The organism is Mitsuaria sp. RG (assembly GCF_028369275.1).
Taxonomy (GTDB): domain Bacteria; phylum Pseudomonadota; class Gammaproteobacteria; order Pseudomonadales; family Pseudomonadaceae; genus Aquipseudomonas; species Aquipseudomonas peradeniyensis.
The window spans coordinates 1-57,671 of record NZ_JAQMYQ010000022.1 but is presented as its reverse complement, the minus strand read 5'-3'; the positions used below and the strand labels follow the sequence as shown (position 1 = coordinate 57,671).

At 65.3% G+C, this 57,671-nt stretch carries 44 protein-coding genes (1 of these 44 running past the window's edge); 22 read left to right on the top strand and 22 right to left on the bottom strand.

The window, feature by feature from the left end:
- From POF53_RS14155 to POF53_RS14105, 11 genes are all read right to left on the bottom strand, one after another.
- A protein-coding gene (locus tag POF53_RS14155; RefSeq protein WP_254463401.1) for a glutathione S-transferase crosses the window boundary here: on the bottom strand, positions 1 to 259 show its start. It extends 335 nt beyond the left edge of the window; 259 of the gene's 594 nt are visible here — the first part of the coding sequence; it begins with the start codon at positions 257 to 259; its stop codon lies beyond the left edge, outside the window.
- Positions 256 to 3,900 (bottom strand): AAA family ATPase, encoded by a 3,645-nt coding sequence (locus POF53_RS14150; RefSeq protein ID WP_498968174.1) that lies wholly within the window; start codon positions 3,898 to 3,900, stop codon positions 256 to 258. Before POF53_RS14150 ends, POF53_RS14155 begins: the two co-directional genes overlap by 4 nt.
- Positions 3,897 to 5,135, bottom strand: coding sequence for an exonuclease SbcCD subunit D C-terminal domain-containing protein (locus POF53_RS14145; protein ID WP_096049703.1), 1,239 nt, complete (start codon positions 5,133 to 5,135; stop codon positions 3,897 to 3,899). Before POF53_RS14145 ends, POF53_RS14150 begins: the two co-directional genes overlap by 4 nt.
- 197 nt (positions 5,136 to 5,332) lie before the next feature.
- On the bottom strand, positions 5,333 to 8,134 hold the full coding sequence (locus tag POF53_RS14140) for a hypothetical protein (protein WP_498968172.1): 2,802 nt from the start codon (positions 8,132 to 8,134) through the stop codon (positions 5,333 to 5,335).
- An 84-nt stretch (positions 8,135 to 8,218) separates the two neighbouring features.
- Positions 8,219 to 8,557 (bottom strand): GapS6a family protein, encoded by a 339-nt coding sequence (gapS6a, locus tag POF53_RS14135; protein ID WP_254463407.1) that lies wholly within the window; start codon positions 8,555 to 8,557, stop codon positions 8,219 to 8,221.
- A 188-nt stretch (positions 8,558 to 8,745) separates the two neighbouring features.
- Complete coding sequence (locus POF53_RS14130) at positions 8,746 to 10,371, bottom strand: BatD family protein (RefSeq protein WP_254463409.1); 1,626 nt, start codon at positions 10,369 to 10,371, stop codon at positions 8,746 to 8,748.
- Positions 10,368 to 12,086, bottom strand: coding sequence for a vWA domain-containing protein (locus POF53_RS14125; RefSeq protein ID WP_498968170.1), 1,719 nt, complete (start codon positions 12,084 to 12,086; stop codon positions 10,368 to 10,370). The genes POF53_RS14130 and POF53_RS14125 overlap by 4 nt, the downstream gene beginning before the upstream one ends.
- Positions 12,083 to 13,159, bottom strand: a complete 1,077-nt coding sequence (locus POF53_RS14120; RefSeq protein WP_203647502.1) for a vWA domain-containing protein — start codon at positions 13,157 to 13,159, stop codon at positions 12,083 to 12,085. The genes POF53_RS14125 and POF53_RS14120 overlap by 4 nt, the downstream gene beginning before the upstream one ends.
- Complete coding sequence (locus POF53_RS14115) at positions 13,152 to 13,646, bottom strand: DUF4381 domain-containing protein (protein WP_232856012.1); 495 nt, start codon at positions 13,644 to 13,646, stop codon at positions 13,152 to 13,154. The genes POF53_RS14120 and POF53_RS14115 overlap by 8 nt, the downstream gene beginning before the upstream one ends.
- Positions 13,643 to 14,587, bottom strand: a complete 945-nt coding sequence (locus POF53_RS14110) for a DUF58 domain-containing protein (protein ID WP_203647501.1) — start codon at positions 14,585 to 14,587, stop codon at positions 13,643 to 13,645. Before POF53_RS14110 ends, POF53_RS14115 begins: the two co-directional genes overlap by 4 nt.
- 4 nt (positions 14,588 to 14,591) lie before the next feature.
- A complete protein-coding gene (locus POF53_RS14105; RefSeq protein ID WP_203647500.1) occupies positions 14,592 to 15,551 on the bottom strand; it encodes an AAA family ATPase in 960 nt (319 codons plus the stop codon).
- A 329-nt stretch (positions 15,552 to 15,880) separates the two neighbouring features.
- On the opposite strand from POF53_RS14105, the gene POF53_RS14100 reads away from it, so the two are divergent.
- The 10 genes from POF53_RS14100 (at position 15,881) to POF53_RS14055 (ending at position 25,922) form a co-directional block, all read left to right on the top strand.
- Positions 15,881 to 16,465: a transposase gene (locus POF53_RS14100; protein ID WP_498968166.1), complete on the top strand. Its 585-nt coding sequence runs from the start codon at positions 15,881 to 15,883 to the stop codon at positions 16,463 to 16,465.
- A 65-nt stretch (positions 16,466 to 16,530) separates the two neighbouring features.
- Positions 16,531 to 18,081 carry a ShlB/FhaC/HecB family hemolysin secretion/activation protein gene (locus POF53_RS14095; RefSeq protein ID WP_498968165.1) on the top strand — a complete coding sequence of 517 codons (1,551 nt, stop codon included), beginning with the start codon at positions 16,531 to 16,533 and terminating at the stop codon, positions 18,079 to 18,081.
- 33 nt (positions 18,082 to 18,114) lie between these two features.
- On the top strand, positions 18,115 to 19,920 hold the full coding sequence (locus POF53_RS14090) for a DUF2341 domain-containing protein (protein ID WP_498968163.1): 1,806 nt from the start codon (positions 18,115 to 18,117) through the stop codon (positions 19,918 to 19,920).
- Positions 19,921 to 19,930: 10 nt separating this feature from the next.
- Entirely contained in the window at positions 19,931 to 20,356 is a 426-nt protein-coding gene (locus POF53_RS14085) for an ExbD/TolR family protein (RefSeq protein ID WP_050707632.1), read from the top strand.
- 8 nt (positions 20,357 to 20,364) lie between these two features.
- Positions 20,365 to 21,039, top strand: coding sequence for an energy transducer TonB family protein (locus POF53_RS14080; protein ID WP_232856016.1), 675 nt, complete (start codon positions 20,365 to 20,367; stop codon positions 21,037 to 21,039).
- Between the two features lie 38 nt (positions 21,040 to 21,077).
- On the top strand, positions 21,078 to 22,778 hold the full coding sequence (locus POF53_RS14075; protein WP_498968160.1) for a putative porin: 1,701 nt from the start codon (positions 21,078 to 21,080) through the stop codon (positions 22,776 to 22,778).
- 15 nt (positions 22,779 to 22,793) lie between these two features.
- Complete coding sequence (locus POF53_RS14070; protein ID WP_203647496.1) at positions 22,794 to 23,441, top strand: DNA repair protein; 648 nt, start codon at positions 22,794 to 22,796, stop codon at positions 23,439 to 23,441.
- Positions 23,442 to 23,469: 28 nt separating this feature from the next.
- Positions 23,470 to 23,946 (top strand): YbjN domain-containing protein, encoded by a 477-nt coding sequence (locus POF53_RS14065; protein ID WP_232856018.1) that lies wholly within the window; start codon positions 23,470 to 23,472, stop codon positions 23,944 to 23,946.
- Positions 23,943 to 24,902: a peptidylprolyl isomerase gene (locus tag POF53_RS14060; protein WP_254463418.1), complete on the top strand. Its 960-nt coding sequence runs from the start codon at positions 23,943 to 23,945 to the stop codon at positions 24,900 to 24,902. The genes POF53_RS14065 and POF53_RS14060 overlap by 4 nt, the downstream gene beginning before the upstream one ends.
- A gap of 57 nt (positions 24,903 to 24,959) precedes the next feature.
- On the top strand, positions 24,960 to 25,922 hold the full coding sequence (locus POF53_RS14055; protein ID WP_232856020.1) for a LysR family transcriptional regulator: 963 nt from the start codon (positions 24,960 to 24,962) through the stop codon (positions 25,920 to 25,922).
- Positions 25,923 to 25,931: 9 nt separating this feature from the next.
- Here the strand turns inward: POF53_RS14055 and alkB are convergent, their stop codons facing one another.
- The 5 genes from alkB to POF53_RS14030 form a co-directional block, all read right to left on the bottom strand.
- Positions 25,932 to 26,576 carry a DNA oxidative demethylase AlkB gene (gene alkB, locus POF53_RS14050; RefSeq protein ID WP_198744761.1) on the bottom strand — a complete coding sequence of 215 codons (645 nt, stop codon included), beginning with the start codon at positions 26,574 to 26,576 and terminating at the stop codon, positions 25,932 to 25,934.
- 288 nt (positions 26,577 to 26,864) lie between these two features.
- Positions 26,865 to 28,193 carry an MFS transporter gene (locus POF53_RS14045; protein ID WP_254463422.1) on the bottom strand — a complete coding sequence of 443 codons (1,329 nt, stop codon included), beginning with the start codon at positions 28,191 to 28,193 and terminating at the stop codon, positions 26,865 to 26,867.
- 46 nt (positions 28,194 to 28,239) lie between these two features.
- Positions 28,240 to 29,433, bottom strand: coding sequence for an L-2-hydroxyglutarate dehydrogenase (gene lhgO, locus POF53_RS14040; protein WP_203647491.1), 1,194 nt, complete (start codon positions 29,431 to 29,433; stop codon positions 28,240 to 28,242).
- A gap of 102 nt (positions 29,434 to 29,535) precedes the next feature.
- The gene (locus tag POF53_RS14035; RefSeq protein WP_498968155.1) at positions 29,536 to 30,252 is read right to left on the bottom strand and encodes a FadR/GntR family transcriptional regulator; all 717 of its coding nucleotides are present in this window, start codon (positions 30,250 to 30,252) and stop codon (positions 29,536 to 29,538) included.
- A gap of 212 nt (positions 30,253 to 30,464) precedes the next feature.
- Positions 30,465 to 30,818, bottom strand: a complete 354-nt coding sequence (locus tag POF53_RS14030) for a hypothetical protein (RefSeq protein ID WP_498968153.1) — start codon at positions 30,816 to 30,818, stop codon at positions 30,465 to 30,467.
- A gap of 271 nt (positions 30,819 to 31,089) precedes the next feature.
- Between POF53_RS14030 and POF53_RS14025 the strand changes: the two genes are divergently transcribed.
- Entirely contained in the window at positions 31,090 to 35,955 is a 4,866-nt protein-coding gene (locus POF53_RS14025; protein WP_498968151.1) for an NAD-glutamate dehydrogenase, read from the top strand.
- A 176-nt stretch (positions 35,956 to 36,131) separates the two neighbouring features.
- Here the strand turns inward: POF53_RS14025 and ppsR are convergent, their stop codons facing one another.
- A complete protein-coding gene (ppsR, locus tag POF53_RS14020) occupies positions 36,132 to 36,950 on the bottom strand; it encodes a posphoenolpyruvate synthetase regulatory kinase/phosphorylase PpsR (RefSeq protein WP_028692934.1) in 819 nt (272 codons plus the stop codon).
- A gap of 178 nt (positions 36,951 to 37,128) precedes the next feature.
- Here ppsR and ppsA point away from each other — a divergent pair, with 178 nt between their 5' ends.
- The 8 genes from ppsA to POF53_RS13980 all read left to right on the top strand — a co-directional run bounded on the left by ppsA (position 37,129) and on the right by POF53_RS13980 (position 45,428).
- Positions 37,129 to 39,504: a phosphoenolpyruvate synthase gene (ppsA, locus tag POF53_RS14015; protein WP_203647488.1), complete on the top strand. Its 2,376-nt coding sequence runs from the start codon at positions 37,129 to 37,131 to the stop codon at positions 39,502 to 39,504.
- A gap of 136 nt (positions 39,505 to 39,640) precedes the next feature.
- Positions 39,641 to 40,633 (top strand): alpha/beta fold hydrolase, encoded by a 993-nt coding sequence (locus tag POF53_RS14010; protein ID WP_203647487.1) that lies wholly within the window; start codon positions 39,641 to 39,643, stop codon positions 40,631 to 40,633.
- A 192-nt stretch (positions 40,634 to 40,825) separates the two neighbouring features.
- Positions 40,826 to 41,317: a ribonuclease E activity regulator RraA gene (gene rraA / locus POF53_RS14005; protein ID WP_023630330.1), complete on the top strand. Its 492-nt coding sequence runs from the start codon at positions 40,826 to 40,828 to the stop codon at positions 41,315 to 41,317.
- A 25-nt stretch (positions 41,318 to 41,342) separates the two neighbouring features.
- Positions 41,343 to 42,338 (top strand): divalent cation transporter CmaX, encoded by a 996-nt coding sequence (cmaX, locus tag POF53_RS14000; protein ID WP_254463431.1) that lies wholly within the window; start codon positions 41,343 to 41,345, stop codon positions 42,336 to 42,338.
- A 168-nt stretch (positions 42,339 to 42,506) separates the two neighbouring features.
- Positions 42,507 to 42,770: a hypothetical protein gene (locus tag POF53_RS13995; protein WP_028692938.1), complete on the top strand. Its 264-nt coding sequence runs from the start codon at positions 42,507 to 42,509 to the stop codon at positions 42,768 to 42,770.
- A 2-nt stretch (positions 42,771 to 42,772) separates the two neighbouring features.
- Positions 42,773 to 43,597: a mechanosensitive ion channel family protein gene (locus POF53_RS13990; RefSeq protein WP_110739094.1), complete on the top strand. Its 825-nt coding sequence runs from the start codon at positions 42,773 to 42,775 to the stop codon at positions 43,595 to 43,597.
- 113 nt (positions 43,598 to 43,710) lie between these two features.
- The gene (sigX, locus tag POF53_RS13985; protein ID WP_050704759.1) at positions 43,711 to 44,277 is read left to right on the top strand and encodes an RNA polymerase sigma factor SigX; all 567 of its coding nucleotides are present in this window, start codon (positions 43,711 to 43,713) and stop codon (positions 44,275 to 44,277) included.
- 110 nt (positions 44,278 to 44,387) lie between these two features.
- On the top strand, positions 44,388 to 45,428 hold the full coding sequence (locus POF53_RS13980) for an OmpA family protein (RefSeq protein WP_203647486.1): 1,041 nt from the start codon (positions 44,388 to 44,390) through the stop codon (positions 45,426 to 45,428).
- Between the two features lie 224 nt (positions 45,429 to 45,652).
- Here the strand turns inward: POF53_RS13980 and POF53_RS13975 are convergent, their stop codons facing one another.
- The 4 genes from POF53_RS13975 to POF53_RS13960 form a co-directional block, all read right to left on the bottom strand.
- Positions 45,653 to 47,311, bottom strand: a complete 1,659-nt coding sequence (locus tag POF53_RS13975) for a bifunctional protein-serine/threonine kinase/phosphatase (RefSeq protein WP_498968146.1) — start codon at positions 47,309 to 47,311, stop codon at positions 45,653 to 45,655.
- Positions 47,312 to 47,320: 9 nt separating this feature from the next.
- Positions 47,321 to 48,532, bottom strand: a complete 1,212-nt coding sequence (locus POF53_RS13970) for a nitrate/nitrite transporter (protein WP_498968144.1) — start codon at positions 48,530 to 48,532, stop codon at positions 47,321 to 47,323.
- A gap of 304 nt (positions 48,533 to 48,836) precedes the next feature.
- Positions 48,837 to 49,412, bottom strand: coding sequence for an ANTAR domain-containing response regulator (locus tag POF53_RS13965; RefSeq protein WP_203647484.1), 576 nt, complete (start codon positions 49,410 to 49,412; stop codon positions 48,837 to 48,839).
- A 10-nt stretch (positions 49,413 to 49,422) separates the two neighbouring features.
- Complete coding sequence (locus POF53_RS13960; protein ID WP_232856029.1) at positions 49,423 to 50,637, bottom strand: CmpA/NrtA family ABC transporter substrate-binding protein; 1,215 nt, start codon at positions 50,635 to 50,637, stop codon at positions 49,423 to 49,425.
- A 126-nt stretch (positions 50,638 to 50,763) separates the two neighbouring features.
- Here POF53_RS13960 and POF53_RS13955 point away from each other — a divergent pair, with 126 nt between their 5' ends.
- Positions 50,764 to 51,789 carry a quinone-dependent dihydroorotate dehydrogenase gene (locus tag POF53_RS13955; RefSeq protein WP_203647482.1) on the top strand — a complete coding sequence of 342 codons (1,026 nt, stop codon included), beginning with the start codon at positions 50,764 to 50,766 and terminating at the stop codon, positions 51,787 to 51,789.
- 214 nt (positions 51,790 to 52,003) lie between these two features.
- Here POF53_RS13955 and rmf read toward each other — a convergent pair whose 3' ends face one another.
- Positions 52,004 to 52,213, bottom strand: coding sequence for a ribosome modulation factor (gene rmf, locus POF53_RS13950; protein ID WP_232856030.1), 210 nt, complete (start codon positions 52,211 to 52,213; stop codon positions 52,004 to 52,006).
- 565 nt (positions 52,214 to 52,778) lie between these two features.
- Here rmf and rlmKL point away from each other — a divergent pair.
- Positions 52,779 to 54,977, top strand: a complete 2,199-nt coding sequence (gene rlmKL, locus POF53_RS13945; protein WP_203647480.1) for a bifunctional 23S rRNA (guanine(2069)-N(7))-methyltransferase RlmK/23S rRNA (guanine(2445)-N(2))-methyltransferase RlmL — start codon at positions 52,779 to 52,781, stop codon at positions 54,975 to 54,977.
- Between the two features lie 95 nt (positions 54,978 to 55,072).
- On the top strand, positions 55,073 to 57,469 hold the full coding sequence (locus tag POF53_RS13940; RefSeq protein ID WP_498968140.1) for a sensor domain-containing diguanylate cyclase: 2,397 nt from the start codon (positions 55,073 to 55,075) through the stop codon (positions 57,467 to 57,469).
- The last annotated feature ends 202 nt before the right edge of the window (positions 57,470 to 57,671 follow it).

Below are 57,671 nucleotides of genomic sequence, written 5' to 3'. Positions count from 1 at the left end.
CGGCAGTGGGATCGGCCTGCAGGCGCCAGTCCTCGGGGTCATGTCGGGCGAGCGCCCAGCGCATGATGTCCAGGCTTTCCTCCAGCACCACATCCCCGGTATCGAGCACCGGCACCGTGCCTTTGGGCGACAGTGCCAGCAGCACGGCCGGCTTTTCCTTCATCTTCACCTCGTGGACCTGCACGTCGCAGCTGGCGTAGCGCAGGGCCAGGCGCGCGCGCATGGCCCAGGGGCAGCGACGGAACGAGTAGAGGATCACCCGCACACCTCCACGTCGCTCAGGCCATTGCCCTGGCGGCGCACCTGGATCTGCACCGGAATGCGCTCGTGCATCTCCTGCACGTGGGAGATCACTGCCACCTTGCGCCCCTGGGCCTGCAGGCCGTCGAGGGCGTCCATGGCCAGTTGCAGCGACTCGGGGTCGAGGCTGCCGAAGCCTTCGTCGATGAACAGCGATTCGATACGCAGAGTGCTCGACGCCATGGATGCCAGGCCCAGGGCCAGGGCCAGCGACACCAGGAAGGTCTCGCCGCCCGACAGCGAATGCACCGAGCGCAGTTCGTCGCCCATCTCGGTGTCCAGCACCAGCAGGCCCAGGGCACTACCGCCGCGCTTGAGGCGATAACGCCGGGCCAGCTGGCGCAACTGGCTGTTGGCGTGATGCAGCAGCAGGTCGAGGTTGTAGCCCTGGGCGATCTTGCGGAACACATCACCCGAGGCCGAGCCGATCAACGCATTCAGACGTGCCCAGCGTTGCCATTGCTGGTAGGCCTGTTCGATCTGTTCGGCCAGGGTCTGGCTGGCCTGTTGCCGGCGCTGGTCCTCGGCCTGTTGGGCGCGCAGCTCGGCGCATTGCTGCTCCTGGGCTGCCAGCTGTGCGGCCAGTTCGGCGAGGGCGGTTTCCAACGCTTCGACGGGCAACTCGCCGTGGGCCTGGGCAGTGTGTTGCTGCAGTCGCTGCTCACGCTCTCCTAGCAACACGCGGCCTTGCTCGACGGATTTTTCTGCGGCCTGCAGGCGTTGACGCAGCTCGCCCACCTGGCTGTCGTCGATGGCCAGCAGGCGGTCGAGGCCGGCGTCGTCCAACTCCGGGTGTTCGCTGCGCCACTGGGCGATTTCGCCCTGTAGCTGCTGGTGCTCCTGCTCCAGTGCCTGCTGGCGCTGCTGGTTGGCCTTGAGCTCGCCGGCCAGTTGCACGCCCTGGGTGTGCAGCGCCTGCAGTTGCCGGGCGCTGTCTGCCTCGGCGGCGCGGGCCTGTTCCAACTGGGTGTCCATGTGCTGCTGCCAGGCTTCGGCGCTGGGCTGGTCGCCGAGCAGCTCGCCCAGGGTGGCCTGGGCCTTGTGGCGTTGCTCCTCCAGCACGGCGAGTTTCTGTTGCAGCTGCTGCTGGCTGTGCAGGCGTGCCTGTTGCTGATCGCGCTGTTTGTCCAGCTGGACCTGGCGAGCCTGTTGTTCTTCCAGCTCGTCCTTGCGCAGGTCGAGTTGCTGGCGGCGCTGGGCAATCTGCTGGTCGAGGCCGAGGAACGCATTGGCCGGGTCGTCGCGCAGGGCCTGGAGAATGTCCGGGGGCAGCACGCTTTCGAGGCTTTCGAGGGCCTGCGCGAGTTGTTGCTCGTCGGCGGCCAGGGCCTGGTGCTGCTGGTCGAGGTGGCGCTGGGCCTGTTGCTGGGCTTCGCCGGCGGCCTGCAATTGCTGGGTGAGACGGGCGGCATCCCTTTGCAGGGCGAGCAGGGCGCCCTGGCGTTTCTCGTCGCGGTCGATCTCGTCGCCGAGGCGGCGCAGCTGACCGTCGAGCCACTTGCCACGGGCGCTGTCGTCCTGCGGCGCCAGCGCTGGCCACAGGGCATGGGCCTGAACCTGCTCGAGCACGGGCTGCAACTGCTCGCCCAACTGCTGCTGTTGCTGCTGGTAGTCCTTGAGCTGGGCGTTGACCACGCCCAACTCGGTGCGCAGCTCCACCAACCTGGTATTGAGCTGTTCGACCTGCCGCTGCGCCGCCGCTTCCTCAGCCTGGTCGTGGCGACCGAGGCTGTGCAGCAACGCTTCGGGCTGATGGAACGGGTGCTCGGCGCTGCCACACACCGGGCAGGGCTCGCCATCGCGCAGTTGGGCGCGCAGTTCCTCGACGCTGGTGTTACGCGCCAGGCGCTGGCGCTCGAGCAGCTGGCGGGTCAGGGTCAGCGCCTGCTCGGCGCCCTCCAGTTCTGCCTTGGCCGCCGTGCCTTCGCCGATCAGTTGCTGGCGCTGCTGCATGGCCTGTTGCTGGCGCTCGCGCAGTGTATTGAGGCCGTTGCGCAGTTCCATTTCGCGGCCATGCAGGCGCGACAGTTCCTCGACCGCGCGTTGCTGCTTGCGGTTGTCCTGGAGCATGGCGCCGAGCAGGTCGATCTGCTCGGCCAGCGCCTGGGGTTCGGCCCCCGCCTCGCGGAACAGCAACTCGAAATGTTCGCGCTGGGCTTGCAGCTGGGCGTTGGCCTGGCTGGCCTGGGCCTGCAGGCCGGGCAGCTCTTCGCGGCCCTTGGCCAGGCGGCCGCCGATCAGCATCACCTGCTTGAGTTGCGGCAGGTAGGCCTGCCAGGCGTCGGCCAGGCTGCCGAGCGGTTCGCTTTCGGCCAGAGCGCTGTCGATTTGGGCCAGTTGCTCCAGGCTGCGCTGCTGGTTGTCTTCCAGCTGCTGCAGTTGCTGCTGGGCTGCATCGACTTCCTGTTCGGCCTGGGTGCAGGCTTCCCGTTGTTCGGCAAGCTCCTTGTCCAGGCGCGTCAGGTCGCCCTGGGCGGCGAAGGCCTGGCGCAGGCGCGGGGCGTTTTCGCCGTGCAGGGCCTGGTGCTGGACCAGGTGCTGGCGGGCCGTTTCCAGAGCCTGCTGCAGCGCGTCGGTGTGTTGCTGCAGTTCGGTTTGCTGGCGCAGTTGCTGGTCGATATCTGCCAGCACCGGGGCCAGTTGCCCGGCCAGGTGCTGCTGGCGGTGGAACTGGTGGCGCTGGGGCGCCAGGCGCTCCAGGCGTTGCAGGTCGACGCGCTGCTCGGCCAGTTGCTGCCACTCGTGTTGCGCATTTTGCAGGGCCGTGCCGGCTTCGCTGTGCTGGGCCTGCAGGCGCTGCTGTTCGGCAAACCAGATGCGCTGCTGTTCCAGTTGGCGCTGGCGCGCCTGTTCGGCCTTGAACTGCTGCTGGGCCTGTTCCAGTGCCTGGTCGAGGGCGGCGCGGGCTTCGGCTTGCATCGGCAGCAGGTGTTCAGCCTGCTTCTTCAGGTCGTTGTGAACCTCGCCGGTTTCCCGCGCCTTGCTGAAGGCGCGTTGGCCCAGGCGGGTGTAGATCGCGGTGTTGGTGAGTTTTTCCAGCAGTTCGCTGCGCTCGCGGTCGTCGGCCTTGAGGAAGGCGCCGAATTCGCTCTGGGCCAGCATCACCGCGCGGGTGAACTGCTCGAAGTTCAGGCCCAGGCGGGCCTCGACCAGTTGCTTGTATTCGTTCTTGCCGCTGCCCAGCAGCTGCTCGCTGTCCAGGTCGTAGAGACTCTGGCGGCTGTTCTGCAGCTTGCCGGTGGCTTTTTCGCGGGCGCGGTTGGCTTCCCAGCGGGCGCGGTAGCGGCCGCCGTCGATGCCGACGAAATCGACTTCGGCGAAGCCGCTGCCGGTGCCGCGGCGCAGCAAATTGCGCGGATCCGAGGTGGGGATCTCGCCGTCGGCGTCCGGCACCTTGGCTTCCCGGGCGATGTCGTTCAGGCGCGGCACGCTGCCGAACAGCGCCAGGCACAGGGCGTCGAGCAGGGTGCTCTTGCCGGCGCCGGTGGGCCCGGTGATGGCGAACAGGCCAGCGCTGGCCAGGGGCTCGGCGGTGAAGTCGATATCGACCGGGCCGGCCAACGAGGCCAGGTTTTTCAGGCGGATGGCGAGGATTTTCATGCCTGCTCCTCCTCTTGCAGGACGTCCTGCAGCAATTCGGCGAAATCGGCCAGGGCCTGGTCGTCGGCGGGGTTGCCGTAGGCCTGCTCCCAGGCGCGGCCGAACAGGTCCTGCGGGGTCATCTGGGCCAGCTCGACGAAGGCTTGCTCGTCGTCTTCGGCGCGGCCGCTGCCGGCGTATTCGGCGCTGATGCGCACCAGGCGCACAGCCTTGCCCTGCAGGGCGCCTTCGATCTGCTGGCGCAGGTCGGGCTGCGGCTCGTCCAGGCGCACCCGTACTTCCAGCCAGGGCTGGCGGTTGGGGTCTTCGAGCAGGTCGATCACCGGCAGTTGCCCGAGCTGTTCGAGCAATTCGCCCAGCGGCGCCGGGCCGACCCGTTGCAGGGCCACCGCGCGGGGCACCGGACGCGGCTCGACGCTGACCAGCTCGGCGCCGTCCAGCTCGACTTCCAGCACCTGGTGCGGGTAGTTGATCTCGGCGAACGACAACGGGATCGGCGCGCCGCTGTAGCGGATGCGGTTCTCGCGGTTGACCTTCTGCGGCTTGTGCAGGTGACCGAGGGCGACATAGCTGATGGCCTTGTCGAACAGTTTGGCCGGCAGGGCCTCGGCATTGCCGATGATCAGGCTGCGCTCGGAGTCCTCCGAGATGCTGCCGCCGGCCATGTGCGCGTGGCTGATGGCGACCAGCGCCTGGTCTTTCTTGCGCTTCTTCTGCGCCGCGGCGATCAGTTGCTCATGGACCTGGTTGATGCCCTGCAGATAGTCGTCGCCCAGCGCGGGGCCGGTGACTTCGGCCGGACGCAGGAAGGGCAGGGCCAGGCACCAGGCGCCGACCTTGCCGCGGGCGTTGGTCAACGGGATCAGCAGCCGCTCGGTGTCCAGCTGGCCCTCGTCGAGCCAGTGCACCCGGCCCAGGGCGTGGGTGCGCAGGCGGCGCATCAGCGGCGCCGGCAGCTCGATGCGCGAACCGGAGTCGTGGTTGCCGGCGATCATCACGATATCCAGCTTGGGCTGTTGCTCGTGGGCCTGGACGATGAAGTCGTAGAGGCGCTCCTGGGCTTTGACCGGCGGGTTGACCGTGTCGAAGATATCGCCGGCGATCAGCAGCGCGTCGGGCTGGCGCAGGCGCAGCTGGCCGAGCAGCCAGTCGATGAAGCAGGCGTGTTCGAAATCGCGTTCCTGGCCATGCAGGCTCTGGCCCAGGTGCCAGTCGGAGGTGTGAAACAGACGCATGGATGACCTTTTGATGTCTGATCGTGCTAGCAAGGGGTGGTTCGTAGTCACATGAAAAAATGCACAGATTCTAACCCAAGTCGTGCGATGCGTCTGGGTGAAAAGACTTTAAGCAGTCAAACTGAACGACGTAAATCGTACCGACCAATTCTGAGTAAAGTAATTGAACTGCCGGCGTCGGTAAGCTGGCGAAAATTTCACTCGGTAGGGAAGTCGTCTTCGTCATTGTAGCGGTGATTATTAAAGAGCTTAGTGTCGCCTCGTGTTATGGTTTTGGCGAAATCATCATAGTATTGCCTGATCTGTCGAAGTGCGATGGCGATGCGAAAGAAACCACTCGCTTCGCACTGGTCTGCGCGTTGCTCGTATTTTTTTGCAAGCAGGCGTTCGGGTAAAGCGCTAGGTGAAATCTCATGCGCGCCACGAGCCTCAAGTGTTGCGCTCACATAATACTCTCTCAAGGTGTCCATGGTTTTATTGTTTAGGAATTTTGCAATATGTCGATTGATCCAGAATCCATCGGAGTCCTCAGGTGAATTGACCAGAAGTGCGGCGATTTTTCTGAGTGCAGCGTCGCGATGGCCGGACGCTTCACATAGCAAAAGTACCTGTTCGATCCAGTTGTCAAATTGGGCTGTGTCGAAATTCATTCCGGATCCCGGGATGGTTTTCCAGGTGCCGAAAAGGCAGCGCATTTGTAGCTGTATTCGTTGTTGATTGGCTGTGGCTTTAGGCGCTTGTGAGAACTTTTCGCTTGGGTGTGCGGAAGATATGAAGGAGTGAAATAAATTGGGGTTGTTTGATAGCTCGTGATGTAATTTAAGCTCGGATTTGTCGTATTTCAATATTTGGCAGTAAGCAAACTCAATGTATAGTAAGTCATTCTTGCTGATTTCGCCGTGGTTGCGTAAGAATGATATGATTTTTCTGACGTCGTAATAGATTTCTGGCGGAATAGGGGTTTGAGTGGTGATCAATTGGTTTAGGGTGATAACGGCGGATTGTGTTTTTAAGGTGTTTTCACGAAACATTAAGTGGCACAAGCAGTGCAGTGCTGCCAAGGGGCGACGCTGTGCAAGGAACTGATCATGAGCAAAATAGAGAGATTCTGGCCCTGTATATTCAATGTAGCCTGGCCAGGAAGTTGTAACTTTGCTCCAATATTGAGAGGCGAGATCTGGTTTGGAAAGGGCTTCGATGGCGTGCCATGTTTTGGGGGTGAAGGGGAGATTAGTAAATAACGTAATGAGCGCGTCTGGGCTCCATACGGGCAGGTCCATTGCCTCTATAAAAGCCATGTCGGTGATGTGGCTGCGTTCTCTGATGTAGCTGGCTATAAAGTTCTGTATGTGTCGGCTGGGGTGGGCTATTAATTCTTTTATAGTTTCGGCGTGTTCTGATTCAACCAGTTTGGCTAGGTGCGTCCCAGCAAGTTTTGGGTTTTCGACGCTGTTGGAAAACTGTGCGACAAGATAAAAGTCTCCGTGCCTGTAGATTTCTCTTATAGCAGAGGATCTTGAGTGTTCAATGGTGCGTTCTAGGTCTTCAATAGTCTCAAAATTTTCGAGTTGAAACGGTAGGGTGTTGGAAAATAGTTTGCGATGGTAAAGTTCTGGGAGTTTCGATTCGGTGGCTGCTATTGCTTGGTGGAGAAGTTCCTTTGGGAGCGCGTAGTTGTGTAATTGGTGGTTCTGGTTCTTCGTTAGGCTGGTAAGCGTTGACCAGATTTTGTAGCTTTGTTCTTTGTCAAGTGTTGCTGTGTTACTCAATATGGCTTCAAGTGTGTGCTTGAGTGCGGAGGGGATTTCAAGGAGTCTAGAAATATTGCTAATTAATTGTAGTAAGCGAGTCGGATTGTTTTGAGCTAGCTTTATCGCCAGTTCGCCGAGTGCTGCATATTGATCTTCTCTCGAAATTGGCGAACCTTCATCGTAAGAGGCAGGAGACGATAAAAATACGGGGTGGCTGTTGTCCTGATGTGTTCGCCAAGGTTGTGGTAGTAGTTCGAGGGTAATCGTCCAGGCTAATTCAGGTAGTTCTTCGTGTAATGTGGTTAGGGTGATAAGCCTACGTTGGAAAGGTGCAGACGTATTGTGGGGCTCGGGGGAAAGTATATTGATAATGGATTTTGTCAGGCGAGTGGATAGAGGGTCCTCGCAAGTCACTTGCTGCAGCTCGCCAAGTGCCAATACCGAGCGAGTCAAATACTCTGGGAACCATGCAAGTCGTTCAAGTCCGCTTATCAAGCCAGAGGCGTAGGTTGTAGAGTGTATGCCGTGATTTTGTTTTTGTGCAAATAGTTCAAGTGCGATGTGCTTTGATGAGGTTAATAGCGCTTCGAGCTTTGTTAAATAGGTGTTTGGTGCAGCTTCAGCTAGTTGACCGGCTATGTCGTTGAGACTAGCCCATTGTTCCCATTTCGAACTGGATAGTAACTGTGAAACAACCTCGCTTGAAATTGAGGAGCATGTGAAATGAGGTACGTTTTCTGCGTCTTCGCTTTGGATGTTTAGTAGTGCTAAGCTATTGGCGATCCCGGTTCTGAGTAGCGAACTATTGTAGGGTTTGACGCCATACAGCTCGGCGATATTTCGTTTCTCAGGAGGGAGGTTAAGCCGAGTGTCAATTTGACTGAATACCCGAATTGCAGCCTCTTTAAAGCGTTCTAAGTCCTTTTTATAAAGGCGTGAAAGAGCACTGCTCCACTTGCTTCTATAATCGATAACCTCCCAGTCTCCCATGTGATGTTTGATTGGGGGGGTAGGCTTTTCTAGAATCGCTTGAATTTTTCTTATCCAGGAATCATAGGGCTCATCAGTAATAAGTTCTATGATTTCAATATCGTGCGCTACCGATTCGCTCCATGCTCCAATGATTATGGCTAGTGAGAGATCTCTATTTAAAGAGTCCTCGCTGGCGCTGTAGCATATGTAGTCGCCGGAGATATTGTGGCCGGTCCCGGAATGTGTTTGATTAATGTTGATGATTTTAATTGTCATGTGTTTTCTTTTGCAGACAATAACAGGTAGATTAATCGTGTTCGGGGGTGAGGCGGATTTTTGTGATTGTCCATGACGGTTTGTCTAAGAAGAAATTTTATTGCCCGCGATGTTGTCGCCATTGCCACTATGGTGTTGAGTGACAGTATTGATTGTGGAGTGAGCGGTTGCTCGAGGACTTTTAATCTGGCCTAGCAAGTCGATAATTTGTTGTGATTGATTCAAACTGGCAGTAATTGCCTTTTCACTCATGCCGTCATTGATTTCAAGCTTATTCAATTCCGATGAAAGGTCTTCTGCATGATGGTCTTCTATCAGCCATCGAGTCAGTCGTTTTTTCAATTCTTGACCGCTTATTTTAACCCCTGCCTTAAGAGTCTCGTATGCGGCGTTGGCAAGAATGCCTGTTGTAATAACGTCCATGATGTCTTCCTATAGATTGTTAGCGGTGTACGCTGTCATGCAAGCCTATGGCGATTGTGATGTTCAATCCCGCACTCACACATTTCGTATAAATCCTAGCGGTTTTCGGTACGTCACAATCGCTCCAGATGTGTTGCCATCCAGTGCTCATGCATCTCATTAGTAAAAGCTTTATTTCTGTATATTTATCATTTCGGATACAGGGGGGGCAAATTGCCCGACTCACCCGACGGCGCCAGTACCTGCTCGGCCGGCGGAATCGCGCCGATCGCGCGCCACAGCTCGTCGCCGTGCCAGTACTGGCCACTCTCGCTGTACAGCGCGCCATTCAACCCATCCAGTGCATCGGACAACGGCACGAAGCGCGCCGCCATCTCGGCCAGGGTTTCCGGCTGCTGCCGGGCCCAGGCGTCCAGCGCCTGGCGGGTAGCCTGCGGGTCGTTGGCCTGGCAGGCGCGCTTGAGGTCGTCGAGCAGCGTGCGCGGGCTCGGGCCGGCCTGCGCCGCGCGCAGCACCGCCGGTTGCGAGCGGGCCCGCCACCACAGGGTGAAGCCGAGCAGGGTGGTCAGGGCCAGGACCAGCGTGGCCAGTTGCCAGGGCCAGAGCGGGCCGGGGCTCAGGTTGCCGTCGCCGACCGGGGTGTCGGCGCTCAGCGCCGGGTTGTCCTGCACGTTCAGGGTGCGCGCCGGCAGACTGCTGTGTTCCAGGTGGTCTTCGCGGGTGTTCCACCAGGTCACCTCCAGCGCCGGCAGGGCCAGGTCGCCGGCGTGGGTCGGCACCAGCGCCTCGCGTTCCTCGCGGTTGGCGACCATGCCGCGTTCGCCGATCTCGTTGCGCAGCAATGGCTGGTCGGGGTAGCGGCGCAGGCCGGTGGCCTCGGTAGCCGGCAGTGGCGGCAACTGGGTGCTCGACAGACCCTCTGCGCGCACGGTGATATTGCGCGTCAGCGAGTCGCCGATCTGCGTCGGCTGGCGCTCCGGGTCGGGGTTCCAGTGTTCTTCCAGGGTCAGGCTGCGGGCCGGCAGCCAGGGGCGGTCGGCCGGGTAGCTGGCCGGGATCGGTTTGACCGTCAGGCGCAGCGGCAGCGAGCTGACCTGCACCTGGCGGCCGACCCGCGGTGTGCCGGCCGGCTGTTCGCCATTGTCGGCGGCGGTGGCGGTGAAGCGCAGCGGCGGCACGTCAAGGCTGCCGCTCTGTTGCGGATAGATCGCATAGCGGGTCTCGATCACCCCGTGGCGCACGCCGTTGATCTCTTTCTCATAGGTGCGCGACTCGCCCAGCGGGTCGACCTTGGCGTTTTCCAGCTGCAGTGGGCTGAGGCTGCTGTCGTCGTACAGCGCCACCGAATGGTAGATGCGCAGGGTCAGCACGGCCTGGGCCTGGACATAGACCTCGCTGCTGTCCAGGGTGGCCTCGACGAACACCTGCGCCGCCGCGTCGGGGCGCTGGCTGTCGGCCTGCTGCACCTGCAGCTCGATGGCCTGGCTGCGCGACTGGCCCAGCTGCAGCTCGGGGATGCGCAGGCTGCCGCTGCGTCGGGGCAGCAGGGTGATGATCCAGCGGGTGCTGGCGCGGGTTTCGCCGTCCAGGGTGTGCAGGCTGTTGAGCTGGCGCGTGCCGCGCACCTCGAAGTCGGGCTCGAGGGTGCGCAGGTCGGGCTTGCCGAACTGGGTGACGTCCTGGCTCTCGAGGGTGAGTTCCAGGGTTTCACCGGCTTCCAGGCGCGTGCGGTCGACGCTGGCCTGCAGGATCGGTTCGGCCTGGGCCGCGAGGCTCCACAACAGGCCTAGGAGAAAGACGCCGAGGCGACTCATCGTGGGGTTTCCTGATGCAATTGCTGTTCGTACCAGAATTTGCGCCGCAGCAGTTCCGCCGGGTTGTCGGGGATCTCCCGCAGCCATTGCTCCAGGGCCTGGCGCTGTTCGGCGTCAAGGCTGGTGGAGAGCGGCCGCTGGGGCGGCTGGGTGAGGTTGTCGTCATCGCCGCCGGCAGCGCCGGGCGGGGCCTGGGCGTTGCCCTGGCTGTCGCCGTTCTGCTGGCCCTGGGCCTGTTCGTCGCTGCCGGGCGTGCCTTGGGCCTGGCTGCTGGTCGAGCTGCTGTTGCCTTCGGTCTCGTTGCCGGGGGGGCCTTGGGCATCGGCGTTGCTCGGTTGTGTCTCGGCGCTGGCCTGGCGCTGTTGCAACAATTGCTGGACCAGGGCCTGATTGTCCAGTGCCGCCTTCAGGTCGGGCTGGCGCTCCAGCGCCTGCTCATAGGCGTCCAGCGCCGCCTCCAGCTCGCCGGCGCGGGCCAGGGCGTTGCCACGATTGTAGTGGGCGGCCGCCGTGCCGGCCTGGGCAAACGCGGCAGCGGCGCCTTCGAAATCGCCGGCCTGGTACAAGGCCATGCCGCGCCATTGGCTGTCCTCGAAGTGCCGGGCTGCCTCGGCGGGGCGTTGCCGCTCCAGCAGGCGCTGGCCCTGCTGGTCGGGGCGCAGCCACAGGTCGTTGAACTCGACGGCCTGGCTCGGTTGGGGCAGGGCTAGCAACAGGGGCAGGCAGAACAGCCAGCCACGCCGGCCGGCGCAGGCGGCGAGCAGCAGCAGGGGCAACAGCAGCCAGTAGCCCTGGTCGGCCCAGCTGTCCAGTTGCAGGGTCTGGCCATCGTTGTGCAGCAGCCGCGGGTTGTCGAACAGGCCCAGGCCGCGCAGGTCGAGGTCGTCGATGCGGGCGTGGCGGTAGCGCCCGCCGGTCGAGCCGATGAAGCTCTTCAGCGAGGCGCTGTCCAGGCGTGGTAGGAGGATGCCGCCCTGATCGTCCTTGAGGTACTCGCCATTGGCCTGACGCACCGGGGCGCCTTCGCCGCTGCCGACGCCCAGCATCAGCAGGCTCGGGCCCTGGCGCCCGAGGGCCTGGCGGATGCCTTCGCGCTCGGGTTCGCTCAGTGACGAGCCGATCAGCAGCAGGCGGCCCTGGCCGAGGCCGCTCTGGGCGAGCAGGGCCAGGCCCTTGTGCACGGCGAGGTCGGCACGCTGGCCGGGCTGCGGCATGATCGACGGGTCGACGGCCTCGAGCAGGTTGCGCGTGGTGCCCAGGTCATCGGACAGCGGTACCAGGGTGTGGGCGGAGCCTGCGTAGACGATCAGCGCGGTCTGGCTGTCACGACGGTGCTCGAGCAGGTCGAGGACCTTGCGCCGGGCCTGCTCCAGGCGGTTCGGCGCGCTGTCCTCGGCGAGCATCTGCGGCGTCAGCTCGAGCAGGATCACCAGCGGGTCGGCCGGGCGCTGGCGGGTTTCCTCCAGGCGCTGCCAGCTGGGTCCGAGCAGGGCCAGGACGATCAGCAGCCAGGCCAGGCCCAGGGCGATCCACGGCAGCTTGCTGGTGCTGCCGCTGCCGCCGCCGAGCAAGACCGCATGGAACGGCTGCGGCAGGATCAGCTGCCAGCGCCCGGCGCGTTTGCGCCGGTGCCAGAGCTTGAACAGCAGCCAGCCGAGCAGGGGCAGCACCAGCAGCCAGAGCGGGCGCAGCCATTGTGGCCAGAGTTCGATCATCGCCGCCTCCTCAGGCGCAGGCGCTTGAGGCGCTGGCGCCATTCCGGGTGAGGCTGCAGGAAGCGTGGCTTGCGCAGCAAGCGTTGCAGCAGGTTGTCCGGCCATTGCACGGCCACCACCAGCAGCACGCTGAGCAGCAGCGCCAGGGCCAGTGGCCAGGCATACAGTTCGTGGGCGGTGCGCGCCTGGGTCGGCTGCTGGGCCACCGGTTCCAGCTGGTCGAGGGTGTCGCCGATGGCGCCCAGCTCGGCGCCGTCATGGGCGCGGAAATAGCTGCCGTGGGTGATCTCGGCGATCTCCTTGAGCGAGGCTTCGTCCAGGTCCAGGCTCGGGTTCAGCCCGAGCAGGCCCGGTGTGCCGCTGGCCTCAGGGTTGGCGCCGATGCCGATGGTGTAGATACGCACGCCTTCCTGGGCGGCCAGGCGGGCGGCGGTCAGTGGGTGGATCTGCCCACCGTTGTTGGCGCCGTCGGTGATCAGGATCAGCACCCGGCTCTGCGACGGGCGCTGGCGCAGGCGCTTGACCGCCAGGCCGATGGCGTCGCCGATGGCGGTGTTCTTGCCGGCGATGCCGATCTGCGCCTCGTCGAGAAAGGTTCGCACTGTGCGCCGGTCGAAGGTCAGCGGGGCTTGCAGGTAGGCCTGGCTGCCAAACAGGATCAGGCCGACACGGTCGCCCTGGCGGTCCTGGAGAAAGTCGCCCATCAGCGCCTTGACCAGGTCCAGGCGGCTGATCTCGTCGTCCTTCCATTGCATGTCGGGGAAGTCCATGGAGCCCGACACGTCCACCGCCACCAGCAGGTCGCGCCCGCTGGCCGACACCGGCAGCGGATCGCCCAGCCACTGCGGACGGGCGGCGGCCAGCAACAGCAGCAGCCAGATCAGGATGAACGGCGCCTGCTGGCGCCAGGTCGGCAGGTTCAATCGTGCGCGGCGCCCGGCCAGGCCTTCGAGTTCGTCGAGAAAGCCCACCTTGAGCACCGGCTCGCCGCTGTCGGCGGCGGGCAGCGCCAGACGCGCCAGCCAGGGCAGCGGCAACAGCAGGAAGATCCACGGCCAGGCCAGTTCAAACATGCTTGCGGATCCAGGTTTCGACCGCCTGGGCGAGCCCGGCGATGGCCTTGTCGTCGAGCTTGCACTCGGGTTTGTAGGTGCCTTCGACCAGCACCATCCAACGGGTCAGGCCGGCGGCCGGGCAGCGGTTGTCGAGAAATGCCAGCCATTTACGGCCGCTGAGGGTGTGACTGTTGGCGCCGGGGTACTGGTTGCGGCACAGGCGCTTGAGCAAGGCATTGATCTGTTGCAGCCAGGCGCCGGCCGGCGCGCCGTCGTAGGGGCGCGGCAGGCGTGCCAGCTCGGCGAGAGCCTCGACACGGATCGGGTCCAGCGGCAGTTCGGCGCGCACCACCTTGCGCTTGCCCGGGCGCCAGCGACGCAGGCGCCAGGCGCCCCAGCCGAGCAGCGGCAGCAGGGCCAGCAGCAGCCACCAGCCGGGCGCGGGCGGCCACAGGCCGATGGCCGACGGCGCGATCAGCGGCTGCAGCTGGTCCAGCGGATTCATCGGGTACTCCCGGGACGCTGCGCGTTCAGGTACTCGCGCAATTGCTCGATCATCTCACTCTGGGTGCTCAGTGGCATCAGCACCACCCGCAGTTTCTGCGCCAGCAGTTCCCAGCGCTCGATGCGCGCCTCGGCTTGCTGGCGATAGGCCTGGCGCAGGTTGGCATCCAGCGTGTCGAGTTCCAGTTGCGCGCCGCGCTGGGCGAAGCGCAGCAGGCCGGCGGCGGGCAGGGCATGGTCGAGCGGGTCGCTGATCGGCATCAGCAGCACGTCGCAGTGGCGCGACAGCATGGCCAGGTGCTGCTCGACACTGGCACTGAGGGCGCGCTCGTCGCAGATGACGATGGCCAGGCTGCCCGGGCGCAGCACCTCGCGCGCCCGGCGCAGGGCCAGGCCCAGGCTGTCGGGCTGCGGCACGGCCTCGGTGTGCAGGGCCTGGTTGACCTTGGCCAGGCGGTTGAGCAGTTGCAGCAGGCTCTGCTTGCTGCGCCGTGGCTTGATCTCGTGGGGCTCGCTGTCGCCGAACACCAGCCCGCCGATGCGGTCGTTGTGGCCCAGCGCCGCCCAGCCGAACAGGGCCGCGGCCTGGGCCGCCAGCACCGATTTGAACACCAGTCCGGAGCCGAAGAACAGCCGCTGGCTCTGTTCGACCATGATGAAGATCGGCCGCTCGCGCTCTTCGTGGAAGAGCTTGGTGTGCGGCTCCTGGGTGCGCGCGGTGACGCGCCAGTCGATATTGCGCACGTCATCGCCGGCCTGGTAGACACGCACCTGGTCGAAGTCCACGCCGCGGCCACGCAGCTTGGAGTGGTGCAGGCCCACCAACGGGCTGCGCTGGCCGGGCCGGGAAAACAGCTGGATCTCGCGCACGCGGTGGCGCATGTCGATCAGTTCGGCCAGGCCGATGCGGATGCCGGGTTCGGCCTGCGGGGTGGTGGGCATGGGGTCAGGCGACGGCAACGACGTCGAGGATGCGCTGGACCACGCGGTCCTGGTCGACCCCGGCCGCCTCGGCCTCGAACGAGAGGATGATGCGGTGGCGCAGCACGTCGAACAGCACCGCCTGGATATCCTCGGGGCTGACGAAGTCGCGCCCGGCCAGCCAGGCGTGGGCACGCGCGCAGCGGTCCAGGGCGATCGAGCCACGGGGGCTGGCGCCGTAGGCGATCCAGTCGGCCAGTTCGCCGTCGAACTTGGCCGGAGTGCGGGTGGCCATGACCAGTTGCACCAGGTATTCCTCCACCGCATCGGCCATGTACAGGCCGAGGATTTCCTTGCGCGCGGCAAAGATCGCCTGTTGGCTGACTCGCCGTTCGGGCTTCACCTCGCCGCCCAGCGCTTCGCCGCGGGCCTGCAGAAGAATGCGCCGCTCGACCGCGGCATCCGGGAAGCCGATCTTCACGTGCATCAGGAAACGGTCGAGCTGGGCCTCGGGCAACGGGTAGGTGCCTTCCTGCTCGATCGGGTTCTGCGTGGCCATCACCAGGAACAACGGCGACAGTTCATAGGTGCTGCGCCCGACACTGACCTGGCGTTCGGCCATGGCTTCGAGCAACGCCGACTGCACCTTGGCCGGGGCGCGGTTGATTTCGTCGGCCAGCACCAGGTTGTGGAAGATAGGCCCTTGCTGGAACACGAAGCTGCCGGTTTCCGGGCGGTAGATCTCGGTGCCGGTAATGTCGGCCGGGAGCAGGTCGGGGGTGAACTGGATGCGATGGAATTGCGCCTCGATGCCTTCGGCGAGCTCCTTGATGGCCTTGGTCTTGGCCAGGCCCGGGGCGCCCTCGACCAGCATGTGGCCGTCGGCCAGGAGCACGATCAGCAGGCGCTCCACCAGTTTTTCCTGGCCGAGGATCTGGGAGGAGAGAAAGGTGCGCAGCGCGATCAGCGCTTCACGGTGTTCCATCGTTGGCGGTTCCTGGGGATGGGCCCTGGCGCGCTGTGAGCGGTGGCCGGGCGGGGGTGGATACTTTAATCCATCCGGGGGTGCGGGGACCAATGGCGGTTTGCAAAATTAGTGTAAAGCAGCGAGTGGGGTCCGAAGACGTTGCGAGCCGTTCGCCTGCAAGCCTGGCCCGCTGATGAACCTTTCATGACAAAACTTCGGTAGCAAAGCGCCACCCCCGTCAAAGCCATGGATACCGACAAGGCATCTGGCCATCAGGCCGGTCGAGCCTTGGGGAACGGCCTGGGAGCGGGGCGATGGGGACTATGGAACGCTACACGAAGGTGGGAATGCAGGAGCTTGACCAGCGCCTGGCGAAGATCGTCGAGGCCGCGCGCAAGCAGCCGGTCTCGGTCTACCGCTACGGCGCGCCCTGGGTCTGGATCGTCTCCCAGGAAGACTGGCAGGGCGCCCTGCGCGAGGTGGCCAGTTGCGTGCCGCCCGGGCATTCGCTGGCGCTGCTCAAGCCGCGCATCGAAGCCTTGCTGGACGAGCACCGGACCGCGCTGTCCCAGCTGGCCGAACAGCAGGGCATGATCATCGCCCCGCACACGCTGATGCATGTGTTGCTGCTGCAACTGCTGTATTCGGTGCCCAGTGAGAAGCAGCTCTACGAGCAACTCAACTACAACCTGCTGTTCCGCTGGTTCGCCGGCCTGGAACTGAAGTCGCGGGTGTGGAACTTCAGCCTGTTCAGTCATGACCTCGGTGTGCTGCTGGGCAGTGCCATGGCCGTGTCACTGCTGCAGCGCATGGTCGACGAGGTGCTCGGCGCAAGCTTGCAGGCCATGCCCGAGTTCAGCCTCAACCTGGCCCTGCTGCACAGCTGGCTGGCACGTCACCAAGGTCAGGCCGCGCCTGACGCAAACCACTAGAAACCCAACGAATTCCTGGCGCTCAAGGGGGCGGTGTGGAGCATTTTTTCTTCAAGCGATGCGGCATGGGCGCAGGGCTGCTGGCGTGCCTGTTGGCGGGCAACGTGGCCGCCGACGAGGCGCAGCGCCGGGTCGAGATCAACGAGTACGTGGTGCGCGGCAATACGGTGCTCGACGCCCAGGCCATCGAAGAGGCGGTCTATCCCTACCTGGGGCCGGACAAGACCCTGGCCGACCTCGAAGGCGCCCGCGAGGCCCTGCAGAAAAGCTACCAGGCCCGTGGCTACCAGTCGGTGTTCGTCGAGCTGCCCGAGCAGAAGGTCGAGGGCGGCGTGGTCTACCTGCAAGTGAGCGAAACCAAGGTCGGCCGCGTGCGCGTGGTAGGTGCCAAGCATTACTCGCCGTTGGAGATTCGGGAGCAGGTCCCGGCACTGGAGGAGGGCAAGGTACCCGACTTCGCCCAGGTGCAGGACGAGCTGGCCACCCTCAATCGCACCCCGGGACGGCAGGTCATGCCGCTGGTGCGCGAAGGGCAGCGCCCGGGCACCATGGACGTCGACCTGCAGGTCGAGGACAAGCAGCCCTGGAACCTGAGCCTGGGCCTGAACAACGACCACAGCGCCGACACCGAGAAGCTGCGCAGCGTCGTCAGCCTGGGCTACAACAATCTCTGGCAGGCCGGCCACAGCGTCTCGCTGAGCTGGTTCACCGCACCCCAGGACCGTGACAATGCCGAGGTCTGGTCCGGTTCCTACGCCGCGCCGCTCAATGAGCGCTGGACCGTGCAGTTCTCCGGCTACCACTCCGACAGCAACGTCGCCACGGTGGGCGGCACCAACGTCCTGGGCAAGGGCCATTCCTACGGTGTTTCGGCGATCTACAACCTGCCCGGCGTCGGTGCCTGGGCCAACGCCCTGTCGATCGGCGTGGACTTCAAGGACTTCGACGAGCAGGTCGGCCTGGGCGGCAGCAGCGACAAGGTCCCGCTCAAGTACGCCCCGATCACCCTGGGCTACACCGGCTACCGCTTTACCGAACAGGACCAGCTGAGCCTGGGCCTGAGCCTGGTGGCCGGCACCCGCAGCCTGCTGGGCTACGGCAGCGACGACGCCGAGTTCGACTACAAGCGCTACCGCGCCGATTCCAGCTTCGCCGCGCTCAAGGGCGACGGCAGCTACACCTTCGACTTCGCAGGCTCCTGGCAGAGCGCCTCCAAGCTGGCCTTCCAGCTGGCCTCGGGGCCACTGGTGTCGAACGAACAGTTCGCCGCCGGCGGCGCCACCTCGGTGCGCGGCTATCTGGCCGCCGAGCGCACCGGGGACGACGGCCTGCTGTTTTCCCAGGAGCTGCGCACCCCGTCCATCGGCCGCTACGTCGGCAGCTACATCAGCGACTGGCGCTTCTACCTGTTCGCCGAAGGCGCCCAGCTGCGCCTGCAGGACGCGCTGCCCGAGCAGGACGACCGCTACAGCCTGGCCAGTGTCGGCGTCGGCACTCGCGCCACGCTCAACGACTGGCTGTCCGGCAGCGTCGACTGGGCCGTGCCGCTCAAGGATGGCCCCAACACCGACAAGAACGCTTCCCGTGTGCACTTCAGCGTGCAGGCGACCTTCTGAACTCACTGACCGGCATCGACCTGGAGACCTCTCATGCAACGCCTGATATTGACCTTGCTGCTGTGCCTGGGCTTCGCCCTGCCGGGCAGCGCCAGCGCCTGGTGGCAGGACGACTGGATGTACCGCAAGCAGATCGCCGTGGACACCACGCCCCAGGGCGCCGGCCTGACCCAGGCGCTGGGGCGCACCGCGCTGCTGGTGCGCCTGCATACCGGCAACTTCAGCTTCGACGGCGTCAGCGAGACCGGCGCGGACATCCGCTTTGTCAGCGCCGATGACAAGACGGTACTCAATCACCATGTCGAGCAGTTCGATCCGCTGATGGGCATGGCGCTGATCTGGGTGGACGTGCCCCGTATAGAAGCGGGCCAGCGCCAGGACCTGTGGATGTACTACGGCAACCCGAAAGCCCAGGCGCCTGTTGGCCAGCCCAGCTTCGACGCCGACTACACCGCGCTCTACCACCTCGACGGTGCCACCGCCCGCGACGCCAGCCCCTATGGCAATCCGTTGCAAGGGCCGACGGTGAGCGTCGACGGCGTGATCGGGCGGGCCATCCAGCTCGGCGGCCAGGGCCTGCAACTGCCGGCCAGCGCCTCGCTGCAGTTGCCGGCAGGTGCGGCGTTCACCTTCAGCGCCTGGCTGCGCCAGGACCAGGCGGTGGGCGAGCAACTGCTGCTGGCCCGCCGCGAGGCCAGCCACAGCCTGCTGCTGGGCCTGGCCCAGGGCGTGCCTTTCATCGAGGTCGACGGCCAGCGCGCCAGCGCCAATCAGGCCGTGAGCGCCGGTCAGTGGCAACACCTGGCCCTGGTGGGCGAGGGCGGCAACCTGAGCCTGCTGCTCGAAGGCCAGCCGGTGGCGCGCCTGGCCGCCAGCCTGGCGGCCTTCAGCGGTGCCATCGGCGTCGGCGGCGACCTGCCGGCGACCGAAGGCGAGGCGGCCAGTCAATTCGCGCCGTTCGTGGGCGCCCTGGACGAACTGCGCCTGTCCCGCGTGGCCCGCAGCCAGGCCAGCCTGCAGGCCGACGTACTGGCCCAGGGCGCCGAGTCGCGCCTGGTGGTGTACGGGGTCGACGAGGAGCAGTCAGGCTTCGGCTTCGGCGGCCTGGGCTTCCTGCTCAAGGCGGTGCCGGTGGACGCCTGGGTGATCATCGCCATCCTGGTGCTGATGATGGTGCAGTCGTGGGTGATCATGCTGCGCAAGCAGCGCACCCTCAACCGCGTCACCGCCGCCAACACTCGCTTTCGCGAGCGCTTCGCCACGGTCGGCACACGCCTGGAGCAGTTCGCCGACGATCAGGACCTGCATGCGCGGCTGACCGACTCCTCGCTGTGGCGCCTGTACCTGGTGGCCGTGCAGGAACTGCGCACCCGCCGCGCCCAGGGCGCCGACACCCGTGAAGTGTCCGCAGCCACCATCGAGGCCATCCGCTGCTCCATGGACGGCGTGCGCACCCGCGAGAACCAGGCGTTGTCGTCGAAGCTGTCGACCCTGTCCAACGCCATCGCCGGCGGCCCCTACATCGGCCTGCTGGGCACGGTGCTGGGGATCATGGTGGTGTTCCTCGGCACCGCCATGGCCGGCGACGTCAACATCAACGCCATCGCCCCGGGCATGGCCGCGGCGCTGCTGGCCACCGCCATGGGGCTGTTCGTCGCCATCCCCGCGCTGTTCGGCTACAACCGCCTGACCACGCGCAACCGCGAGGTCAGCGCCGACATGCGGGTGTTCGTCGACGAGTTCATCACCCGCCTGGCCGAATTGCACGGCGAGGGCCAGGCCGGTGAAGCGGCGATGCGTCCGGGCGGGCGCAGCGTCAACCCGTCGGTTCCGGCGTGAGGGCGCAGCCATGGCATCCGTGAACAACGCCCATGACGACGACGCCGACGCCGCGGTCGACAGCATCAACATCACCCCGCTGGTGGACGTGCTGATGGTGGTGCTGGTGATGTTCATCCTCACCGCTACCGCGCAGGTTTCCGGGATCCAGGTGCAGTTGCCCAAGGCCAGCGCCACGGTGTCGCTGGCCCAGCCCAAGACCAAGGCGATCTCGATCAACGACGCCGGCCAGGTATTCCTCGACGCCTACCCGGTGACGCTGCAGGAGCTGGAGGACCGCCTGCGCAGCGAGAAGGCGCGCAATCCCGACTTCCCGCTGATCGTGCGCGGTGACGCGGGCGTGCAGTACCAGAAGGTGGTCGAGGTGCTCGACCTGCTGCGCCGTCTCGAACTGGCCCAGGTCGGGCTGGTCACCGGCAAACCGAACCAGGGATGAGCGCAGGCATGGAACGTACAACCAACCCCCGCCGCCTGCTGACCTGGGCCGTGCTCGCCGTCGCCGGCGCCGGCCTGGCCTGGCTGCTGTGGCAGTGGGCCAATGACATGGCCGGGGTGCGCCGCGAGGCGCCCAAGGTGCCGGCGATCATCCCGCTACCACCCCCTCCGCCGCCGCCACCGCCCGAGCCGCCCAAGGAGCCCGAGCCGCCGGTCGAGGAGAAGATCGTCGAGCCGCAGCCGGTGCCCGAGGCCGAGGAGGTCAAGCCTGCCGAGGAGGCGCCCGACCCGGCCCAGGACCTGGCCGAGCCGATGCAGATGGACGGCGACGCGCAAGCAGGCGGCGACAGCTTCAACGTCGGCGCCGGCAAGGGCGGCGGCATGGCCGGTGGCGGCGGTGGGGGCCTGGGCAGCGGTACCTACAGCCAGTACCTGGCCTACGCCTTCCAGCGCCTGCTGCGCGACAACCCCGAGCTGCGCAACCTGGTGTTCAACCTGCAAGCCGAGATCTGGCTCAGCGCCGCCGGCGAGATCACCCGTGTCGAGTTGCTGCGCGGCAGCGGCGAGCCGGAGGTGGACGCCCAGGTGCTCGCCGCCCTGCGCGGTGCCGGCGCCCTCGACCAGCGTCCGCCCGCCAACCTGACCTTGCCGGTGAAGATCGCCCTGCAGGGGCGCCGGCCATGAACAACGAAGCACGACTGACCCACAGGAGTTGCAAACCCATGAAGTGCCCAGTCAACCGATTGACCCTGGCGCTCGGCCTGCTGGCCGCCGCCACCGCGGTCGGTCCGACCGTCGTCCACGCCGCGCCGTCGGAGAACGCGACCGTCAACCTGATCCGCCTGCTGGTGGAGCAGGGCGTGCTCAAGCAGGACAAGGCCGATGCGCTGATCGCCCAGGCCGAACGTGAAGCCCAGCAGGCGCGCGTCGCCGGCAGCGCCGCGCCGATTGTCGCCCAGGCCCCGGCGGCCAACGGCGAGGTGCGCGTGCAGTATGTGCCGGCGATCGTCCGCCAGCAGATCCGCGACGAGATCAAGGCCGAGGTGATGAACACCGCCAAGCAGGAAAACTGGGCCGCGCCCAACACCTTCCCCGACTGGGCCTCGCGCATCAGCTTCGACGGTGACCTGCGCCTGCGCTACGAGTCGCGCTCGTACGCCGACGGCAACAGCAACGAGATCGTCGATTTCGCCAAGCTCAACGAAAAGGGCCCCTACGACGTCAACCCCAACAGCAGCTCGAGCCTGCCGCCCTTGCTCAACACCCGCGAGGACCGCGACAGCCTCCTGCGCCTGCGGGTGCGCTTCGGCCTCAAGGCGCAGTTGGCGGAAAACTGGGTGGCCGGCATCCGCGTCGCCACCGGCTCCAACAACAACCCGGTCTCGACCACCCAGAACCTCGGTGGCGGCTTCGGCAAGAAGGACATCTGGCTCGACCAGGGCTACGTCACCTGGACGCCGAGTGAGCGCCTGACACTGACCGGCGGGCGGATCGCCAATCCGTTCATGTCCACCGACATCCTGTATTCCCACGACCTCAACTTCGACGGCGTGGCGGCGCTGTTCGACCAGCCGCTGGGCCGCGACCTCAGCCTGTTCGGCACCGTCGGCGCATTCCCCGTGCAGTACAGCGACGACAACGCCACCAGCAACGGCTTTGACAAGGAAGACAGCGACAACAAGTGGCTGTACGGCGCGCAACTGGGCGCGAAATGGGCGCTCAACGACAACAACCGGCTCAAGGGCGCGATGGCCTACTACCGCTTCGATGACATCGCCGGCGAGCGCTCCAGCCCCTGCGCCCCGTGGGACGGCCAGCCGGCCTGCGACAGTGACGAGAGCCGGCCGACCTTCATGCAGAAGGGCAACACCGTGTTCCTGCTGCGCGACATCACGCCGAACCCGGCCAACCCGACGGCCACGCCGCAGCCGCAGTTCGTCGGCATCGCCTCGGAATTCGAGCTGCTCGACCTGAACCTGGTATGGGACGCCGACCTGCCTCATGACTTCAAGCTGCGCAGCCAGGCCAACTACATCCACAACCTGGCCTACGACGAGGGCGACATGCGCAAGCGCTCGGCCGGGCAGTTGGCCAACAACGTCGACGAAAACGGCAATATCAAGAGCGGCGGCGACGCCTGGATGCTCCAGTTCACCCTGGGCAACGCCCTGGACATGCGCAAGGCCGGCGACTGGAACCTGTTCGCCGGCTACAAGCGCATTGAGCCCGACGCGCTGCCGGACGGTTTCAACGACTCGAGCTTCCACCTCGGCGGCACCAACGCCAAGGGTTATTTCCTCGGTGGCAACTACGGCCTGGCCGACAACGTCTACGCTACAGCCCGTTGGTTGAGCAGCGAGGCGGTCTACGGCGCGCCGTTTGACATCGATGTGCTACAACTTGAAGTCAACACGCGGTTCTAGGGAAGGAGCACGGGCATGAACAAGGGAGCTTATCGCCACCGCTGCGCCTGGTTGATGCTGGCCCTGGGCGCAAGCCTGGCGGCCTCGGCGTCGGCCGAGACCCTCGAGGAACGCCTGCGCGCCCAACTGCGCAGCACCACGCAACAGCTGCAGGCCCTGCAGAGCGAGCAGGCCCAGGCCAGCGCCGCCCGCCAGGCGGCCGAGCAGCAGCGCGACGCGGCCCAGGGCCAGGTGCGCGAACTGACCGCGCAACTGGCCAAGGCCCGCGGTCACAGCGAGCAACTGGCCGGCCAGCAACAGGCCGTGCACAGCCAGGCCCAGGCGCTGGTGGCCAGCAGCAACGAACAACTGCACAAGTACAAGCAGGCCTACGACGAGCTGCTGGCGATGGCGCGCACCAAGGAAAGCGAGCGCGCCACCCTGCAGGCGCAGCTGGGCGAACGTGATGGCCAGGTGCAGCAATGCCAGGCCCGCAACCAGCAGATGTACGGGGTGGCCAAGGAGATGCTGGCCGCCTACGAGAAGGTCGATATCGCCGATGTCATGAAGATGCGCCAGCCGTTCGCCGGTGGCGCCCGGGTCAAGTTCGAGGAACTGGCCCAGGCCTACGGCGACAAGCTCTACGAAAGCCAGTTCGACGCCCCCAAGGGCGTGACCCAGTGATGTTTTCTCAACGCAAGGAAGTAAGCACATGACCGAAGTCACCCTGATCGAAACCGTTAGCGCCGACTCCCTGACCCAGTTGCTGCAGGATGCCGGCTGCCGGGTCAACCGCACCGAGCAGAACGCCGTGGTGCAGTTGCTCAGCGCCAGCCAGGGCGTGGGTTATGCCGTTCGTTTCGGCAACCGGGCCGCGGGCAAGGAGGGCGAATTCCTCGACTTCACCTTCAGCTGTGCCCTGCGTATCCAGGGCGAGCTGCCGGCGGGCCTGGCCGAGCACTGGAATGCCAGCCGGCGCTTCGCCCGCCTGTCGGTGCAGGGCGAGTTCCTGGTGATGGAGCAGGACGTGGTGGTCGCCGATGGTGTCAGTCAGCAGCACCTGCTGGGCAGCCTGGTGCTGTGGGACCGGCTGCTGCAGGAGCTGATCGTCTATCTGCGTGACTACAGCCGTAATGTGGCCGACCAGCAGAAAGTCCAGGTCGCCCACGACCAAGAGCGCGCCTCGTGACGGCGCGCACTCTCTGGGCCGGCGCTGGCGCGCTGGCCATTGTCGCGGTGGCGGTCGCCCTGGCCTTGCGCCCGGGCGACGAGCCGGTGGCGGCGGCGCGTCCGGTGTCGCCCGCCGCCCTGGTGGCCACCGACAACGGCCCGGTACTGGCGCGTCTGGGCGAGCAACAGGTCGGCAGCGGCGAACTCAAGGCGCTGTTCGCCCAGTTGCCCGAGGAAGCCCGTGCCAGCCTGCGCGGCGACCGCCCGGCACTGGAGGCCTGGATCCGCGCTCGCCTGGCGGAAAAGGCCCTGTACCAGCAGGCCGAGGCCCAGGGCTGGTTGCAGCGCCCGGAAATCCAGGTGCAGACCCGCGCGGCCACCGAGCAGATCGTCCTGCGCGACTACCTGAACTCGGTGAGCAAGGTGCCCGACGACTACCCCGGCGAGGCGGAGCTCAAGCAGGCCTATGAGGCAGGCAAGGCCGGTTTGCAGCTGCCGGTGCGCTACCGCCTGAGCCAGATCTTCCTGCGGGTGGAGAACCCCAGGGACGACGAGGCCGTGCGCAAGCAGGCCCAGGCGCTGGCCAAGCAGGCCCAGGCTGCGGATGCCGACTTCGCCGCGCTGGCCCGTGAGCACTCCCAGGATGCCGGCACGGCCGCCGGCGGTGGCGACACCGGCCTGCAGGCCCTGGCGCAGTTGTTGCCCGAGGTGCGTGGGGTGGTGCCAAAGCTCAAGGTGGGCACGGTCAGCGAACCGGTGCAGAGCGCGGCGGGCTACCACATCATCAAGCTGGTCGAGCAACAGCCCGCCCGGGCGGCGACCTTCGAGGAGGTGGCGCCACGCCTGCGCGAGCTGTTGCGGGCCCAGCGCCAGGAGCAGGTGGCCAAGGCCTATGTCGAAGGCATGTTCGACACCGCCACCCTGAGTATCGATGGCGCGGCGCTGAATCAGGTGCTGGAGAGCAGCAGCCGCTAGTCGCCAACAACCATGGAAGAACCGGGCCTGCCCAGGCGGGCCCGCGGGAGGCGAGGAATGCCGATCGATCTGCCCCGGGGGCGAGCCCCGGATACCGCCGTGCCTGTCGTTCGTCGCCAGGTGCCGCTGGCCCTGGACGAACAGACCCTGAACTGTTTCCTGGTCACCGCGCGCTGCGGCTGCTTCATGCAGGCGGCGCGGCGACTCAACCTCAAGCCGGTGGCCCTGCGCAAACGCCTGGCGGCGCTGGAAGCGCGCCTGGGCTACAGCCTGTTCGTCAACCGCAACAACAACCCGGTGCTCAGCCAGCAGGGCGAACGCTTGCTGCAGATACTCCAGGCGCGCGAGCCGGTCGTGCCGCTGCCGCGAGAGCAAAGCGCCAGCGTGCGCCTGGCCGTGGCCGAACCGCTGCTGCAGGACCTGCTGGGCCGCAACCTGATCAACTTCGTGCGCCAGCATGCCGGCATGCGCCTGGAGGTGGCCACCCTCGACGGTCGCCAGGTACCCGAACAGGTTGCCGATGTCGCCCTGTGGTTGGGCGACGCCAGCCACGGTGCCCGCGCCGGCAGCTTTGCCGGTGCCGCCCCCGAGGCCCTGGCCACCCTCGAGTACCTGCCGCATATTGCCAAGCGCTACGCCCGCGAGGCCAACCGACCGACCAGCCTGGCGGACCTGCAGGACTACATGCTGGTGCAATGGCAGGGCGAGGTAGGTGTGCAGGCGCTGATGCCCTGGCAGGCATTGCTGCGCACGCGCTCGGCCGGGGTGACCCAGATCGAGGATTACGAAATGTACTGCCAGCTGATCAAATGCAGCGCCAGTGTCGGCTTGCTGCCGCATTATGCGACGCACCTGGACCGTGGATTGCTGGCCCTGCCGGGCCTGTTCCGCGAGCCGATGCGGCGGCGGGTGTGGCTGGCGGTCAACGGGCAGACCGAAGGTGATCCGCTGGTGCAGGTGATGGTCGGGGCGATCCGGGCGGCGTTCGAGGAACGCCGCGAATGGTTCGCCAGCCTGTAGGCGGGCGGCTTATCCCGCCTTGCGCAGCGTGAGGTTGATCCGCCGCTCGCCCATGCGCGGGTGCACGCCCGGCTTGATCGGCAATACGCCATGAAAGCGCAGGCGGTCCTCGCCACCCCAGACGAGCACATCGCCGTGGCTCAGCGGGATGTGCCGGGGGCGGTCCGAGCGTTGCAGCCCGCCGAACAGGAATACCGCAGGCAAGCCCAGTGAAATCGAGACGATCGGCTGCCCGTAGTCCTGTTCGTCGCGGTCCTGGTGCAGGCTCAGGCGGGTGCCGGGCAGGTAGTGGTTGACCAGGCAGGCATCGGCCACAAAGCCATCGAAGCCCGCCTGCGCGGCGGCGCGGGTGGCCAGGTCGACCAGCAGCGGGGGCAGGGCGGGCCAGGGTTTTGCGCTGACCGGGTCGATGGGGGTGTAGCGGTAGCCGTTCTCGTCGCTGACCCAGCCCAGCGCGCCACAGTTGGTCAGGGCCACGGCCATGCGCAGGCCGCCGGGGGTGTGCATGTGGCGAAACGGTGCCGCGCGCAGCACCGGGCGCAGGGCGTCGAGCAGGGCCTCGAGTTCGGGCAGGGCGAAGCCGGGCAGCAGCAGGGTATGGCGCGCCAGGCGCTGGGGGTGGGGGTCGAAGAGATCGAGGCTGGACTGGATCATGTCTGGAGGCTGCTGCCTGGGGAGGGGGCCATTATATCCTCCCGAGACAGCAGTTGGCGGTGGTCCACCTGGGAAAACCTGGCCAATGCTCGGGATTGTCCTCTTCGCGGGTACTACGCCAACGTGTAGGAGCGGCCTTGTGCCGCGAAAGGGCTGCAACGCAGCCCCAGGATGTCAGCACCGACGCAGAAATTGCCGGGGCCGCTATGCGGCCCTTTCGCGGCACAAGGCCGCTCCTACAGGTTGGCGTAGTACCTGTGGGAGCGGGTTTACCCGTCTGTCGCCAGGTCAGTTCTTCGACTTCGAATGCCGCCAGCCCTGGTCAAGGAACGCAAACACCACCACCAGCACCCCGGCCACCGCCAGGATCAAGGTCACGCCATCGGTGGAATGAGTCGCCGACCCGGCCACCAGCGCCAGCCCGCCCAGCGGCGCCAAACCGCCGGCCACGGCGGTACCGACCTCGCGCCCGGTACCGAACCCCGATGAGCGCGTCTGGGTCGGGAACTGGCGGCTGAGGAACGAGCCCTGCGGGGCGAACATCATCGGCGCCAGGATCCCGGTGCCCACGGCGATGGCCAGGTAGATCATCATCGGCTCGCCGGTCGACAGCAGTTGCAGGAACGGGTAGGCGAACAGCGCCGACAACAGCCCGCCGAGCATCAGCACGGTCTTGCTGCTCCACTTGTCGCACAGCCAGCCGAAGAACGGCACGGCAAAGATCGCCACCAGGCTGGCCAGGGTCACCGACAGCGAGGTGACATGGGCCTCGACGCCCTTGAACTGGGTCAGGTAGGCCAGCGAGAAGGTCTTGAAGATGTAGCTCAGGGCGTTGTAGCCCACGGCCACGAAGAACACCACCGCCAGGCCCTTGAGGTCATTCCTGAACAGTAGCTTGAGCGGCGACACCTGCGGCTTGTCGTCGGCCTTGTCCAGTTCCTTGAAGTCCGGGGTCTCGGGGATGCTCTTGCGCACCCACAGGCCCACCGCCACCAGGGCGATGCTGGCGATGAACGGGATGCGCCAGCCGCCGGCCAGCAGGAACTCGTTGCCGTTCATGGTCAGCAGGTACACGGTCAGCGACGAAAGCAGCAGGCCCAGGTTCAGCCCCAGCGCCGGCCAGGCGCCCTGGCTGCCGCGCTTGCCTTCGCTGGCGTGCTCGTAGGAGGTCACCGCCGCGCCGGACAGCTCGGCGCCGGCGCCCAGGCCCTGGATGATGCGGATGATCACCAGCAGGATCGGCGCCCAGATGCCGATGGTGGCGTAGCCGGGGATCAGGCCGATCAGCATGGTGCACAGGCCCATCATGCAGAAGGTGATCACCAGTACGTGCTTGCGCCCGAAGCGATCGCCCAGGTAGCCGAACAGCACGCCGCCGAAGGGCCGGGCGATGAAGCCGATGGCGAAGGTGGAGAACGCCAGCAGCGAGGCCACCGCCGGGTTGCTCGGGTCAAAGAAGATCTTCGAGAAGACGATCGCCGCCATGGTGGCGTAGAGGTAGAAGTCGTACCACTCCAGCATCGAGCCGAAGATGGTCGCCGCCGCCACCTTGCGCAGGCGCTTGCGTTGCTGTTCGGGGGTTTCGCTCGCGGCCAGGGCCGTCTCGTGTACCGACATTGGGGTTTTCCTTGTTGTCTTTGTAATTGTGGATGCAGCGGGTGGATCAGCGGGCCTGGAGAATCTTCTCGGCGATCATCTGGCCGATGGGGATCGCCGAGGTGGCGGCGGGCGATGGCGCATTGCACACATGCACCATGCGCGGGGTCTCGGCGAACAGGAAGTCGTGCACCAGGGTGCCGTCGCGCATCACCGCCTGGGCACGGATGCCGGCCTCATAGGGCAGCAGGTCCTCGACTTCGAGAGACGGGCAATACTTGCGGCACTGTTCCAGGTAGCCGCGCTTGAACAGCGAGTTCTTCATCTCGGTGGTGCCGGAACCGAGGTTGTTCCAGATGGTTTTCCAGAAACCCGGGAAGCGCGCGTACTCGGTGACATCGCGCCAGTTCACCGAGAACTTGCGGTAGTTTTCCCGGCCGAAGCCGAGCACCGCGTTGGGGCCGACGGTGACGCTGCCGTCGATCATCCGCGTCAGGTGCACGCCGAGGAACGGCAGCTCCGGGTCGGGGATCGGGTAGATCAGGTGGTTGACGATCTGGTTCTTGCTCGCCGGCAGGCGGTAGTACTCGCCGCGGAAAGGGATGATCTGGTGGTCGATCTTCACCCCTGCCAGACGCGCCAGGCGGTCGGACTGCAGGCCGGCGCAGGCCACCAGCTGACGGGCGCGCCAGGCGTTGCCGTCGGCACTGATCGCGACGTGGTCGGCATGCTCCTGGATGGCGCGCACGGTGGTGGACAGGCGCAGTTCGCCACCGGCCTGGCGGATCACCTTGGCCATGGCGTCGCACACCTGCTGGTAGTCGACGATGCCGGTGGCATCGAGGAACAGCGCGCCCTTGCCGACGATGTTCGGCTCCCGCTCGCGCAGGGCGCCGGCATCCAGGCGCTCGACCTTCAGGCCGTTCTGCTGGGAGCGTTCGTACAGCGCCTGCATGCGCTGCACCTCCAGGTCGTTGGAGGCCACCAGCAGCTTGCCGCAGACCTCGAAGGCAATGCCGTGCGCGCTGCAGAAATCCTTGGTGGCCTGGGCGCCGCGCTTGCACAGGTCGGCCTTGAGGCTGCCGGGCGCGTAGTAGATGCCGGCATGGATCACGCCGCTGTTGTGGCCGGTCTGGTGGCGGCCGAGGCTGGCCTCCTTTTCCAGAATCAGCAGCGAAGCGCCGGGGCGTCGTTCAAGCAGGGCCATCGCGGTGGCGAGGCCGACGATGCCGCCGCCGATGATGCAGTAGTCGTAGGTCATGCAGGGTACCTTGGTATTCTTGTCGGTGAATCTGCTTATCAGGTTGTCAGACTAAGTAGTGCGTGTGAAAGCCTCGCCAGGCCGCGATGGGGTTCTCCGGGGTCAGTCGAGGTCGGGAAGGTCGAGTTTCAGGCGCTTGGCCGAGGCGCGCAGGTGGGCTTCGGCGCAGCCGGCCGCCGCCTGGCGGTCGCCGTCGGCGATGGCCTGGTACAGCGCCCGGTGCTCGCGCAGGGCATCGGCCGAACCGCCCACTGCCGGGGTGGCGGAGTTTTCCCAGGCGGTGCGGCGGGCGGCGGCCAACTGGCCGCCGAGGAAATCGTGGAAAGCGACGAAGTAGTCGTTCTTGCTGGCTTCGGCGATGGCGCGGTGAAAGGCCACATCGGCGGCCGAGGCCGTGGCGAAGTCGCTGCGCGGGTCTTCCATGGTGCCCAGGGCGGCGGCCATGCGCGCGAGGTCGTCGGCGTCGCGGCGGCGGGCGGCGATGGCGGCGGCCTGGGTCTCGATCCACAGGCGCATCTCGAACATCTGCACCAGGTCCGGCTTGCGCCCCTGGCTGCCGGGGAAACGGAACACCGTGCCGCTGGGCGTCTGCGAGATGTACGAGCCGAGCCCGCGGCGGGCGATCAGCACCCCGTCGGCCTTGAGCTGCGCCACGGCCTCGCGCACCACCGAGCGGCTGACATTGAGCTGTTCAGCCAGTTGCTGTTCGGTGGGCAGGCGCGATTCAGCGGCCAGGCGGCCGGAATCGATCTCGGCGCGGATGGCGTTGACGACCCGTTCGACGAGGGTGTCGGGGCGCTGGAGCTCTAGCATGGACATGGAAGTTCTTATTGGTCAGGTTGTCAGACAATGCCTGTGTCGATAGTGGCCTGTCAATGTCCTGGAAGCTTGCGCGCTACCTGTAGGAGCGGCCTTGTGCCGCGAAAGGGCCGCATAGCGGCCCCGGCTATATCAGCGTGATGCACCAATAAGGGGGCGCTTCGCACCCCTTTCGCGGCACAAGGCCGCTCCTACACGGGCGATGTAACTGCTTAGATTTCGGACACGAACGTTCCGGTCCCGTCGAGGATATTGCGCAAGGTCAGCGCTACTTCCTCCAGGTCGGTCCCGGCGCTGCTCAGGATGATCTCCAGCGTTTCATCCCCCTTCAACGCATCACGATCCCCAGCCGCCACCTCGATCAACAGCCGCTGCGCGCTCAGGGTCACCTTCAGCCCGTCCAGGGTCGACGGCTCGTCATCCAGGGTCAGGTCGACGGTGTCCTCGTCCGGATAACGGGTCAGCAGGAACATCTGGCCCTTGTCGCTGTGGCAGCACAGGGTCGCCATGTTGTCTTCCTCGTCGTCGCAGGGAGTGGCGAAGAGCAGGGCGGTTTTCAGTTGCATGGGCGGCTCGGGTCAATGGCAAGGGAAAGGAATTCTGACAGCCTTGGCGGCCGTGATAAACGTAAAGTTACCGCGCATTGACCGAAATTGTCGCAGCGCTGCAAGCCGCAGTGACCGTTCAGTCGTTAAGCTCCCCAGTCGGTGGACATGACGCTCGTGTCCAACGCCTGGTTTTACCGTCCGGCTTGCCGCGGGTTGGCTATCGTTGATCCGTACCCGGCGGACGTACGCGACGCTTCACCTATAACAAAGCCCAAGCGGAGTACCACAGATGGCGTTTTTCACCGCAGCCAGCAAAGCCGACTTCCAGCATCAACTGCAGGTGGCCCTGGCGCAGCACATCAGCGAACAGTCCCTGCCACAAGTGGCGCTGTTCGCCGAGCAGTTCTTCGGCATCATCTCTCTGGACGAACTCACACAGCGCAGGCTGTCGGACCTGGCCGGCTGCACGCTGTCCGCCTGGCGCATCATCGAGCGCTTCGACCCCGAACACCCGCAGGTGCGGGTCTACAACCCCGATTACGAACGCCACGGCTGGCAATCGACCCACACCGTGGTCGAGGTGCTGCACCACGACCTGCCGTTCCTGGTCGACTCGGTACGCACCGAGCTCAACCGCCGCGGCTACAGCATCCACACCCTGCAGACCACCGTGCTCAGCGTGCGCCGCGGCGCCAAGGGCGAGCTGGTCGAACTGCTGCCCAAGGGCACCCAGGGCGAGGGCGTCAGCCATGAGTCGCTGATGTACCTGGAGATCGACCGCTGCGCCAATGCCGCCGAGCTCAACACCCTGAGCATGGAGCTGGAGCAGGTACTGGCCGAAGTGCGCGGCGTGGTCGCCGACTTCGAGCCGATGAAAGCCAAGATCCGCGAGCTGCTGGAACTGGTGGAGCAGAACGCCTTCGGCCCGGCGCAGAACGACAAGGCCGAGGTGAAGAGCTTCCTGTCGTGGCTGCTGGACAACCATTTCACCTTCCTCGGCTATGAGGAATTCACTGTCGAGTCCGATGCCGACGGCGGCCATCTGGTCTACGACGAGGCCTCGTTCCTGGGCCTGGCCCGCCTGCTGCGCGCAGGCCTGGGCGCCGACGACCTGCGCATCGAGGACTACGCCGTCGCCTACCTGCGCGAGCCGCGCCTGCTGTCGTTCGCCAAGGCCTCGCAGCCGAGCCGCGTGCACCGCCCGGCGTACCCGGACTACGTGTCGATCCGCCAGATCGACCAGGATGGCAAGGTCATCAAGGAATGCCGCTTCATGGGCCTGTACACCTCGTCGGTGTACGGCGAGAGCGTGCATACCATCCCGTACATCCGTGGCAAGGTCGCCGAAGTCGAACGCCGTTCCAACTTCGACCCCAAAGCCCACCTGGGCAAGGAGCTGGCCCAGGTCCTCGAGGTACTGCCGCGCGACGACCTGTTCCAGACCCCGGTCGACGAACTGCTCAGTACCGTCATGTCGATCGTGCAGATCCAGGAGCGCAACAAGATCCGCGTGTTCCTGCGCAAGGACCCGTACGGCCGCTTCTGCTACTGCCTGGCCTATGTGCCACGCGAGATCTACTCCACCGAGGTGCGACAGAAGATCCAGCAGGTGCTGATGGAGCGTCTGAAGGCCACCGACTGCGAGTTCTGGACCTTCTTCTCCGAATCGGTGTTGGCCCGCGTGCAGCTGATCCTGCGGGTGGACCCGAAGAACCGCATCGACATCGACCCGCAGCAGCTGGAAAACGAAGTGATCCAGGCTTGCCGTTCGTGGCAGGACGACTTCTCGGCGCTGGTGGTGGAGAACTTCGGCGAGGCCCATGGCACCAACATCCTGGCCGACTTCCCGAAAGGCTTCCCGGCCGGTTACCGCGAGCGCTTCGCCGCGCACTCGGCGGTGGTCGACATGCAGCATGTGCTGAACCTGTCGGAAGCCAAGCCGCTGGCCATGAGCTTCTACCAGCCGCTGACCCAGTTGGGCGAGCGCCAGCTGCACTGCAAGCTGTACCACGCCGATACGCCGCTGGCGCTGTCGGACGTGCTGCCGATCCTGGAAAACCTCGGCCTGCGCGTGCTCGGCGAGTTCCCGTACCGCCTGCGCCACGCCAGCGGTCGCGAGTTCTGGATCCACGACTTCGCCTTCACCTACAGCGAAGGCCTCAACCTTGATATCCAGCAGCTCAACGACACCTTCCAGGACGCCTTCGTCCATATCGTCAAGGGCGACGCCGAGAACGACGCTTTCAACCGCCTGGTGCTGACCGCCGGCCTGCCGTGGCGCGACGTGGCGCTGCTGCGCGCCTACGCCCGCTACCTCAAGCAGATCCGCCTGGGCTTCGACCTGGGCTACATCGCCAGTACCCTGAACAACCACACCGACATCGCCCGCGAGCTGACCCGGTTGTTCAAGACCCGCTTCTACCTGGCGCGCAAGCTGACCCAGGAGGATCTGGACGACAAGCAGCAGCGTCTGGAGCAGGCGATCCTCAGCGCCCTGGACGAGGTCCAGGTGCTCAACGAGGACCGCATCCTGCGCCGCTACCTGGACCTGATCAAGGCCACCCTGCGCACCAACTTCTACCAGCCCGACGCCAACGGCCAGAACAAGTCGTACTTCAGCTTCAAGTTCAATCCCAAGCTGATCCCCGAACTGCCGAAACCGGTGCCGAAGTTCGAGATCTTCGTCTATTCGCCACGGGTCGAGGGCGTGCACCTGCGCTTCGGCAACGTCGCCCGCGGCGGCCTGCGCTGGTCGGACCGCGAAGAGGACTTCCGCACCGAAGTGCTCGGCCTGGTCAAGGCCCAGCAGGTGAAGAACTCGGTGATCGTGCCGGTGGGCGCCAAGGGCGGCTTCCTGCCGCGCCGCCTGCCGCTGGGCGGCAGCCGTGACGAGATCGCCGCCGAAGGCGTGGCGTGCTACCGCATCTTCATTTCCGGCCTGCTCGACATCACCGACAACCTCAAGGACGGAGGCGTGGTGCCGCCGGCCAACGTGGTGCGTCACGATGACGACGACCCGTACCTGGTGGTGGCGGCCGACAAGGGCACCGCGACCTTCTCCGACATCGCCAACGGCATCGCCATCGACTACGGCTTCTGGCTGGGCGACGCTTTCGCCTCCGGTGGCTCGGCCGGCTACGACCACAAGAAGATGGGCATCACCGCCCGTGGCGCCTGGGTCGGCGTGCAGCGTCACTTCCGCGAACGCGGCATCAACGTGCAGGAAGACCCGATCACTGTGGTCGGGGTCGGCGACATGGCCGGCGACGTGTTCGGCAACGGCCTGCTGATGTCCGACAAGCTGCAGCTGGTGGCCGCGTTCAACCACCTGCACATCTTCATCGACCCGAATCCGGATCCGGCCACCAGCTTCGTCGAGCGCAAGCGCCTGTTCGACCTGCCGCGCTCGGCCTGGAGTGACTACGACACCGGCATCATGTCCGAAGGCGGCGGGATCTTCCCGCGCAGCGCCAAGAGCATCGCCATCAGCCCGCAGATGAAGGAACGCTTCGCCATCGAAGCGGATCGCCTGACCCCGACCGAACTGCTGCACGCGTTGCTGCAGGCGCCGGTGGACCTGTTGTGGAACGGTGGTATCGGCACCTACGTCAAGGCCAGCAGCGAAAGCCACGCCGATGTCGGCGACAAGGCCAACGACGCCCTGCGCGTCAACGGCAACGAGCTGCGCTGCAAGGTGGTGGGCGAGGGCGGCAACCTGGGCATGACCCAGCTCGGCCGGGTCGAGTTCGGCCTCAACGGCGGCGCCACCAACACCGACTTCATCGACAACGCCGGCGGCGTGGACTGCTCCGACCACGAGGTCAACATCAAGATCCTGCTCAACGAAGTGGTGCAGGGTGGCGACATGACCGAGAAGCAGCGCAACCAGCTGCTGGGCAGCATGACCGACGAAGTCGCGGGGCTGGTGCTGGGCAACAACTACAAGCAGACCCAGGCGCTGTCGCTGGCCGCCCGCCGCGCCCGCGAGCGGATTGCCGAGTACAAGCGCCTGATGGCCGACCTCGAGGCTCGCGGCAAGCTGGACCGCGCCATCGAGTTCCTGCCCACCGAGGAGCAGCTGGCCGAGCGCCTGGCGGCAGGGCAGGGCCTGACCCGCGCCGAGCTGTCGGTGCTGATCTCGTACAGCAAGATCGACCTCAAGGAGCAGCTGCTCAAGTCGCTGGTGCCGGACGACGACTACCTGACCCGCGACATGGAAACCGCGTTCCCGCCGTCGCTGGTGAGCAAGTTCGCCGACTCGATGCGCCGTCACCGCCTGAAACGCGAGATCGTCAGCACCCAGATCGCCAACGACCTGGTCAACAACATGGGCATCACCTTCGTCCAGCGCCTGAAGGAGTCCACCGGCATGAGCCCGGCCAACGTCGCCGGCGCCTACGTGATCGTGCGTGACATCTTCCACCTGCCGCACTGGTTCCGCCAGATCGAGGCCCTGGACTACCAGGTCCCGGCCGAGATCCAGCTGACCCTTATGGACGAGCTGATGCGCCTGGGCCGTCGTGCCACCCGCTGGTTCCTGCGCAGCCGCCGTAACGAGCAGGATGCGGGCCGCGACGTCGCCCACTTCGGGCCGGTGCTCGCGCAATTGGGGCTCAAGCTCGACGAACTGCTGGAAGGCCCGACCCGCGAGCGCTGGATGGTCCGCTACCAGGGCTTCGTCGAGGCCGGTGTACCGGAGCTGCTGGCGCGCATGGTCGCCGGCACCACCCACCTGTATACCCTGTTGCCGATCATCGAAGCGTCCGACGTGACCGGGCATGATCCTGCGCAGGTGGCCAAGGCGTTCTTCGCCGTGGGCAGCTCGCTGGACCTGACCTGGTACCTGCAGGAGATCAGCAACCTGCCGGTGGAGAACAACTGGCAGGCCCTGGCCCGCGAGGCGTTCCGCGACGACATCGACCTGCAGCAGCGGGCGATCACCATCTCCGTGCTGCAGATGGCCGACGCGCCGCAGGACATGGATGCCCGGGTGGCGCTGTGGTGCGAACAGCACCGGGTGATGGTCGAGCGCTGGCGCGCCATGCTCGACGACCTGCGCAACGCCACCGGCACCGACTATGCGATGTACGCGGTGGCCAACCGCGAGCTGGTCGACCTGGCGATGAGCGGGCAGGCGGCGGTGATTCCGTCCTGAGCCTGGCGTTGAGGTAAAAGAAAGCCCCGGCAGTGATGCCGGGGCTTTTCTTTGGGCCTTCTGTCAGCAGGTCTGGCCCTTTCGCGGGTAAACCCGCTCCCACAGGGACCTCACTGCCTCAAGCCCTGTGATATCCCTGTGGGAGCGGGTTTACCCGCGAAGAGGCCGGTTCAGGCTTACTTGAACCGCCGCTCCACGCCTTTTTCCACCAGGATCTTCGCCGAGATCTCCTCCACCGAGAAATGCGTGGAATTGATGTTGGGAATGTTCTCCCGACGGAACAGGTTCTCCACTTCGCGCACCTCGAACTCGCACTGGGCAAAGCTCGAGTAGCGGCTGTTGGGCTTGCGCTCGTGGCGGATGGCGGTCAGGCGGTCGGGGTCGATGGTCAGGCCGAACAGCTTGCTGTGGTGCTTCTTCAGCACCGCCGGCAGTTGCAGGCGCTCCATGTCGTCCTCGGTCAGCGGGTAGTTGGCGGCGCGGATGCCGAACTGCATGGCCATGTACAGGCAGGTCGGGGTCTTGCCGCAGCGCGACACGCCGACCAGGATCAGGTCGGCCTTGTCGTAGTAGTGGGTGCGCGCGCCGTCATCGTTGTCCAGGGCGAAGTTGACCGCCTCGATGCGCTCCATGTAGTTGGAATTGCCGCCGATCGAGTGGGATTTGCCCACGGAATACGACGAATGGGCGGTCAATTCCTGCTCGAGCGGGGATAAAAACGTCGAGAAAATGTCGATCATGAAGCCATTGGACGTGGCCATGACCTCACGGATGTCCTGGTTGACGATGGTGTCGAAAATGATCGGACGCACTCCGTCGCGCTCGGCCGCGGCGTTGATCTGCTGGACCATGGCCCGGGCCTTGTCCAGCGTATCGATGTAGGGGCGCGTGAATTTATTGAACGGAATGCTCTCGAATTGTGCGAGCAGGCTCTGGCCCAGCGTTTCTGCAGTGATGCCGGTACCGTCGGAGATGAAGAACGCGGTTCGTTTCATTTGCACCTGGGGGCCTTAAGCTGCCGAAGATTTCTGGATATGATAGGTTCGGTTTGCCGAACGCGGTTGCTCGGCATTCTCACTTATTTTCCAGGTCCAGGCCACAAGCGTCCGGCCCAGTCAGTCAGGCAGGCGGGCGCCCTTGAGCTTTTCCAATACAGTTAGTGGAGAGATCACCTTGGTAGAGTACGTAGTTTCCCTCGATAAGCTCGGCGTCCATGATGTGGAGCATGTGGGGGGCAAGAACGCATCCCTGGGCGAGATGATCAGTAACCTCGCAGGTGCCGGTGTCTCGGTGCCGGGCGGCTTTGCCACTACGGCTCAGGCGTACCGCGATTTTCTCGAGCAAAGTGGCCTGAACGAGCGCATCCACGCGGCGCTCGATGCGCTGGACGTCGATGACGTCAACGCCCTGGCCAAGACCGGCGCGCAGATCCGCCAGTGGGTGATGGAAGCCGATTTCCCGGCGCGTCTGGACGCAGAAATCCGTACGGCCTTCGCCGAGATGGCCGGCGGCAACGACAACATGGCCGTGGCCGTGCGTTCCTCGGCCACCGCCGAGGACCTGCCGGATGCCTCCTTCGCCGGCCAGCAGGAGACCTTCCTCAACATCCGCGGCGTCGACAACGTGATCCGCGCGGCCAAGGAAGTGTTCGCCTCGCTGTTCAACGACCGCGCCATTTCCTACCGCGTGCACCAGGGCTTCGACCACAAGCTGGTGGCCCTGTCCGCGGGCGTGCAGCGCATGGTCCGCTCCGAGACCGGCACCGCCGGCGTGATGTTCACCCTCGACACCGAGTCGGGCTTCCGCGACGTGGTGTTCATCACCGGCGCCTACGGCCTGGGCGAAACCGTGGTACAGGGTGCGGTCAACCCGGACGAATTCTACGTGCACAAGCAGACCCTGCAGGCCGGCCGTCCGGCGATCCTGCGCCGCAACCTGGGCAGCAAGGCAATCAAGATGGTCTATGGCGACGAAGCCAAGGCCGGGCGCTCGGTCAAGACCGTCGAGGTCGAGCGTGCCGAGCGCGCGCGCTTCTGCCTGAGCGACGCCGAGGTCAACGAGCTGGCCAAGCAGGCGATGATCATCGAGCAGCATTACCAGCGCCCGATGGACATCGAATGGGCCAAGGACGGTGACGACGGCAAGCTGTACATCGTCCAGGCCCGTCCCGAGACCGTGAAGAGCCGTTCCAGCGCCAATGTCATGGAGCGCTACCTGCTGAAAGAGAAGGGCACCGTGCTGGTCGAGGGCCGCGCCATCGGCCAGCGCATCGGCGCCGGCAAGGTCCGCGTGATCAACGATGTCTCGGAAATGGACAAGGTCCAGCCGGGCGACGTGCTGGTTTCGGACATGACCGACCCGGACTGGGAACCGGTGATGAAGCGCGCCAGCGCCATCGTCACCAACCGCGGCGGGCGTACCTGCCACGCGGCGATCATCGCCCGTGAACTGGGCATTCCGGCCGTTGTCGGCTGCGGCAACGCCACCCAGGTCCTGAAAGACGGCCAGGGCGTCACCGTGTCCTGCGCCGAAGGCGACACCGGCTTCATCTTCGAAGGCGAGCTGGGCTTCGACGTCAAGCAGAACTCGGTCGATGCCATGCCGGAACTGCCGTTCAAGATCATGATGAACGTCGGCAACCCGGACCGCGCCTTCGACTTCGCCCAGCTGCCCAACGCCGGTGTCGGCCTTGCGCGCCTGGAGTTCATCATCAACCGCATGATCGGCGTGCACCCCAAGGCGCTGCTCAACTACGCCGGCCTGCCGCCGGAGCTGAAGGAAAGCGTCGACAAGCGCATCGCCGGCTACGACGACCCGGTTGGCTTCTATGTCGAGAAGCTGGTCGAGGGCATCAGCACCCTGGCCGCGGCCTTCTACCCGAAAAAGGTCATCGTGCGCCTGTCGGACTTCAAGTCCAACGAGTACGCCAACCTGATCGGCGGCAAGCTCTACGAGCCGGAAGAAGAGAACCCGATGCTGGGCTTCCGCGGCGCCTCGCGCTACATCAGCGAGTCGTTCCGTGACTGCTTCGAGCTCGAGTGCCGTGCGTTGAAGCGCGTGCGCAACGAGATGGGCCTGACCAACGTCGAGATCATGGTGCCGTTCGTGCGCACCCTGGGCGAAGCCAGCCAGGTCGTCGACCTGCTCGCCGAGAACGGCCTGGCCCGCGGTGACAACGGCCTGCGCGTGATCATGATGTGCGAGCTGCCGTCCAACGCCATCCTCGCCGAAGAGTTCCTCGAGTACTTCGACGGCTTCTCCATCGGCTCCAACGACCTGACCCAGTTGACCCTGGGCCTGGACCGCGACTCGGGCATCATCGCGCACCTGTTCGATGAACGTAACCCGGCCGTGAAGAAGCTGCTGGCCAACGCCATCGCCGCGTGCAACAAGGCCGGCAAGTACATCGGCATCTGCGGTCAAGGCCCGTCGGACCACCCGGACCTGGCCAAGTGGCTGATGGAGCAGGGCATCGAGAGCGTGTCGCTGAACCCGGACTCGGTGCTCGAGACCTGGTTCTTCCTGGCCGAGGGCCAGGGCGCGGCGTGATGCGCTGAAGGCAACACACTGTGGGAGCGGGCTTGGCCCGCGATAGCGCCAGATGGGACAGCAGTGTCTGCAGGTCTGGTTCAATCGCGGGGCAAGCCCGCTCCCACGTTCATATCCTCAGTTTGTTCGTGAACCCATGCAAAGCAGCTCCACCCAATTTCCCGTCGCGTTGCTCAGTGCCGAGCGCCGCGGCGACCTCAGCGAAGACGTCTACCGGATCAAGGCCGGCAACAGCCCCGATCCGAGCGTCGAGCTGGCCGTCACCCGCCTGGGCCTGGCCGATCAGGACCACGCCCAGGGCGTGCCGGTCATTCTCCTGCACGGCAGTTTCTCCAACCGGCGCTTCTGGTATTCGCCCAAGGGCATCGGCCTGGGCGCCTACCTGGCCCGCGCCGGGTTCGATGTGTGGATCCCGGAGATGCGCGGCCACGGCCTGTCGCCGCGCAACCGCGATTGGCGACAGAACCGTGTGGCCGACTATGCGCGCTACGACCTGCCGGTGATCGGCGCTTTCGTTCGCGAGCAGGCCGGGCAGGCGCCGCACTGGGTCGGCCACTCGCTGGGCGGCACCACCCTGGCGGCGGCGCTGGGCAGCGGTTACCTGGACACCGCGCTGGTGGCCAGCGCGGCACTGTTCGGCACCCAGGTCAGCCGGGTCTACTGGCCGCTGAAAGTGCCTCCGGTGGAGTGGGGCGCGCGCGTGCTGCTCAAGCGCTTCGCGCAGATCTCGGGTTCGCGCCTCAAGCGTGGCCCGGAGGACGAACCCATCGGCCTGGCCCTGGAGAGCCTGCGCTGGAATGGCCTGTTCGGCCGCTTCGGCGACAAGGACAAGGACTGGTGGGCGGGGCTGGCCGAGATCGAGGTGCCGCTGCTGGCGGTGGCCGGGGCCGGTGACTTCCAGGACCCGGTGTGGGCCTGTCGCAAGCTGTTCGAGCAGTTCGGCGGTGACGCCAGGCAGTTCCTGCGGTTGGGGCGCGAGGAGGGCTTCGAGGCCTTCGGGCATGTCGACATGCTGGTCAGCAAGGCGGCGCAAACCCAGGTGTGGCCGCTGGTGGAGCGCTGGCTGAGGGATCCGCAGGTGCCGGTGCATGCCTCGACGGTGGTGATGGAGCCGGTGCCCGCCAGTTGATTCCGCGTGGGGTTCTTCGCGGGTAAACCCGCTCCCACAGGTGAGGTGCGAAACCCTGTGGGAGCGGGTTTACCCGCGAAGAGGCCGGAGCAGACAAAAGCAAACTGACTGCTCGGTCCCGGATGACTGCCGGCCTCCTGCGGTGTAGCCTTGCTCCACATCCGCTTTCGTTGTGACTGACAGGAGTTTCCCATGCAGCATTACGTAACGCCCGACCTGTGCGACGCCTACCCGGACCTGGTCCAGGTGCTCGAACCCATGTTCAGCAACTTCGGCGGCCACGACTCGTTCGGTGGCCAGATCGTCACCATCAAGTGCTTCGAGGACAATTCGCTGGTCAAGGAGCAGGTCGAGCTCGACGGCAAGGGCAAGGTTCTGGTGGTCGACGGCGGCGGCTCGCTGCGCCGCGCGCTGCTGGGCGACATGCTCGCCGAGAAAGCGGCGAAAAATGGCTGGGAAGGCCTGCTGATCTACGGCTGCGTGCGTGACGTGGACGTGCTGGCGCAGACCGATGTCGGCATCCAGGCCCTGGCCAGTCACCCGATGAAGACCGACAAGCGTGGCATCGGCGACCTCAATGTCGCGGTGACCTTCGCTGGCGTGACCTTCCGCCCGGGCGAGTATGTGTATGCCGACAACAACGGCGTGCTGGTCTCGCCGAGCCCGCTGAAGATGCCCGAGTGACGCGCCGTACACCGATGGAGCTTTGATGTTCGAGGAAGACAACGCGCAGTGGGGCCTGGTGCATGCCCTGGTGCTCGATGGCAAGGGTGGCGCGCGCTCGATCGCCCGCACCGAGCTGGACGACCTGCAGCTGCAGCCCCAGGAGAGCCTGTGGCTGCACTGGGACCGCAGTCACCCGCAGACCCGCACCTGGTTGCTCCACGACAGTGGCCTGAGCGAGTTCGCCTGCGAATTGCTGCTGGAGGAGAACACCCGCCCGCGCCTGCTGCCATTGGCCGACGAGCAGATGCTGCTGTTCCTGCGCGGGGTCAACCTCAACCCGGGCGCCGAGCCTGAGGACATGGTCTCGGTGCGTATCTTCGCCGAGGCGCGTCGGGTCATTTCCCTGCGTCTGCGGCCCCTTCGGGCGAGCGACGAGGTCCTGCAGAAACTGGACGAGGGCAGGGGGCCGAAGACCGCCTCCGAACTGCTGTTGCTGATGGGTGAACTGTTGACCGAAAAGGTCCAGGCGCTGGTCAGCGACCTGTCCGAAGCGGTCGATCTGGAAGAAGAAAAGGTAGAATCCGACGAACGGTATTCTCCGGCCCAGGGCAGCCTGCAGCAGATCCGGCGCCGCGCCGCCGGCCTGCGGCGTTTCCTCGCCCCCCAGCGCGACATCTATGCCCAGCTGTCGCGCAGCAAATACAGCTGGTTCGCCGATGCCGACGCCGACTACTGGAACGAGTTGAACAACAGCCTGATCCGCTACCTCGAAGAGCTCGAACTGGCCCGCGAGCGCGCCGCGCTGGTGCTGGAAAGCGAGGACCGGCGGCGCAGCGAGCGGATGAACCGGACCATGTACCGGTTCGGCATCATCACCTGCATTTTCCTGCCCATGAGCTTCATCACCGGGCTGCTGGGCATCAATGTCGGCGGTATTCCGGGCGCGGAAAACCCCTATGGCTTCCTGTTCGCCTGCATGGTCGTGCTGGGGCTGGCAGCAGGGCAGTGGTGGTTGTTCCGGCGGTTGCGGTGGGTGTGATGTATCTTGTCGCGGGGCAAGCCCGCTCCCACGCTCTCAGCGTGGTTCCGTGGGAGCGGGCTTGCCCCGCGATGGGCTCGCACACTCATTTTGAAACACTCGTCCCACATCCCTGTGTGACCCATTGCTCGGCGCCCTCGTCTTTGACTGACATTGCGCGAGGTGCCCATGCACGATCCGTTTGAAGAATCCCTGCGCGACCTGCTCAAGGCGTCGCCGTCCGGCCAGGACCGCGACGACGCCGCCTGCCTGGGTCGCGTGCTCAAGACCGCCAACCGCCAGGTCGGCGCGGGCGATCTGTTCAGCCTGCTTGGCCGCTGGAGCCAGGCGCTGCTGATCGCCGTGAACAATGGCTCGGCGCATGTCGCGCCGGTCCGTCGCAACTCTACCCGCAAACCTGCCGCCGGCAGCAACGCAGATAAGGCCGATTGAATATGGAACTCGATCTCTGGACCCAGAGCCTGGTCACCGCCATGACTGCCCTTTGGACCAAGGTGGCGAACTTCATCCCCAACCTGTTCGGCGCGCTGGTCGTGGTGCTGCTCGGTTTCGTCGTGGCCAAGCTGCTCGACACCCTGCTGTCCAAGGTGCTGGCCAAGTTCGGCCTGGATCGCCTGATGAGTGGCACCGGGCTGACCAAGATGCTCGCCCGGGTCGGCATCCAGGTGCCGATCTCGACCTTGATCGGCAAGATCGTCTACTGGTTCGTGCTGCTGATCTTCCTGGTCTCGGCCGCGGAATCCCTGGGGCTCGAGCGGGTCTCGGCGACCCTCGACATGCTCGCCCTGTACCTGCCCAAGGTGTTCGGCGCGGCCCTGGTGCTGCTGGCCGGCGTGCTCCTGGCGCAACTGGTCAACGGTCTGGTGCGCGGCGCCGCCGAGGGTATCGGCCTGGAGTACGCCGCCGGCGTCGGGCGCATCGCCCAGGGCCTGGTGATCATCATCAGCATCTCGGTGGCCATCAGCCAGCTCGAGGTCAAGACCGACCTGCTGAACCATGTGATCGTCATCGGGCTGATTACCGTTGGTCTGGCCGTTGCACTGGCGATGGGCCTGGGCAGCCGGGAAATCGCCGGGCAGATCCTGGCCGGCATCTATGTGCGCGAGTTGTATCAAGTCGGCCAGCAGGTGCGTATTGGCGAGGTCGAGGGGCACATCGAGGAAATCGGCACGGTCAAGACGACCCTGCTGACCGATGATGGCGAACTGGTGTCGTTGTCTAATCGCGAGCTGCTCGAGCAGCGCGTGAATAGCCGCTAACCGCACAAAAGCTGTTAATGTATGCCGCCGCAAAAATCGGCCCACGGGGCCGAGCGGCGACATTGACCTGACTGTCGGCCAGATCCGTTTTGAATAAAGTTCATTCGCCGCCCATGCGCTATGACCCCCGCGAGCTCACCGACGAGGAGTTGGTGGCGCGTTCGCATGAGGAGCTGTTTCACGTCACCCGCGCCTACGAGGAACTGATGCGCCGCTACCAGCGCACGCTGTTCAACGTCTGCGCGCGCTACCTGGGGAACGATCGGGATGCCGACGATGTCTGTCAGGAGGTGATGCTCAAGGTGCTGTACGGGTTGAAGAACTTCGAGGGCAAGTCCAAGTTCAAGACCTGGCTCTACAGCATCACCTACAACGAATGCATCACCCAGTACCGCAAGGAGCGTCGCAAGCGCCGGTTGATGGATGCCCTGAGCCTGGACCCTGTCGAAGAGGCGTCCGAGGACAAGGCACCGAAGCCGGAGGAGAAGGGCGGGCTGGACAAATGGCTGGTGCATGTGAACCCGATCGACCGGGAAATCCTGGTGCTGCGATTTGTCGCAGAGCTGGAATTCCAGGAGATCGCGGACATCATGCACATGGGCCTGAGCGCCACGAAAATGCGCTACAAGCGTGCGCTCGACAAGCTTAGAGAGAAATTTGCAGGCCTGGCTGAAACTTAGTGGCCAGCAAATACCTCTAACCAACCGGCAAGTTCTGCTAGACTTGCCGTCGAGTTGTCCCCCGGATGTTGGTGGGACTGCTTAACTATCACCAGATGGGGATTTAACGGATGAAATTGAAAAACACCTTGGGCTTGGCCATTGGCTCGCTCGTGGCCGCTACTTCGTTCGGCGTTCTGGCTCAAGGCCAAGGCGCTGTCGAAATCGAAGGCAACGTCACCAAGCAGTACTACGACAGCGAGCGTAACTTCAAGAACACCGGCACCAACCCTGGTGTCCGCCTCGGTTACTTCCTGACCGACGACGTGTCCCTGGACCTGGGCTACAACGAGACCCACAACGCTCGTGGTGAAGTCTTCAACAAAGACATCAAAGGCTCCAAGACCAAGCTGGACGCCACCTACCACTTCGGTACCGTCGGTGACGCCCTGCGTCCGTACGTTTCCGCTGGTTTCGCTCACGAAAGCCTGGGCCAGGCCACTCGTGGCGGCCGTGACCACTCCACCTTCGCCAACGTTGGCGCTGGCGCCAAGTGGTACATCACCGACATGTTCTTCGCCCGTGCCGGCGTCGAAGCCATGTACAACATCGACAACGGCAACACCGAGTGGGGTCCGACCGTTGGTCTGGGTCTGAACTTCGGTGGCAGCGGTGGCCAGAAAGCCGCTCCTGCGCCAGCTCCAGTTGCCGAAGTCTGCTCCGACAGCGACAACGATGGCGTCTGCGACAACGTCGACAAGTGCCCTGACACCCCAGCCAACGTTACCGTTGATGCTGATGGCTGCCCGGCTGTTGCCGAAGTCGTTCGCGTTGAGCTGGACGTCAAGTTCGACTTCGACAAGTCGGTCGTCAAGCCTAACAGCTACGGCGACATCAAGAACCTGGCTGACTTCATGAAGCAGTACCCACAGACCACCACCACCGTGGAAGGTCACACTGACTCCGTCGGTCCAGACGCTTACAACCAGAAGCTGTCCGAGCGTCGCGCCAGCGCTGTCAAGCAAGTCCTGACCCAGCAGTACGGCATCGAATCGAGCCGTGTTGACTCGGTTGGCTACGGTGAGACCCGTCCGGTCGCCGACAACGCCACCGATGCTGGCCGCGCCGTCAACCGTCGCGTAGAAGCTCAGGTAGAAGCCCAGGCCAAGTAATTGGTTTGACGCTTCACGAAAAACCCGGCCTCGGCCGGGTTTTTCTTTGCCCGAGATTTTTCGAGATACACCTGGTCCCCCCCCCTTTGTAGGAGCGGCCTCGTGCCGCGAAAGGGGTGCGCAGCGCCCCCAGGATTTCAGCATCACGCGGATTGCCGGGGCTGCTACGCAGCCCTTTCGCGGCACAAGGCCGCTCCTACACGAACTGTGGTGCGCCTGCGCGCTTAGCGTTTGAGCAACACCAGCAACAACACCAGGTTCAACAGCAGCGACAGCAACCCAATCGTGCGCCACACCTTCAACGGCTCGCGCTCCAGCAGCGGCCGTGGCCGCTCGGCCAGCTCCTGGCGATCTCCCCGTTCCAGCAACAGCAACCACTGCTCGGCGGTCTCGAAGCGCTGCGCCGGGTCTGCCGCCACCGCCTGTAACAGGTTGCGCTGCAACCACTCCGGCAAATCCGGCCGATAACGCGCCGGGTTCACTGGCGTGCCGAAGCGTGGGCGCTGGAACGCTTCGACCTCGCCGTAGGGGTAGTGCCCGGTGAGCAGATGATAAAGCGTCACGCCCACGGCATAGAGGTCCTGGCGCGGTGCGGGGGGCAGGCCGTCGAAGGCTTCAGGGGCGAGGAACGAAGGCGTGCCCGGCAGGGCATGGGGCGGGTCCTCGGAAAGCCCCGGGCAGTACGCCAGCCCGAAGTCCAGCAGACGCAGCTGGCCATCGCTGCCATGGTGCAGGTTGTCCGGCTTGATGTCGCGGTGCAGCAGGTTGCGCCGATGCAGTACGCCCACCGCTTGCAACAGCTGGCGGGCGACCTCCAGCCATTGCGCCAGCGGTAGTGGGGGGTGTCCGGCCAGGGTCGTGCCCGGGTACTCGCGCATCAGGTAGTACAGGTGCTGGCGTTGGCTGGCCGGGTGCACTTCAGGGAAGTGGCGGCCGGCGACCCGGCGCAGGAACCACTCCTCCAGCAGCAGGGCCTGGGCGGCCCCGGGCTCCTGGTCGCGAGACTGCGGCAGGGTCTTTAGCAGCCAGGGCTGGCCGTGCGGGTCGCGGACCCGGTACAGCAGCGATTGCCGGCTCTGGGTCAGCAAGCCGTCGACCTGCCAGCCATCGATCGACTGACCGTCACGCAGCGCGCCTGGCAGCGGCCACTGCTGGAGTTGCGCCAGGGTGTCGCCCAGGTTGCTGGCGCCCAGTTGATCCACTCGCACCAGCAAGGCGCTGGCGTTGTCCTGGCTGCCGCGATGGTGGGCGCTGGCCACCAGGGTGTCGGCGGCCACCTGCAGGTCGGGTTGTTCGCGCAGGATCGACTGGATATGCGCATCGCTCAGGCTGGCCCATATGCCGTCGCTGAGCAGCACGAAGCACTCGCCCTCGCGCAGGTCGCCCTCCAGGTAGTCCACCAGCAGTTGCTGGTCCAGCCCCAGCGCGCGCTTGAGCACATGCTGCATGCCGGGCTGGTCCCAGACATGGTCTTCGCTCAGGCAGTGCAGCTGGTCGGCCTGCCAGCGGTACACCCGACAATCGCCGACATGGGCCAGGGTGAAACGTCGCCCGCGCAGCACCAGGGCGCTGAGGGTGGTCAGCAGCGGCTGGCCATTGCCTTGGGCGCGCAACCAGCGATTCTGTGCCGTGAGCAGGCGGTCCAGGGCCTGGGCAGCGCTCCAGGTGGCGGGCGTGGCGTAATAGTCCAGGGCCAGGGCCTGCAGGCTGGCGCGCGCCGCCAGGCCGCCATCGGCGCACTGGCTGACGCCGTCTGCCAGCGCGCACAGGTAACCCTTGCTGGCGGCCAGCTCCGGTACGGGTGTTACCAGGCGCAGGGCGTCCTGGTTTTCCGGACGCGGCCCGGTGGCGCTGGCCTGGGCAAAGCTCAGTTGCAGGCTCATGGCGCGGCCTCAGACCCGCGCCGCCGTCACTGCCGCCGAGCCCCAGGTGGTGCGCCAGCGTTGCTTGACCCCGAGCAGACCGAACCAGGCCAGCAGGCCGAGGCTGGCGAACAGCCACAGGCCGAGCTGGTAGTCGCCGGTATGCTGCTTGATGGTGCCCAGGCCTGCGGCAAGCAGGAAGCCGCCGATGCCACCGGCCATGCCGATCAGCCCGGTCATCACACCGATCTCCTGGCGAAAACGCTGTGGCACCAGCTGGAACACTGCGCCATTGCCGGCGCCCAATCCGAGCATGGCGCTGACGAACAGCGCCAGGGCCGCCGCCGCGCTGGGCAGGTTGAAGCCCACTGCGGCGATGCATACGGCGGCCACGCCGTACATCGCCAGCAGGGCGCGGATCCCGCCGAAGCGATCGGCCAGAGCACCGCCGAGTGGGCGCATCAGGCTGCCAGCGAACACGCAGGCGGCGGTGTAGTAGCCGGCGGTCACCGGGCTCAGCCCGTACTGGTCGCTGAAGTAGCCGGGCAGGGCACTGGCCAGGCCGATGAAGCCGCCGAAGGTCACGCTGTAGAAGAACATGAACCACCAGCTGTCGCGATCTCCCAGGGCCTTCAGGTAGTCGGCCATGGCCTTGGGCTTAGGCCGTTGCGGGGCATTGCGCGCCAGCAGGGCGAACAGCACAAGGGTCAGCAGCAAGGGCAGCACGGCGAAGCCGAACACATTGTTCCAGCCGAAGCCCGCGGCCAGCGCCGGGGCCAGCAGCGCGGCGAACACCGTGCCGGAGTTGCCGGCGCCGGCGATGCCCATGGCCTTGCCCTGGTGCTGGGGTGGATACCACTGCGAGGCCAGGGGCAGGGACACGGCGAACGAGGCCCCAGCGAAGCCGAGGAACACACCCAGCAGCAACGCCTGCTCATAGCTGCGCACCCCCAGGTGCCAGGCGCAGGCCAGGGCGACGATCACGATGACCTGGCCGATCAGCCCGGCGGTCTTGGGTGACAGGCGATCGACCAGCAGGCCCATGGCGAAGCGCAGTACCGCGCCGGCCAGGATCGGCGTGGCCACCATCAGGCCCCGTTGTTGTGCGCTCAGTTGCAGGTCGGCGGCGATCTGCACCGCCAGGGGGCCGAGCAGGTACCAGACCATGAAGCTCAGGTCGAAATACAGGAAGGCGGCGAACAGCGTGGGCACATGCCCGGATTTCCAGAAGCTCGTATTCATCGAACACCTCGTTGGGCGCGGAAACGAAAAGACGCCGCTGCCCGGTCCATGGCTGTGGAGGGGCGAGCGACGTCTTTGTCAGGGTATGGGGGCAACCGCCGTTGGCTACCGGGGTTTTCAGAGCAAGAGGCGGGCCAATATCCAGTCTCGCGCGAACCCTGTAGGAGCGGCCTTGTGTCGCGAAAGGGCCGCAAAGCGGCCCCAGCGATCTTTATGTAAACCCTGAAATCTTGGGGCCGCTGCGCGCCCCTTTCGCGGCACAAGGCCGCTCCTACAGAGGGGCGTAACGTCGGTACGGATGGCGCTACCCCAGCATCTGCGACATGGCAATGATCTGTTCCGCCACCTGGATCAGCTTCTGCTGGCGGCTCATGGCCTGGCGGCGCATCAGGGTGTAGGCCTGTTCCTCGTTGCAGTCCTTCATCTTCATCAGCAGGCCCTTGGCCTGCTCGATGAGCTTGCGCTCGGCCAACTGCTGGTCGCGGGCCAGCAGTTGAGCCTTGAGCGCCTGGTCGCTTTCGAAGCGGGCCATGGCCACATCAAGGATCGGTTGCAGCCGCGTGGTCTGGATACCCTCGACGATGTAGGCGCTGACCCCGGCCTGGATCGCCTGGCGCATCACACCGGGGTCATGCTCGTCGGTGAACAGCACGATGGGACGCGGGCGGTCGCGGCTGACCAGCACCACCTGTTCCATCACGTCCCGGCCTGGTGACTCGGTATCGATCAGCACCACGTCCGGGTGCACCGTTTCGACACACGCGGGCAGGTCGATGCTCAGGCTGCTGGCCTCGATCACCTCGAAGCCGGCCTCGATCAGGGCGGCCTTGAGGCGGCCGACTTTTTTTTCCGTGTCGTCGATCAGCAGGATACGCAACATGGCTGGACCCTCAGCGATGGGCGCGGGCGTCAGGCGCCGCGTCCAGGGCGTGCAGTGCGAAGCTGCGCGCATAGCCATGGGGGTCGCTGCCGTCCCAGCGGCTGCCGTCGATCAGCAGGCTGCTGCGCATGGGCGGGTCGGCACAAGGTACGCCCAACGCCGTGGCGGCCTCGCGGTACAGCGTCAGCTGCTGCACCTGGCTGGCGACCGCCAGGTAGTCCGGGTCGTCACGCAGCAGGCCCCAGCGGCGGAACTGGGTCATGAACCACATGCCATCGGACAGGTACGGCAGGTTGGCCCGACCCTGGTCGAACAGGCGCAGGCCGTGGGGATCGTGCCAGCGATGGCCCAGGCCATCCTGGTAGTCGCCGATCAGGCGCGGCTCGATGCTGCCGACCGGGGAGCCCAGGTAGGCGCTGCCGCTGAGCAGTTGCGCCGTGCCACGGCGATTCTCCTGGCTCTGCTCGATGAAGCGTGCGGCGGCGAGTACCGACTTGATTAGCGCCCGGGTGCTGTTGGGGTACTGTTCGACGAAGCCGCGGGCACTGGCCAGGACCTTTTCCGGATGGTCGGGCCAGATCGACTGGCTGGTGGCCAGGGTGAAGCCCTGCCCCTTGGCGACGGCGTCCGCCGACCAGGGTTCGCCGACACAGAAGCCGTCGATGCGCCCGGCCTGCAGGTGGGCGGCCATCTGCGCAGGGGGCACCACCACGCTGGTCACATCGCGCAGCGGGTGGATACCCTGGCTGGCCAGCCAGTAGTAAAGCCAGAGGGCATGGGTACCGGTCGGAAAGGTCTGGGCGAACGTCAGTTGTGCGCCCTGTTGGTGCACCAGCCGCGCCAGTGCCTCGGGGCTGGTCACGCCCTTGCGCTGCAGCGCGGGGGAGAGATTGATGGCCTGGGCGTTCTGGTTAAGGCCCATGAGCACGGCCAAGGGGCTGGCGGGCACGCCGCCGATGCCCAGGTGCACCGCGTACACCAGGCCATAGAGGCAGTGGGCGGCGTCCAGCTCGCCGCTGACCAGCTTGTCGCGCAGCCCGGCCCAGGACGCCTGGCGGCGCAGGTTGAGGGTCAGGCCGAACTGCTGGGCGAAGCCCTGGGTGGCGGCGACCACCACCGAGGCGCAGTCGGTCAGGGCCATGAAACCGATGTCCAGGCTGGGCTTTTCCGGCGCGTCGCTGCCGTTGACCCAGGCCAGGGGCGTTGTCGGGAGGGCTGTGTTCACGAGAATCCTCAGGCGTTCGCGATTGACTGCATGCAACGGACTTAGCAACCCATGTGCCATTGCCCTGTCGCCCCGGCGGCTCGCTGGCTATAATCGCCCCCTCACACACCGCGAGTCCGCCCACCCATGTATACCCTGGCCCGCCAGTTGCTGTTCAAGCTCTCCCCGGAAACCTCCCACGACCTCTCGCTGGACCTGATCGGCGCCGGTGGCCGTCTCGGGCTCAACGGCCTGCTGTGCAAGCAGCCGGCGGCGTTGCCAGTGACAGTGATGGGCTTGAACTTCGCCAACCCGGTCGGCCTGGCCGCCGGCCTGGACAAGAACGGCGCGGCCATCGATGGCTTTGCCCAACTGGGCTTCGGCTTTGTCGAGATCGGCACCGTGACGCCGCGCCCGCAGCCGGGCAACCCCAAGCCGCGGCTGTTTCGCTTGCCGGAGGCCACGGCCATCATCAACCGCATGGGCTTCAACAACCTGGGCGTCGACCACCTGCTGGCGCGGGTGCGTGCCGCGAAGTACACCGGCGTGTTGGGTATCAACATCGGCAAAAACTTCGACACCCCGGTCGAGCGGGCCCAGGACGACTACCTGATCTGCCTGGAGAAGGTCTACAACGACGCCAGCTACATCACCGTCAACGTCAGCTCGCCGAATACCCCCGGCCTGCGTTCGCTGCAGTTCGGCGATTCGCTCAAGCAACTGCTCGATGCCCTGGCCGAGCGCCGTGAGCAATTGGCGCAGGCAAACGGCAAGCGCGTACCGCTGGCGATCAAGATCGCGCCGGACATGAGTGACGAGGAGACCGCCCTGGTGGCGGCGGCGTTGGTCGAATCGGGGATGGATGCGGTGATCGCCACCAACACCACCCTGGGGCGCGAGGGCGTCGAAGGCCTGCCGTTCGGTGGCGAGGCTGGTGGTTTGTCGGGTGCGCCGGTGCTGGAAAAGAGCACTCACACGGTGAAAGTGCTCGCTGGTGAGCTGGGTGGCAAGCTGCCGATCATTGCGGCGGGCGGGATCACCGAGGGGCGTCATGCGGCCGAGAAGATCGCCGCAGGGGCGAGCCTGGTACAGATCTATTCGGGCTTCATCTATAAAGGCCCGTCGCTGATTCGTGAAGCAGTGGATGCCATTGCCGCGATGCCGAAAGCATGAAATGAACCGGTAGCCGTGGGGGCGGGCTTGTCCCGCGATGGCGCCAGGACAAGTTGCCTGGGCGGACGCCATCGCGGGGCAAGCCCGCTCCCACGTTGCCCACCGGATAGGATGAAAAAAAGGGCATAAAAAAGGGCCCCTTCAAAGGGGCCCCTGGGCCGCAGCCCGCCGCCCGGATAGGGCGCGCATGGTGACTCGAATTCAGTGTCCTCGTTCAGCCAAGTGCGTGGTTCTCGTTTCGGGTAGAAATGCCAGCGATGCCGGTCTCTGCATTCCAGTAAGCTTCACGGCCGTTGCGCCAACCGTTCATCCAGTTTTGATGGCCAGCTGTACCTTCCTGTTTTGGGCACAGTTCTCGGGATTTACCTTGTATGCCGTAAAGAAAACCGCGTGCTTTTTCTTTCTCCTCGGAACTACGTTTCATTCTTTTTCCACTCATAAGGTATTGCCCTCACTTGTTGACTGAAATGTCCCGTCGGCCTCTCCGAGGCCGGGCAGAATCGTTCTGCCGAAGTGCACCCGCTGCTGGCGTGGCGGGTTGAAAGTGCCGCCCCGTTGCGGTGCGACCTGAGATCAGTTCTAACGAATGCAGGTCACAGTGTGAATGATCGATTTGTCATAAGGACGTAACCTTTCCGAAGGTGAGGGGATAAGTAAATAAATGCGACTCAACCTTGTTTGCCGTTGAGCCCGCTATGATCAGGGTTTACCCAACCTTGACGTCAATTGGCCAGCGTTGCTGGATGATGACAGTAATATTTGGTAATGCGACGAAGGGTCACATCTGAGCCCGACGTCCACGCAATTTTCATACTGCCCGACGATCAAAGCCTCTTTCGCCACCCGGCAAAGGCATGATCGACCGGGCGGCCAGGCCTGGCGAGCGTTTCGTCGGGCCACCCGGACGCCTGCTGGAAAGGCGTGCGGGCTAACAGCGGCAGCCGATGCGTCGGCTCGCCATCTACCTAGCCAAAGGCTCTGGATTGCACATGTCGGACCGTTTCGAACTTTACCTTACCTGCCCCAAGGGTCTTGAAGGCCTGCTCGCCGAGGAAGCCCGTCAACTGGGCCTGAACGAGGTGCGTGAGCACACCTCGGCCATTCGCGGCGACGCCGACATGGAAACCGCCTATCGCCTGTGCCTCTGGTCGCGCCTGGCTAACCGCGTGCTGCTGGTGCTCAAGCGCTTCTCGATGAAGAACGCCGACGACCTGTACGACGGCGTGAATGCCGTCGACTGGGCCGACCACCTGGCGGCTGATGGCACCTTGGCGGTGGAGTTTAGCGGCCATGGCTCAGGCATCGACAACACCCACTTCGGCGCGCTCAAGGTCAAGGATGCGATCGTCGACAAGCTGCGCAACCGCGAAGGCCTGCGCCCGTCGGTGGAGAAGGTCGACCCGGATGTGCGCGTGCACCTGCGCCTGGACCGTGGCGAGGCGATCCTTTCCCTCGACCTGTCCGGCCACAGCCTGCACCAGCGTGGCTATCGCTTGCAGCAGGGTGCTGCGCCCCTGAAGGAGAACCTGGCGGCGGCGGTGCTGATCCGCGCCGGCTGGCCACGTATCGCGGCCGAGGGCGGCGCCCTGGCCGACCCGATGTGCGGCGTGGGCACCTTCCTGGTCGAGGCGGCGATGATCGCCGCCGATATCGCTCCCAACCTCAAGCGCGAGCGCTGGGGCTTCAGCGCCTGGCTCGGCCATGTGCCGGCGCTGTGGCGCAAGGTCCACGACGAGGCCCAGGCCCGTGCTCAAGCCGGCCTGGCCAAGCCGCCGCTGTGGATCCGCGGCTATGAGGCCGACCCACGGTTGATCCAGCCGGGGCGCAACAACGTTGAGCGCGCGGGCCTGGGCGACTGGGTGAAGATCTACCAGGGCGAGGTGGCCAGTTTCGAGCCGCGTCCGGACCAGAACCAGAAAGGCCTGGTGATCAGCAACCCGCCCTACGGCGAGCGCCTGGGCGACGAAGCCAGCCTGCTGTACCTCTACCAGAACCTCGGCGAGCGCCTGCGCCAGGCCTGCATGGGCTGGGAAGCGGCGGTGTTCACCGGCGCGCCGGAGCTGGGCAAGCGCATGGGCATCCGCAGCCACAAGCAATACGCCTTCTGGAACGGCGCGTTGCCGTGCAAGCTGTTGCTGTTCAAGGTCCAGCCCGACCAGTTCGTCACCGGTGATCGTCGTTCGGCCCAGGCCGAGGCGGCTGAGGGCGAGCCTCGTCGCCAGGCCCCGGTGGCCAGCGAGCCGGCGCGCCTGTCGGAAGGCGCGCAGATGTTCGCCAACCGCCTGCAGAAGAACTTCAAGCAGCTGGGCAAGTGGGCCCGCCGCGAGAAGGTCGATTGCTACCGTGTGTACGATGCCGACATGCCCGAGTACGCCCTGGCAGTGGACCTGTACCACGACTGGGTGCACGTGCAGGAGTACGCCGCGCCGCGTTCGATTGATCCGGACAAGGCCCAGGCGCGCCTGCTCGACGCGCTGAGCGCGATTCCCCAGGCCCTCGGTGTCGATCCGCAGCGTGTGGTGCTCAAGCGCCGGGAGCGCCAGAGCGGCACCCGCCAGTACGAGCGCCAGGCCACCGAAGGGCGCTTCCAGGAGGTCAACGAAGGCGGCGTCAAGCTGCTGGTCAACCTCACCGACTACCTGGATACCGGGCTGTTCCTCGATCACCGGCCGATGCGCATGCGCATCCAGCGCGAGGCGGCGGGCAAGCGCGTCCTCAACCTGTTCTGCTACACCGCCACGGCCACCGTGCACGCAGCCAAGGGCGGCGCGCGCAGCACCACCAGCGTGGACCTGTCGAAGACCTACCTGGACTGGGCCCGGCGCAACCTGTCGCTCAACGGTTTCTCCGAGCGCAACCGCCTGGAGCAGGGCGATGTCATGGCCTGGCTGGAGAACGCCCAGGACAGCTACGACCTGATCTTCATCGACCCGCCGACCTTCTCCAACTCCAAGCGCATGGAAGGGGTATTCGACGTGCAGCGCGACCATGTGCAACTGCTCGACCTGGCCATGGCGCGCCTGGCCCCGGGGGGTGTGCTGTACTTCTCCAACAACTTCCGCAAGTTCCAGCTCGACGAGCATTTGGCCGCGCGCTACGTAGTGGAGGAGATCAGTGCCCAGACCCTGGACCCGGACTTCGCCCGCAACAATCGTATCCACCGCGCCTGGCAGCTGCGTCTGCGCTGAGCCGACGAGGTACGTGGCACGCCTGCTGGCCAGTGGCTATAACTCAGGACAGGGCGGGACAATACGCAGGACGCTGACCTTGGTTGGAGTCCTCTATGTCGAACCCGGGCGTACCTGCAAAGCGGCTTGGCCTGCTCGGCGACGAGTTGTCGGCCTGGGGCGTGGCCCTGGCGGCGCTGGTCGCCGGGGCGTTGCTCACGGCCGCCCTGGCGATCGCCACCCAGACCTTCTACCAGCAGCAACTGCGCCAGCGCTTCGAGCTGCTGGCCAGTGAGCGCTACAGCCGCATCGCCGAGCGTTTCGAGGAGCAGGAGCAACGCCTGGATGGCTTGCGCCGGTTCTTCGCCTATTCCACTGAAATCACCCCCCGCGAGTTCGATGGCTACGCACGTCCCTTGCTGCACCGCACCCAGGCTTACTCCTGGGCACCGCGGGTAGCGGCCGCGCAGCGCGAGGACTTCGAGCGGCGCGCCAGTGCCTGGCTGGGCCAGCCCTATCAGATCCGCGACCTGGACGCCCAGGGCGATTGGCAGGCCGCGCCTGCGCGTGATCACTACTATCCGGTGCTGTACACCCAGGCGGCGAGTCGCCAGGCCCAGCCCTACGGCTTCGACCTGGGTGGGCAGCCGCTGCGCGCCGCGACCTTGGCCCGGGCCGCCAGCCCCGGCAGCATGGCGGTGTCGGCGCCGCTGGACATGATCAACGTCGAACCGACTTATACCCGTGGCCTGCTGATAGTCGCCCCGGTGTTCGCCGATGAAGCGTCTGTGGGCGATCCCCTTCGAGGGTACGTCATGGCCTTGCTGAGCCTGCATCAGCTGATCGCCGAGAGCCTGCCGACGGTGGCTGACGACAACCTGGTGGTGCGCATCCTCGACCTGTCCACAGAGGGTGGTCACGAGGTGCTGTTCGACTCAGGGATGCCGCCGGCGCGCATGGGCTTTGCCAGCAGTCACCTGCTGCACCTGGCGGACCACCACTACCAGCTCGACATTCGTCCCAGCCAGGGCTTTCTTGCCGCCAACCGCTCGTCGGCGGTGCCGGTGGTGGCGTTGCTCGGTGGCCTGCTCAGTGTCTTGCTGGCGCTGCTGCTGTACAGCCTGTTCAGCCAGCGCCAGCGTGCCCTGGGCCTGGTGGCCCGGCGTACCGCCGAGCTGCGTATCAGCGAGCAGTCATTGCGCGAGACCCACAACCAGTTGCGCAGCGTGCTTGATGCCGCGACCCAGGTGGCGATCATCGCCACCAGCCTGCGCGGGGTGATCGGCACGTTCAACGCGGGCGCCGAGCGCATGCTGGGCTATTCGGCCGGCGAAGCGCTGGGCCAGCTGCGCCTTGAGGACCTGGTCTTGCCCGAGGAGCTGCGCCAGCGGGCCCATGCCTTGAGCGTGCGCTTCGGGCGCGAGGTTGGCGCGGGCCAGGCGATGTTCGCCGAGACGGTGCAGGAGGGCGGCGCGGAGCCGGCGGACTGGACCCTGGTGCGCAAGGATGGCAGCCACCTGCTGGCCAACATGCTGGTGACGGCGGTGCTGGACGAGCAGGGGTTATGGGTGGGCTATCTGGCGATCTGCATCGATGTCACCGAGCGGCGCCGGGTGCACGAAGCCCTGGCGGCCCGCGACCGGCTGTTGGAAAAACTCAGCGCCGAGGTGCCTGGCGGGATCTACCAGTATCGCCTGGACGCCGATGGTCATTCCTGTTTCCCCTACGCCAGCCAAGGTCTGCACGACATCTACGAGGTGGACCTGGCAGTGCTGCGCGAGGACGCCGCGGCGGTGTTCGAACGTATCCACCCGGACGACCTGGAGCGAGTGCGGCGCTCGGTGCGTTACTCCGCCGAGTACCTGACGCCGTGGCGGGAGGAGTACCGGGTGTGCCTGCCGCGGGCGGGGTTGCGCTGGGTGCGTGGGGAGGCGACGCCGGAGGTCGGCGAGCACGGCAGCACGCTCTGGCATGGTTACCTGACCGATATCTCGGACCTCAAGCGGGTGGAGGAGGAGCTGCGGGCGCTGTCGGTGACCGATGCGCTGACCGGGATCTACAACCGGCGGTATTTCCAGGAGCGGCTGCGCAACGAACTGGATCGGGCGCAGCGGGATGGGTTGGACCTGGCGGTGATCATGCTGGATATCGATCACTTCAAGCGGATCAACGATCAATACGGGCATGCGGTGGGGGATCATGTGCTGCGCAGCCTGTGCCAGCGGATCGGGCAGCGGTTGCGGCGGACCGATGTGTTTTGTCGGTTGGGGGGGGAGGAGTTCATGGTGTTGTGTCCGGGGAGTAATGCCGAGCAGGCGCGGGTGCTGGCGCAGGAGTTGTGGCAGGGGGTTCGGAGTGTGCCGGTCGAGGGGGTGGGGCGGGTGACGGCGAGTTTTGGGGTGGCGGGGTGGCGGGTTGGGGAGGGGGCGGATGCGTTGTTGTTGCGGGCGGATGCTGGGGTTTATGTGGCCAAGCAGGGGGGGAGGGATCGGGTTGAGGGGGAGTTGCCTTGAGTTAAGCTTGATCTGTTGTTTGATTGTTTGATTGTTTGATTGTTTGATTGTTTGATTGTTTGATTGTTTGATTGTTTGATTGTTTGATTGTTTGGTTGTGTTGAAAGTTTTATGCGCATTCATTTGTGATGTCGACGCTTAGTCACCTTTCCGCCCTTACGGCGGGTTACTTTGGTCTTGGCCAAAGTAACCAAAGCCGTTG

Excerpts from the sequence above, each read along its gene's own strand:
- POF53_RS14150 (WP_498968174.1), bottom strand. The coding sequence starts at position 3,900 with ATGAAAATCCTCGCCATCCGCCTGAAAAACCTGGCCTCGTTGGCCGGC.
- POF53_RS14145 (WP_096049703.1), bottom strand. The coding sequence starts at position 5,135 with ATGCGTCTGTTTCACACCTCCGACTGGCACCTGGGCCAGAGCCTGCAT.
- POF53_RS14140 (WP_498968172.1), bottom strand. The coding sequence starts at position 8,134 with ATGACAATTAAAATCATCAACATTAATCAAACACATTCCGGGACCGGC.
- gapS6a (WP_254463407.1), bottom strand. The coding sequence starts at position 8,557 with ATGGACGTTATTACAACAGGCATTCTTGCCAACGCCGCATACGAGACT.
- POF53_RS14130 (WP_254463409.1), bottom strand. The coding sequence starts at position 10,371 with ATGAGTCGCCTCGGCGTCTTTCTCCTAGGCCTGTTGTGGAGCCTCGCG.
- POF53_RS14125 (WP_498968170.1), bottom strand. The coding sequence starts at position 12,086 with ATGATCGAACTCTGGCCACAATGGCTGCGCCCGCTCTGGCTGCTGGTG.
- POF53_RS14120 (WP_203647502.1), bottom strand. The coding sequence starts at position 13,159 with ATGTTTGAACTGGCCTGGCCGTGGATCTTCCTGCTGTTGCCGCTGCCC.
- POF53_RS14115 (WP_232856012.1), bottom strand. The coding sequence starts at position 13,646 with ATGAATCCGCTGGACCAGCTGCAGCCGCTGATCGCGCCGTCGGCCATC.
- POF53_RS14110 (WP_203647501.1), bottom strand. The coding sequence starts at position 14,587 with ATGCCCACCACCCCGCAGGCCGAACCCGGCATCCGCATCGGCCTGGCC.
- POF53_RS14105 (WP_203647500.1), bottom strand. The coding sequence starts at position 15,551 with ATGGAACACCGTGAAGCGCTGATCGCGCTGCGCACCTTTCTCTCCTCC.
- POF53_RS14100 (WP_498968166.1), top strand. The coding sequence starts at position 15,881 with ATGCAGGAGCTTGACCAGCGCCTGGCGAAGATCGTCGAGGCCGCGCGC.
- POF53_RS14095 (WP_498968165.1), top strand. The coding sequence starts at position 16,531 with ATGGGCGCAGGGCTGCTGGCGTGCCTGTTGGCGGGCAACGTGGCCGCC.
- POF53_RS14090 (WP_498968163.1), top strand. The coding sequence starts at position 18,115 with ATGCAACGCCTGATATTGACCTTGCTGCTGTGCCTGGGCTTCGCCCTG.
- POF53_RS14085 (WP_050707632.1), top strand. The coding sequence starts at position 19,931 with ATGGCATCCGTGAACAACGCCCATGACGACGACGCCGACGCCGCGGTC.
- POF53_RS14080 (WP_232856016.1), top strand. The coding sequence starts at position 20,365 with ATGGAACGTACAACCAACCCCCGCCGCCTGCTGACCTGGGCCGTGCTC.
- POF53_RS14075 (WP_498968160.1), top strand. The coding sequence starts at position 21,078 with ATGAAGTGCCCAGTCAACCGATTGACCCTGGCGCTCGGCCTGCTGGCC.
- POF53_RS14070 (WP_203647496.1), top strand. The coding sequence starts at position 22,794 with ATGAACAAGGGAGCTTATCGCCACCGCTGCGCCTGGTTGATGCTGGCC.
- POF53_RS14065 (WP_232856018.1), top strand. The coding sequence starts at position 23,470 with ATGACCGAAGTCACCCTGATCGAAACCGTTAGCGCCGACTCCCTGACC.
- POF53_RS14055 (WP_232856020.1), top strand. The coding sequence starts at position 24,960 with ATGCCGATCGATCTGCCCCGGGGGCGAGCCCCGGATACCGCCGTGCCT.
- alkB (WP_198744761.1), bottom strand. The coding sequence starts at position 26,576 with ATGATCCAGTCCAGCCTCGATCTCTTCGACCCCCACCCCCAGCGCCTG.
- POF53_RS14045 (WP_254463422.1), bottom strand. The coding sequence starts at position 28,193 with ATGTCGGTACACGAGACGGCCCTGGCCGCGAGCGAAACCCCCGAACAG.
- lhgO (WP_203647491.1), bottom strand. The coding sequence starts at position 29,433 with ATGACCTACGACTACTGCATCATCGGCGGCGGCATCGTCGGCCTCGCC.
- POF53_RS14035 (WP_498968155.1), bottom strand. The coding sequence starts at position 30,252 with ATGTCCATGCTAGAGCTCCAGCGCCCCGACACCCTCGTCGAACGGGTC.
- POF53_RS14030 (WP_498968153.1), bottom strand. The coding sequence starts at position 30,818 with ATGCAACTGAAAACCGCCCTGCTCTTCGCCACTCCCTGCGACGACGAG.
- POF53_RS14025 (WP_498968151.1), top strand. The coding sequence starts at position 31,090 with ATGGCGTTTTTCACCGCAGCCAGCAAAGCCGACTTCCAGCATCAACTG.
- ppsR (WP_028692934.1), bottom strand. The coding sequence starts at position 36,950 with ATGAAACGAACCGCGTTCTTCATCTCCGACGGTACCGGCATCACTGCA.
- POF53_RS14010 (WP_203647487.1), top strand. The coding sequence starts at position 39,641 with ATGCAAAGCAGCTCCACCCAATTTCCCGTCGCGTTGCTCAGTGCCGAG.
- rraA (WP_023630330.1), top strand. The coding sequence starts at position 40,826 with ATGCAGCATTACGTAACGCCCGACCTGTGCGACGCCTACCCGGACCTG.
- cmaX (WP_254463431.1), top strand. The coding sequence starts at position 41,343 with ATGTTCGAGGAAGACAACGCGCAGTGGGGCCTGGTGCATGCCCTGGTG.
- POF53_RS13995 (WP_028692938.1), top strand. The coding sequence starts at position 42,507 with ATGCACGATCCGTTTGAAGAATCCCTGCGCGACCTGCTCAAGGCGTCG.
- POF53_RS13990 (WP_110739094.1), top strand. The coding sequence starts at position 42,773 with ATGGAACTCGATCTCTGGACCCAGAGCCTGGTCACCGCCATGACTGCC.
- sigX (WP_050704759.1), top strand. The coding sequence starts at position 43,711 with ATGCGCTATGACCCCCGCGAGCTCACCGACGAGGAGTTGGTGGCGCGT.
- POF53_RS13980 (WP_203647486.1), top strand. The coding sequence starts at position 44,388 with ATGAAATTGAAAAACACCTTGGGCTTGGCCATTGGCTCGCTCGTGGCC.
- POF53_RS13975 (WP_498968146.1), bottom strand. The coding sequence starts at position 47,311 with ATGAGCCTGCAACTGAGCTTTGCCCAGGCCAGCGCCACCGGGCCGCGT.
- POF53_RS13970 (WP_498968144.1), bottom strand. The coding sequence starts at position 48,532 with ATGAATACGAGCTTCTGGAAATCCGGGCATGTGCCCACGCTGTTCGCC.
- POF53_RS13965 (WP_203647484.1), bottom strand. The coding sequence starts at position 49,412 with ATGTTGCGTATCCTGCTGATCGACGACACGGAAAAAAAAGTCGGCCGC.
- POF53_RS13955 (WP_203647482.1), top strand. The coding sequence starts at position 50,764 with ATGTATACCCTGGCCCGCCAGTTGCTGTTCAAGCTCTCCCCGGAAACC.
- rmf (WP_232856030.1), bottom strand. The coding sequence starts at position 52,213 with ATGAAACGTAGTTCCGAGGAGAAAGAAAAAGCACGCGGTTTTCTTTAC.
- rlmKL (WP_203647480.1), top strand. The coding sequence starts at position 52,779 with ATGTCGGACCGTTTCGAACTTTACCTTACCTGCCCCAAGGGTCTTGAA.
- POF53_RS13940 (WP_498968140.1), top strand. The coding sequence starts at position 55,073 with ATGTCGAACCCGGGCGTACCTGCAAAGCGGCTTGGCCTGCTCGGCGAC.